This is a genomic window from Roseburia sp. 1XD42-69, from assembly GCF_003612565.1.
Lineage (GTDB): Bacteria > Bacillota > Clostridia > Lachnospirales > Lachnospiraceae > Roseburia_B.
This window is the reverse complement of sequence record NZ_RAZG01000031.1, coordinates 1-42,957: the sequence shown is the minus strand read 5'-3', so window position 1 is coordinate 42,957 and position 42,957 is coordinate 1. Positions and strand designations below refer to the sequence as shown.

At 37.3% G+C, this 42,957-nt stretch carries 40 protein-coding genes and 3 tRNA genes; 26 read left to right on the top strand and 17 right to left on the bottom strand.

Features of this window, described 5'->3' with window-relative positions; genetic code table 11:
• Positions 1–118: 118 nt before the first annotated feature.
• From D7Y06_RS14630 to dnaA, 13 genes are all read right to left on the bottom strand, one after another.
• Positions 119–206: transfer RNA gene (locus tag D7Y06_RS14630), tRNA-Ser, on the bottom strand.
• A gap of 312 nt (positions 207–518) precedes the next feature.
• Positions 519–1,154 carry a hypothetical protein gene (locus tag D7Y06_RS14625; protein ID WP_147415673.1) on the bottom strand — a complete coding sequence of 212 codons (636 nt, stop codon included), beginning with the start codon at positions 1,152–1,154 and terminating at the stop codon, positions 519–521.
• A 531-nt stretch (positions 1,155–1,685) separates the two neighbouring features.
• A complete protein-coding gene (locus D7Y06_RS14620; RefSeq protein ID WP_120408511.1) occupies positions 1,686–2,303 on the bottom strand; it encodes a hypothetical protein in 618 nt (205 codons plus the stop codon).
• Positions 2,304–2,315: 12 nt separating this feature from the next.
• Positions 2,316–3,011 (bottom strand): hypothetical protein, encoded by a 696-nt coding sequence (locus D7Y06_RS14615; protein ID WP_147415672.1) that lies wholly within the window; start codon positions 3,009–3,011, stop codon positions 2,316–2,318.
• A gap of 51 nt (positions 3,012–3,062) precedes the next feature.
• Positions 3,063–3,614 (bottom strand): Fe-S-containing hydro-lyase, encoded by a 552-nt coding sequence (locus tag D7Y06_RS14610; RefSeq protein ID WP_120408509.1) that lies wholly within the window; start codon positions 3,612–3,614, stop codon positions 3,063–3,065.
• Between the two features lie 33 nt (positions 3,615–3,647).
• A complete protein-coding gene (locus D7Y06_RS14605; protein WP_330566472.1) occupies positions 3,648–4,490 on the bottom strand; it encodes a fumarate hydratase in 843 nt (280 codons plus the stop codon).
• Positions 4,491–4,501: 11 nt separating this feature from the next.
• Positions 4,502–5,320 (bottom strand): putative ABC transporter permease, encoded by an 819-nt coding sequence (locus D7Y06_RS14600; protein WP_120408507.1) that lies wholly within the window; start codon positions 5,318–5,320, stop codon positions 4,502–4,504.
• Between the two features lie 115 nt (positions 5,321–5,435).
• The gene (gene gyrA / locus D7Y06_RS14595) at positions 5,436–7,970 is read right to left on the bottom strand and encodes a DNA gyrase subunit A (protein WP_120408506.1); all 2,535 of its coding nucleotides are present in this window, start codon (positions 7,968–7,970) and stop codon (positions 5,436–5,438) included.
• Positions 7,971–7,986: 16 nt separating this feature from the next.
• A complete protein-coding gene (gene gyrB / locus D7Y06_RS14590; RefSeq protein WP_120408505.1) occupies positions 7,987–9,903 on the bottom strand; it encodes a DNA topoisomerase (ATP-hydrolyzing) subunit B in 1,917 nt (638 codons plus the stop codon).
• A gap of 10 nt (positions 9,904–9,913) precedes the next feature.
• Positions 9,914–11,005, bottom strand: coding sequence for a DNA replication/repair protein RecF (gene recF, locus D7Y06_RS14585; RefSeq protein ID WP_120408504.1), 1,092 nt, complete (start codon positions 11,003–11,005; stop codon positions 9,914–9,916).
• A complete protein-coding gene (locus D7Y06_RS14580) occupies positions 11,002–11,214 on the bottom strand; it encodes an RNA-binding S4 domain-containing protein (RefSeq protein WP_120408503.1) in 213 nt (70 codons plus the stop codon). The genes recF and D7Y06_RS14580 overlap by 4 nt, the downstream gene beginning before the upstream one ends.
• A gap of 20 nt (positions 11,215–11,234) precedes the next feature.
• Positions 11,235–12,347: a DNA polymerase III subunit beta gene (gene dnaN / locus D7Y06_RS14575; RefSeq protein ID WP_120408502.1), complete on the bottom strand. Its 1,113-nt coding sequence runs from the start codon at positions 12,345–12,347 to the stop codon at positions 11,235–11,237.
• 192 nt (positions 12,348–12,539) lie between these two features.
• Positions 12,540–13,886, bottom strand: a complete 1,347-nt coding sequence (gene dnaA, locus D7Y06_RS14570; RefSeq protein ID WP_120408501.1) for a chromosomal replication initiator protein DnaA — start codon at positions 13,884–13,886, stop codon at positions 12,540–12,542.
• A 317-nt stretch (positions 13,887–14,203) separates the two neighbouring features.
• Between dnaA and rpmH the strand changes: the two genes are divergently transcribed.
• From rpmH to D7Y06_RS14520, 10 genes are all read left to right on the top strand, one after another.
• Positions 14,204–14,338, top strand: a complete 135-nt coding sequence (gene rpmH / locus D7Y06_RS14565; protein WP_120408500.1) for a 50S ribosomal protein L34 — start codon at positions 14,204–14,206, stop codon at positions 14,336–14,338.
• A gap of 56 nt (positions 14,339–14,394) precedes the next feature.
• On the top strand, positions 14,395–14,730 hold the full coding sequence (rnpA, locus tag D7Y06_RS14560; protein WP_120408499.1) for a ribonuclease P protein component: 336 nt from the start codon (positions 14,395–14,397) through the stop codon (positions 14,728–14,730).
• Positions 14,731–14,759: 29 nt separating this feature from the next.
• A complete protein-coding gene (gene yidD, locus D7Y06_RS14555; protein ID WP_120408498.1) occupies positions 14,760–14,969 on the top strand; it encodes a membrane protein insertion efficiency factor YidD in 210 nt (69 codons plus the stop codon).
• Between the two features lie 16 nt (positions 14,970–14,985).
• Positions 14,986–16,260 carry a YidC/Oxa1 family membrane protein insertase gene (locus D7Y06_RS14550; RefSeq protein WP_330566471.1) on the top strand — a complete coding sequence of 425 codons (1,275 nt, stop codon included), beginning with the start codon at positions 14,986–14,988 and terminating at the stop codon, positions 16,258–16,260.
• A gap of 13 nt (positions 16,261–16,273) precedes the next feature.
• Positions 16,274–16,897, top strand: coding sequence for an RNA-binding cell elongation regulator Jag/EloR (jag, locus tag D7Y06_RS14545; protein WP_120408515.1), 624 nt, complete (start codon positions 16,274–16,276; stop codon positions 16,895–16,897).
• Positions 16,898–16,974: 77 nt separating this feature from the next.
• A complete protein-coding gene (mnmE, locus tag D7Y06_RS14540) occupies positions 16,975–18,351 on the top strand; it encodes a tRNA uridine-5-carboxymethylaminomethyl(34) synthesis GTPase MnmE (RefSeq protein ID WP_120408497.1) in 1,377 nt (458 codons plus the stop codon).
• 9 nt (positions 18,352–18,360) lie between these two features.
• The gene (mnmG, locus tag D7Y06_RS14535; protein WP_120408496.1) at positions 18,361–20,253 is read left to right on the top strand and encodes a tRNA uridine-5-carboxymethylaminomethyl(34) synthesis enzyme MnmG; all 1,893 of its coding nucleotides are present in this window, start codon (positions 18,361–18,363) and stop codon (positions 20,251–20,253) included.
• A 32-nt stretch (positions 20,254–20,285) separates the two neighbouring features.
• Positions 20,286–20,999 carry a 16S rRNA (guanine(527)-N(7))-methyltransferase RsmG gene (rsmG, locus tag D7Y06_RS14530; RefSeq protein WP_330566470.1) on the top strand — a complete coding sequence of 238 codons (714 nt, stop codon included), beginning with the start codon at positions 20,286–20,288 and terminating at the stop codon, positions 20,997–20,999.
• A 23-nt stretch (positions 21,000–21,022) separates the two neighbouring features.
• A complete protein-coding gene (locus D7Y06_RS14525) occupies positions 21,023–21,634 on the top strand; it encodes a fibronectin type III domain-containing protein (protein WP_120408495.1) in 612 nt (203 codons plus the stop codon).
• A gap of 45 nt (positions 21,635–21,679) precedes the next feature.
• Complete coding sequence (locus tag D7Y06_RS14520; RefSeq protein ID WP_120408494.1) at positions 21,680–23,443, top strand: leucine-rich repeat protein; 1,764 nt, start codon at positions 21,680–21,682, stop codon at positions 23,441–23,443.
• Between the two features lie 44 nt (positions 23,444–23,487).
• On the opposite strand, the gene D7Y06_RS14515 is transcribed toward D7Y06_RS14520, so the two are convergent.
• A complete protein-coding gene (locus D7Y06_RS14515) occupies positions 23,488–24,438 on the bottom strand; it encodes an alpha/beta fold hydrolase (RefSeq protein ID WP_120408493.1) in 951 nt (316 codons plus the stop codon).
• A 170-nt stretch (positions 24,439–24,608) separates the two neighbouring features.
• On the opposite strand from D7Y06_RS14515, the gene D7Y06_RS14510 reads away from it, so the two are divergent.
• The 12 genes from D7Y06_RS14510 to D7Y06_RS14455 all read left to right on the top strand — a co-directional run bounded on the left by D7Y06_RS14510 (position 24,609) and on the right by D7Y06_RS14455 (position 37,454).
• On the top strand, positions 24,609–25,634 hold the full coding sequence (locus D7Y06_RS14510) for a sensor histidine kinase (protein ID WP_120408492.1): 1,026 nt from the start codon (positions 24,609–24,611) through the stop codon (positions 25,632–25,634).
• A gap of 3 nt (positions 25,635–25,637) precedes the next feature.
• Positions 25,638–26,288, top strand: coding sequence for a response regulator (locus tag D7Y06_RS14505; protein ID WP_120408491.1), 651 nt, complete (start codon positions 25,638–25,640; stop codon positions 26,286–26,288).
• A gap of 279 nt (positions 26,289–26,567) precedes the next feature.
• A complete protein-coding gene (locus D7Y06_RS14500) occupies positions 26,568–27,335 on the top strand; it encodes a ParA family protein (protein WP_120408490.1) in 768 nt (255 codons plus the stop codon).
• 1 nt (position 27,336) lies between these two features.
• Positions 27,337–28,260, top strand: coding sequence for a ParB/RepB/Spo0J family partition protein (locus tag D7Y06_RS14495; protein ID WP_120408489.1), 924 nt, complete (start codon positions 27,337–27,339; stop codon positions 28,258–28,260).
• A 21-nt stretch (positions 28,261–28,281) separates the two neighbouring features.
• Positions 28,282–28,779 (top strand): DUF4446 family protein, encoded by a 498-nt coding sequence (locus tag D7Y06_RS14490; RefSeq protein ID WP_120408488.1) that lies wholly within the window; start codon positions 28,282–28,284, stop codon positions 28,777–28,779.
• Positions 28,780–28,791: 12 nt separating this feature from the next.
• Positions 28,792–29,838, top strand: a complete 1,047-nt coding sequence (locus D7Y06_RS14485) for an HD-GYP domain-containing protein (RefSeq protein WP_120408487.1) — start codon at positions 28,792–28,794, stop codon at positions 29,836–29,838.
• Between the two features lie 32 nt (positions 29,839–29,870).
• Complete coding sequence (locus D7Y06_RS14480; protein ID WP_120408486.1) at positions 29,871–30,752, top strand: DUF3881 family protein; 882 nt, start codon at positions 29,871–29,873, stop codon at positions 30,750–30,752.
• A 74-nt stretch (positions 30,753–30,826) separates the two neighbouring features.
• A tRNA-Arg gene (locus tag D7Y06_RS14475) sits at positions 30,827–30,900 on the top strand.
• A gap of 208 nt (positions 30,901–31,108) precedes the next feature.
• Positions 31,109–31,468 (top strand): Hpt domain-containing protein, encoded by a 360-nt coding sequence (locus D7Y06_RS14470; protein WP_120408485.1) that lies wholly within the window; start codon positions 31,109–31,111, stop codon positions 31,466–31,468.
• A 26-nt stretch (positions 31,469–31,494) separates the two neighbouring features.
• Entirely contained in the window at positions 31,495–33,804 is a 2,310-nt protein-coding gene (locus D7Y06_RS14465; RefSeq protein ID WP_120408484.1) for a hypothetical protein, read from the top strand.
• A 107-nt stretch (positions 33,805–33,911) separates the two neighbouring features.
• The gene (locus tag D7Y06_RS14460; RefSeq protein WP_120408483.1) at positions 33,912–35,507 is read left to right on the top strand and encodes a hypothetical protein; all 1,596 of its coding nucleotides are present in this window, start codon (positions 33,912–33,914) and stop codon (positions 35,505–35,507) included.
• Positions 35,508–35,876: 369 nt separating this feature from the next.
• Positions 35,877–37,454 (top strand): glycoside hydrolase family 43 protein, encoded by a 1,578-nt coding sequence (locus tag D7Y06_RS14455; RefSeq protein ID WP_120408482.1) that lies wholly within the window; start codon positions 35,877–35,879, stop codon positions 37,452–37,454.
• 31 nt (positions 37,455–37,485) lie between these two features.
• Here the strand turns inward: D7Y06_RS14455 and pepT are convergent, their stop codons facing one another.
• Positions 37,486–38,700: a peptidase T gene (gene pepT, locus D7Y06_RS14450; RefSeq protein ID WP_120408481.1), complete on the bottom strand. Its 1,215-nt coding sequence runs from the start codon at positions 38,698–38,700 to the stop codon at positions 37,486–37,488.
• A 113-nt stretch (positions 38,701–38,813) separates the two neighbouring features.
• Here pepT and D7Y06_RS14445 point away from each other — a divergent pair.
• The 3 genes from D7Y06_RS14445 (at position 38,814) to D7Y06_RS26000 (ending at position 39,801) form a co-directional block, all read left to right on the top strand.
• A tRNA-Lys gene (locus tag D7Y06_RS14445) sits at positions 38,814–38,886 on the top strand.
• 103 nt (positions 38,887–38,989) lie between these two features.
• Complete coding sequence (locus D7Y06_RS14440) at positions 38,990–39,643, top strand: HAD family hydrolase (RefSeq protein WP_120408480.1); 654 nt, start codon at positions 38,990–38,992, stop codon at positions 39,641–39,643.
• Between the two features lie 14 nt (positions 39,644–39,657).
• On the top strand, positions 39,658–39,801 hold the full coding sequence (locus D7Y06_RS26000; protein WP_158591379.1) for a hypothetical protein: 144 nt from the start codon (positions 39,658–39,660) through the stop codon (positions 39,799–39,801).
• Between the two features lie 32 nt (positions 39,802–39,833).
• Here D7Y06_RS26000 and trmB read toward each other — a convergent pair whose 3' ends face one another.
• Entirely contained in the window at positions 39,834–40,472 is a 639-nt protein-coding gene (gene trmB / locus D7Y06_RS14435; RefSeq protein WP_120408479.1) for a tRNA (guanosine(46)-N7)-methyltransferase TrmB, read from the bottom strand.
• Between the two features lie 156 nt (positions 40,473–40,628).
• On the opposite strand from trmB, the gene D7Y06_RS14430 reads away from it, so the two are divergent.
• Positions 40,629–42,059, top strand: coding sequence for a D-alanyl-D-alanine carboxypeptidase family protein (locus tag D7Y06_RS14430; RefSeq protein ID WP_243119335.1), 1,431 nt, complete (start codon positions 40,629–40,631; stop codon positions 42,057–42,059).
• A 125-nt stretch (positions 42,060–42,184) separates the two neighbouring features.
• Here D7Y06_RS14430 and D7Y06_RS14425 read toward each other — a convergent pair whose 3' ends face one another.
• Positions 42,185–42,721: a hypothetical protein gene (locus tag D7Y06_RS14425; protein WP_120408478.1), complete on the bottom strand. Its 537-nt coding sequence runs from the start codon at positions 42,719–42,721 to the stop codon at positions 42,185–42,187.
• Between the last annotated feature and the right edge of the window lie 236 nt (positions 42,722–42,957).

Sequence of the window (42,957 nt, the reverse complement as noted above, 5' to 3'; positions counted from 1 at the left end):
CACTGTTCAGTTATCAAGGTTCTCTGCTGTTGTTTTCTGCGACAGCTTTAATAGATTATCACATCTTTCGCTGTCTGTCAACAACTTTTTTTATTTTTTTCATATTTTTTTAATATAGCGGAGAAGGAGGGATTTGAACCCTCGCGCCGGTTACCCGACCTATACCCTTAGCAGGGGCACCTCTTCGGCCACTTGAGTACTTCTCCAAAGTTATATCACAAAATATGAAATTTTCTTGCGCCGTGACGCATATTATATAATACTAAAAAGAAAACAGTTTGTCAATATATTTTTTAAATTTTTTCTTTTTTTTTTACATTTTAAAGCAATCGCAAAATTGCACAATCAAAATCAGGCTTTTTAGTGTCCCAGATCTTGAAATAAAATTCTCTCAATCCTGTTTGCATAATATTATCCCAAGCATAACTGCCCTACATACTAAACTTAAACGTTCTTCCGCACTCTTTCCCATTTTGCCCTGCCCATTATCCTGGGATATAAAACGCCTGAATATCCTTTTAAACCATTTTCACAAAATGCATAAAAATCATGTTCATGCTGTTCCTGCCGTTATTGATATATTGAATTTTCATATTGTCCCTGATTTTCTGCAATTTTTGCATTATTTGCTGTGTACGGTCTTTTCCGGCCTGTTTTTCCTCAGCTTCAGATACAGTGCTTTCTTCTCCCCATGTGTGCGCTATCGCCCGCCGCGCATCTATCCCCATCTGTATGCCATAATTTACATATCCATCTGTCACGTAACTGTAATAATCAAAGGTTTCATCCAGGGCGGCCAGTTCTTCTTCCTCTGTTACAAGGCGGTATGCATCTTTTGACGAAGCATTATGTATATCTTCCAAAACCCACTTTTCCCTTGTTCCATCCTTATATCCCTGTTTGATCTCATCGTACATTTGTGCGTATACAGACAGAAGATTTCTTGAAAACTGCTCCTCAAGGGATCCGCTTGCTTTTCCGTATGTATTTTTCTGCACATATCTCGTGTGGAATTCATTTGCAATTCCCTCAGACGGATGGAAAACATAGTTTTCTGGTATATTTTCCAATACATCTATATTAAACACTCTATCCTGGTCTTCCATCGCCGCATGGTTGCGGAATGCACAGATTCCTTCCGGTGAGAGATTCAAACTTACATAACCTCCTTTGTGGGACGCTGAACTTTCAGAAAATTTTCTGTTTTGTGCATTTGCTGGAAAAATGTTAGGTTCCTGAAATAAGTTAGTTTTTGTAATGATTTTCATCTTAACTCCTCCCTATACTTTTTTATTTCACACAAAAATTTCTATATTTTAGTCATTCATACTATGATTTATAATTCTGTAACTATTCCAAAGCATTTTTTAACGGGTGAAAACTTTATCATTTTAGGTTCAATGCACTTCGTTTTCCCGCCAAAAAGATATATGAATGATGTTGCTAACCACTCATATTTAACAGAATCATTCACCAAAATGAACACTTTAATCATATATTAGAGTTTTTTTGCTTAATTGGCATTATGAAATTATAAAAATGCACCTAATTCATATAATCTCTTAAATTGTACCCAAATGACATTGTATATGGCTTGTTATAAATTATCCTATTTCCTCCCATTATATGCTGATAAAAATAATTATACTCCGATATATCTACCAATTTACCAGTATCTGGGTCAATTAAAACAATAGATGCAACAGTGGTTTTGATCCTACAGTTCTATAAGGTTTTGTAGATTCCCGATAAAATACCACTTCAGGACCCTGTGTCTCTTCTTTCCAAATCTGACAACGAATTTTATCGCTGTCTTTCAATGTTATGCTAAGATTTTGTAAACCATTGTTGTTACTTGATGAAAAATTGTATTCATATCTTATATCAATCGGATTACCATTTACATAATACTTAGTGCCGGAGACATTCGTCTGAAAAACTACACACGCCTCTTCACAAATTGCCATAAATGGAACAATATTTTCATCCGCTACACCACCAATCTTTTTAATATTAACAGTATAGGAACTGGATGACGAATATGTACCATTTTCAGAATGAACAGCAAAATAATATGTGCCCGGCATAAACTCATAAGAACCATTACTGAAATTTACTTTATACACTGCTGCATTATCTCCAACCGCTCCTGTAAGCTTTAAAGAATATCCCTTTTCAGATGAAATTGAATATTGAATAATTGTAGGAGACAATAAAGTAAATTTATAATAATCAATATCATAAGGACTGTCAATTACCCCTTCTATATCGTTGCTAAGTTCTATTGAAGCTGCAGTTTCCAAACTGTCATTTTCCTAATATGATACATCTGATGTACTCTGGTAATATGCAAAGGCAAAATTTCCTGTACCCTCGTATCCTCCTACTGCAAAGAAATATGTGCCTGCTTCCATCACACAATTAAAATATTCATAAATACCTACACCTTCGTTTGCACTCCCTCCAATTAAATCCAATTCATACGTTTGCTCATTTAATGCAAACATATACAAATCGGCATCTAAGGATTCTACCATCTGTAACATAATACTTATTTTACTTTTTTCACTAAGTGAAAATACATACCATTTCATTCCACTTTCTGTTCCAATCGTCCCTTGTACAACAGAATCATTCTCTACTATGTATGCGTTATTTGGATTTGTATTATCTGATGCATACCGGCTTTCACTATATAAACCGGCACTTTCCCCAATCGTATAATTTTCACCGGAATACGGTCTTTCAATCTCATTATATTTCATTCCATCAATTGATTCTGTTTCCATTGGCGCATCTGATATACCGGCAATCTTTAACGATTCATATGATTCTATATTTTTCTCTACTTCAATGTCTGCAAATGAATCTACGTTATCCTCTAAAACAATTTTCGAAGTAATTTCCTTTGCCCTTACATCCGGTACGCCTCCCAATGGCACAACTGATGAAACCATCTGCATACTGACCCATAAATCTACGCCTGTATGCATGATTTTTATTTTTATCACATCCCTTTATATATAGAATTAATATTCCTTATTTTATATTCTTTTTGCAGATTAATAATTGGAATATTTCAATATCGCTGTCTCATAAAGGTTATTTCCGTTTTTATCAATAACTACAATAACCGGAAAATTTTCTACTTCTATTTTTCTAACTGCCTCTGCTCCCAAATCTTCATAACATATGATTTCTGATTTTTTGATACATTTGGAGAGCAATGCTCCTGCGCCCCCAATTGCCGCAAAGTAAACTGCCTTATTACGAATGATGGCATCTATAACTTCTGGGCTGCGCTTTCCTTTTCCAATCATTGCCTTTTCCCCTAAATCCAGGAGGATTGGAGCATATTTATCCATGCGGCTGCTGGTAGTTGGACCGGCGGACCCGATGACCTGCCCTTCCCTTGCCGGGGAAGGCCCCATATAATAAATTGTGGAATCTTTTATGTCAATGGGAAGGTTTTCTCCCCTTTCCAATGCTTCTATCATGCGTTTATGGGCAGCATCTCTGGCAACATAAATAGTTCCGGTAATATAGACATAATCACCTGATTTCAATTCTTCCGTTTTCTCTGCTGTGATTGGGGTATTGATATATTTATCCACAATGACTTCTCCTTTTTGTTCATATCCAAAATTTTATATTTCCCGGACAACATGCCGGTTTACATGACAGCAGATGTTTACTGCCACCGGAAGCCCTGCAATATGAGTGGCAAATGTATTGATATTCACTGCCAGAGCTGTAGTCGTTCCTCCCAGTCCTCCGGGACCAATGCCAAGACCGTTTATTTTTTTTAGCAGCTCCTCTTCCAACTCCCGCACATAGGGGATGTGAGAATGTTCATTGACTTGCCTGGTCAATGCCTTTTTTGCTAGAATAGCACACTTTTCAAAGGTTCCTCCGATTCCTACACCTACTACCATAGGAGGACAGGCATTTGGCCCTGCGTCTTTGACAGCTGTTAAAATTGCGTTTTTTACCCCCTCCACGCCATCTGCCGGTTTCAACATGAAGACACGACTCATATTTTCACTTCCAAAACCTTTTGGTGCCACGGTAATTTTAACTTTATCTCCGGTCACAATTGAATAATGAATCACTGCGGGCGTATTATCTTTCGTATTTTCCCTTTGAATCGGGTCTTTTACTACGGATTTTCGTAAAAATCCTTCCCTGTATCCCTGACGCACGCCTTCTTGTATGGCATCTTCAAGAAAATCTCCTTCAAAAAACACCTGCTGTCCTATTTCCATAAAGATTACTGCCATCCCGGTATCCTGACAAATAGGAATTTTTTCTTCATCTGCAATTTTGAGATTATCCTGAAGCTGGTTTAAAATTTTTCTTCCAATTTCAGATTTTTCAGTCTCAAAAGCTTGTTTCATGGCATAATCCATATCTTTTGACAGATAATAATTGGCTTCTATGCACATTTCCTTTATATTTTTGGTAATTTCCTGCGTATGTACCTTCCTCATAATACCCCCTGCTACTTTCTTTCCTGATTATAATTCTTTAACTTCTGTAAAATCTCATTGTGTTCTATAGACTTCATTCCCGGGAATGCTTTCATAAGGCGGCTGGATACGGAATTTCTATGTTCAAACAGTTCTTTGTATCTTGCCATAAGCTCTTCCTGTTCTTTTTTATATTTCTCGCTGAACTCTTTTTGATTCTGCCTGATTTTTTCTCTCCGTTCAAGAGCTTCCATTACATTTTCATACACATTTTCTCCGATTTCATTGGATATCACCTTTAACTCAGCCGCAATTTCATTTAATAGCTTCACCCTTCTGTTAAATTTGTTAATGGTAGAGACAGTGACAAACAAATCTACAGCATAGCATGAAATAAAGACTGCCAGTAGAAATATTCCCAGAATATTGGGAATCATTTTAATAAATCCATAAATTATAGGATGCAGAACCAGCATAATAAAAGTGCAGGCAAGCCCCCACAAAAGGGAAAACTTTAAACACACATACCCTTTGATATTAAAAGGTTTATCTGAGTAATCCCACCACTTGTTTTTGAATATTTTTTCTAAGAGAAACCCTGTTAAAAATTCCAAGATGGAAGTTAAAAGAAAGGAACCTGCAAATAATACAAGCAGATTATTCTTTAATGGCGTTAAAACTGTAACTACAATTAAAACCCCACAGCCGTAAATGGGACAATAGGGTCCATTTAAAAATCCCCTGTTAATAAAAACTCCTTTTTCCGTGGCGGCATAGGCAACTTCTGTACACCATCCAATAAATGCATAGATAACAAATATCCACGCAACTTCATAAAATGTCTGAGGCATAATTTATCTCCTGTTGATAATAAGGAACTGTCGCAAAGTCATTGATTACTTCAATGGCTCCACGGCAGTTCCTGGAAGAAAGGACTATATAATAAAGTCCTTTCCTAATACATTCTTAATTTTCTTCATTTTTTTCAGGTTCTTCCGTGAGTTCCTTTGTTTCATCCTCTGAAACTTCCTGCTCCGTTTCCTCTGCATCAATAATAGAGGTATCTTCCCTTACCTTTGCAATACTTGCAACAGTGACACCTTCATCTAAGTTAATTAGTTTTACACCTGAGGTTACCCGTCCTAACAGTGCTGTTCCGCTTACTGGAATACGGATAATTATACCTTCTGTAGTGATCAGCATAACTTCATTGTCCTGATTTACTGATTTTACCCCTACAATATTTCCGGTTTTCTCTGTAATCTTATAACACTTGATTCCTTTTCCGCCCCGGTTTTGCGGTGTAAATTCTTCTAACAGAGTACACTTTCCAAGGCCTTTCTGGGACACTATCATCAATGCTTCACCCTGGCTGTCCATCTGCATACCTACAACTTCATCTCCATCTACAAGGTTCATGCCGATAACCCCCATGGAATTTCGTCCTGTACTTCTTACATCTGTCTCATGGAAACGAATACATTGTCCAAATTTAGTTACAAGGACAATATCTTTGGTATTATCTGTCTTTTTCACTTCAATCAGCTCATCGTCTTCCCGAAGATTAATAGCTGTAAGCCCTGTTTTTCTCACGTTGGCATAATCCCCGATTTGGGTTTTCTTTACAATACCTTTCTTGGTAGCCATAAAAAGATAATTTCCCTCTAAATACTCACTGATGGGAATCATTGCGGTAATCTGCTCTCCCGGCTGAAGCTGCAGAAGATTTATAATGGCAGTTCCCCTGGCAGTTCTTGAAGATTCCGGTATCTCATACGCTTTCAGACGGTAAACTTTTCCGGTATTTGTAAAAAACATTAGATAGTGGTGGGTAGTGGTCATAAGAAGTTCTTCGATATAATCATCTTCTATCGTTTCCATTCCCTTTACACCTCTTCCGCCCCTGTGCTGGCTGCGGAAGTTATCCACACTCATTCTCTTAATATATCCTAGCTTTGTCATACAGATAACGGTATTGGACTTTGGAATTAAATCCTCCATGGAAATATCATATTCGTCAAATCCAATGGAAGTCCTTCTGTCATCCCCATACTTATCTGAAATTAACGTTATTTCCTCTTTGATAACACCTAAGAGCTTCTTTTCATCTGCTAAAATTGCTTTTAACTCCGCAATTTTTTCCATTAAATCTTTATACTCGGCCTCAATTTTTTCACGCTCCAAACCTGTCAAGGCACGAAGACGCATATCCACGATAGCCTGAGCCTGAACATCCGTAAAGCCGAAACGTTCAATTAAACGTTCTTTTGCCTCCGGCGTATTCCTGCTGCTTCGGATAATAGAAATAACCTCATCAATATTGTCAAGGGCAATTAATAATCCCTGTAAAATATGTGCACGCTCTTCCGCTTTGTTTAAATCATACTTTGTCCTTCTGGTGACAACGTCTTTCTGGTGTAGAAGATAATAGTTCAGCATTTGGTGGAGATTCAACACTTTCGGCTGATTATCCACAAGGGCGAGCATAATAACCCCAAAAGTATCCTGAAGCTGAGTATGTTTGTACAACTGATTTAAGATAACATTAGCATTTGCGTCACGCCGAAGCTCGATACAAATTCTCATACCTTGACGGTTGGATTCATCTCTTAAATCCGTAATTCCATCTATTTTCTTGTCACGGACAAGTTCAGCAATTTTCTCAATTAATCTTGCCTTATTTACCATATATGGAAGTTCAGAGACAACAATTCTTGTCTTTCCATTGGACATTGTCTCCATATCTGTCACTGCCCGGACCTTTATTTTTCCCCGCCCGGTGCGGTAAGCCTGGTCAATACCGGAGGTTCCAAGAATCGTCCCCCCTGTGGGAAAATCAGGGCCTTTTACTATTTTTAGAATTTCTTCCAAATCTGTTTCTCTGTCATTTTCAATTTGATTGTCGATTATTTTTACAACAGCATCAATCACTTCCCTTAAATTGTGAGGTGGAATATTGGTAGCCATCCCCACGGCAATGCCGGAAGTTCCATTTACCAAAAGATTAGGATATCTGGAAGGAAGCACAGTGGGCTCTTTTTCTGTCTCATCAAAGTTTGGCATAAAATCAACTGTATTTTTATTGATATCTGCCAGCATCTCCATAGAGATTTTGCTTAACCTTGCCTCTGTGTACCTCATTGCTGCGGCACCGTCACCGTCTACCGAACCAAAATTTCCATGGCCGTCTACCAATGGATAACGGGTGGACCATTCCTGTGCCATATTAACCAGTGCACCATAAATCGAACTGTCACCGTGAGGATGATATTTACCCATGGTATCACCTACGATACGTGCACATTTTCTATGTGGTTTATCCGGTCCGTTATTCAATTCGATCATGGAAAATAAAACCCTTCTCTGAACAGGTTTTAATCCATCCCTCACATCAGGCAGTGCACGGGAAGCGATAACACTCATGGCATAGTCGATATAGGATGTCTCCATTGTCTTTTTTAAATCCACATCATGAATCTGGTCAAAAATCTTGTCATCCATTTAAAATAATCTCCTCCTATACGTCCAGATTCTGGACGTATTTTGCATTTGCTTCAATAAATTCACGTCTCGGTTCCACTTTATCCCCCATTAAAGTAGTAAATGTCACATCAATTTCAGAGGATGCCTCCTCGTCCATCATCACACGGCGTAAAATCCTTTTTTCCGGGTCCATGGTAGTCTCCCAGAGCTGCTCCGCATCCATTTCCCCAAGACCTTTATATCTCTGAATTTTATTATTGTTATCCCTGCCTATTTCCACAAGGATTTTATTTAATTCTTCATCGCTATAGGCATACCATATTTTTTTATTTTTTTCGATTTTATAGAGTGGGGGCTGAGCGAGATATATATATCCCTGCTTAATCAGTTCCGGCATAAATCGATAGATAAAAGTCAACAACAAAGTACTGATATGGGCTCCGTCCACATCCGCATCTGTCATAATAATAATTTTATGGTATCGTAATTTTGTAATGTCAAAATCTTCGTGTATTCCAGTGCCGAATGCGGTAATCATTGCCTTAATCTCCGCATTTCCATAAATTTTATCTAACCTGGCCTTCTCTACATTTAGTATTTTCCCCCTGAGAGGAAGGATTGCCTGGGTAGCGCGGCTTCTGGCTGTCTTTGCAGAGCCCCCTGCGGAATCGCCCTCCACAATATAAATTTCACAATTTTTGGGGTCTTTATCAGAACAGTCTGCAAGTTTTCCAGGAAGGGAAGTGTTCTCCAGGGCAGTTTTTCTCCTGGTTAAATCCCTTGCCTTTCTGGCAGCTTCCCTGGCACGCTGGGCCAAAAGGGATTTTTCACAGATAATTTTGGCAACGGTGGGATTCTGCTCCAAAAAATAGGTGAGCTGCTCGCTGACAATATTATCAACGGCTCCCCTTGCCTCACTGTTCCCCAGCTTCTGTTTTGTCTGTCCCTCAAACTGTGGTTCCTCAATCTTAACACTTATGATAGCAGTCAAACCTTCCCGGATATCATCCCCGGTAAGTCCTGTGTCTGTATCTTTTAAAATTTTATTGACTTTCGCATACTGATTGAAAGTTTTCGTCAGGGCATTCCGAAAACCTGCCAGATGAGTTCCCCCCTCCGGGGTTATAATGTTGTTTACAAAACTAAAAGTAGTATCGTTAAAGGAATCATTGTGCTGCATGGCAACTTCCACATAAACTCCGTCCCTTTGCCCTTCGCAGTAAATAATTTCCTGATACAAAGGCTCCTTGCTCTTATTCAGGTAAGTGACAAATTCCTTAATACCTCCTGCATAGTGGAACACTTTTTCTACTTCCGGCTCCACCCTCTCATCTCTTAAGACGATGCGAAGATTTTTTGTTAGAAAAGCTGTCTCTCTAAGCCTCTGCTTTAAAACATCAAAATCAAATACAGTTTCCTCAAAAATAGTGGAATCCGGCAAAAACCTGACTTTTGTCCCAGTTTTTCCCTCCTCACAGTCTCCGATTACTTCAAGAGGAATGACAGTATTCCCTTTTTCATATCTCTGTCTGTATATCTTTCCCTCACTGCAAATCTCCACTTCCAGCCAGGTAGACAGCGCATTTACAACGGAAGCTCCCACACCGTGGAGCCCGCCGGATACCTTGTATCCCCCGCCGCCGAATTTTCCTCCTGCATGAAGAATGGTAAACACCACCTCCACCCCAGTAAGCCCTGATTTATGGTTAATTCCCACAGGAATTCCCCTTCCGTCGTCAATTACAGTCACAGAATTGTCCTGATTTACGGTTACATATATATTACTGCAAAATCCAGCCAATGCTTCATCCACCGCATTGTCTACAATCTCATAAACCAGATGGTGCAGACCTCTAGATGAAGTACTTCCAATATACATTCCCGGCCTTTTGCGTACTGCTTCCAGTCCTTCTAAAATCTGAATCTGATCTGCTCCGTATTCCGTGCTCATCTATTTCCTCCTATTCGCTGCTCTTTTCAGAAATCTGTCCCTCTGCTACATGAAAAATTTTATCAATTTCAAAACGGTTTTTGACAAATTCATCCAGGCCCGTACATGTAATAATTGTCTGGGTCCTGTTTATATTATTTAACAGATAATTCTGCCTGCTGCTGTCTAACTCTGATAACACATCATCCAACAATAAAACCGGGGAATCTTTTATTATTTTCCTCACCAGCTCTATTTCCGCCAGTTTTAAAGAGAGAGCGGAAGTTCTCTGCTGCCCCTGGGAACCGAATTTCCGTATATCCATATCTTTTATCCGAAAAGACATATCGTCCTTGTGGGGACCCACAGAAGTCTGACCTAATTTTAAGTCCCTTGCCATGGAATTTTGAAGTTCCGATTCAAAACCCTCCTCACTGGCATTAGGTTCATATTCCAGATACATCTCTTCTTTTCCACCGGAAATTTTGCCATGAATCTCTGTTACAATCTCATTGATTTCATTGACAAATTTCCTTCTCTCCCCAATAACCTTTTTCCCATATTCTAAGAGCTGCATATCCCATATGGGAAGAGTGTCTCTTAATTCCGGCTTAAAATATATGTCCTTTAACAGTTTATTCCTCTGGGAAAGAATTTTATTATACTTTGTAAGGTCTGAAAGATAAATCTTATTTAATTGGCAAAGTTCTAAATCTAAGAACCTTCTCCGCTCTTTCGGACCATTTTTTATAATATTTAGGTCTTCTGGAGAAAAAAAGACAATGTTTAATATTCCAAATAGTTCACTGGCCTTGCGGATTGGAATTCTGTTTACCGCAATCCCCTTCGTCCTGCTTTTCTTTAAATGAATATCAATCTGAAATTCCTTTCCGCATTTATCTACAAAAGCCCGGATATGGGATTCGTCTTTGGAAAAATTTATCATTTCCTTGTCTTTGCTTCCCTTATGGGATTTTGTAGTTCCGCTTAAATAGATTGCCTCTAAAACATTTGTCTTTCCCTGGGCATTGTCCCCGTATAAAATATTGGTTCCCTTATCAAAATGGATATCCAACATGTTATAATTTCGGAAATCCCTTAACTCTAATGATTTGACAGTCATTTCACTACTTTAAAAGAATCTCCTTCAAGGGACACAACATCTCCCGGATAGAGCTTTCTTCCTCTCCGTTCTTCAATTTCACCGTTTACTGTGACCCTTCCGTCCTGGATAATCATTTTTGCATCTACCCCGGAACCCACAAGCCCGGCTTTTTTCAATGCCTGGCCTAATTTAATAAATTCATCTTCCTGGCGAATTTCTACTTCCATTTTATCCCAGTCTCCTTATATTAATTCATTGATGTATTAAAATTTACCGGAAGAATTAAATAAATATAACTTTCCTGGGCATCTTTAATAAAACATGGAGCTTTCGGGTTTACCATGTAAAGTGTGATTTCCTCATCATCTATCACTTTTAGGGCATCAATAAAGAATTTTGGATTAAATCCAATCATAATATCTTTGCCGTCTTTTTCAATATCAATATCCTCATTCATAGAGCCGATAAAAGAATTTATTTTAAGTTCCATAAAATCTTCTGTGACATTCATGATAATAGGTTTCTTATCTCCCTCTGTGATGAGAAGAGTTGCCCTGTCAATACAATCTAAGAGTTCACGTTTATTAATATTGATTTTTGTCTCATAGTCAGAAGAAAGCATCTGCTCAATTCGGAAATATTCTCCTTCAATTAACCTGGAAACAACTGTTGTCTGGTCAAATTCAAAAATGATATGATTTTCCGTAATAAAAATATTTACCTCTTCCTCTGTGGAACCGGGAATAATTTTGCTGATTTCATTTAAGGTTTTTCCCGGCACAACTACTTTTTTGGGCTGATAGTTTTCTTTCAGTTCTATATTTCGGATAGAGATACGGTGTCCGTCCAAAGAGACAACTTTTAATTGGTTTTCATTAATTTCAAACAATTCCCCAGTCATAAGTTTATTATTATCATTATCAGCAATGGAGAAAATCGTCTGATGAATCACTTCTTTTAATGTGAACTGTGATATGGTAACAGATTCCTTTCTCTCTACATAGGGAATATAGGAAAAATCTTCTCCTGATTTTCCGATGATATTGAAATTTGCTTTTTCACAGGTAATTAATGTCTTAAAAGAACTGTCCGTTTCAATGGTAACTTCATTGTCCGGCAATTTTCTTACTATCTCTGAAAAAATTTTAGCATCCAAAGCAATAATTCCCGGCTCTAAAATTTCCCCTTCAATTACGGTTTCAATTCCAAGTTCCGTATCATTTGCAGTAAGTTTTATTTCATTTGCAGATGCGTCAATTAGAATACACTCCAAGATTGCCATCGTTGTTCTTGTAGGAACAGCTTTAGACACAATATTAACTCCTCTTAACAAATTCATTTTAGAGCATATTAATTTCATAATGTGTATAACTCCTTTCAGTGGGGATAGATACAATATAATAATACATTTCAAAGTAGTATTCATAGTAGGTGTTCATAAGTTCATAACTTCCCTGAAGCAGATAAGACAAGGGTTTAAGTAAAAAAAGCGGCTGTATAACTGTGTTAAAACCTTGAGGATTCCTTCTGGATGAAGTGTGGAAAATGAAACCTAGTTTGGATTGATTTTTTTCTTGATGGTCATAATTATATTGCGGATGTTCTCATCTGCATCATATTCCTCAGTTATTTTGTTGATACCGTGGATAATTGTGGAATGGTCCCTTCCACCCAGTACGGCGCCTATAGAGTCCAGAGGCGTGTTTGTCATGTTTTTACATAAATACATAGCAATCTGCCTTGGTTTGGCGATATCTTTACTTCGTGTTTTTGATATCATCTGATCTATAGAAATCTGGAAGTGGTCTGCCACCACTTCGATAATAAGCTGAGGCGTAATTTCCCGGGGCTTGTCCGGCGTGATAATGTTCTGAAGCTCTTTTTGGGCAATCTCCATAGTTATCTCTGTCTGGACAAGATTGCCAAATGCCAGAAGTTTATTTAAAGCTCCTTCCAGCTCCCGAATGTTGGATTTTATATTGTTGGCGATATAATTTAAGATTTCATCGCTTAACTCTATTTCATCCGATTCTACTTTCCGTCGTAAAATTGCCATTCTTGTCTCGTAATCCGGTACTCCAATATCTGCCATAAGTCCCCATTCAAACCGGGAGCGGATGCGCTCCTCCAAGGTCTCAATATCTTTTGGGGGTTTGTCAGATGTTAATATTATCTGTTTTCCGGCGGAATGAAGCACGTTGAAAGTGTGGAAAAACTCTTCCTGGGTGCTCTCCTTTCCTATTATAAATTGGATATCGTCTATCATCAGTACATCTACCGTACGGTATTTTTCTCTGAATTTGCTCATAGTAGTAGCATTACCAGATCTGATGGCTTCAATCACTTCGTTGGTAAATTCTTCCGAAGTTACATATAATACTCTTGAGCCAGGGCTTTGCTGGAGAATAAAGTTTCCAATGGAATGCATTAAATGGGTTTTTCCTAGTCCCGGCCCTCCGTATATGTAAAGAGGGTTGTAGGATTCTCCAGGTGATTCTGCCACTGCTAGGGATGCTGACTGGGCAAAACGGTTATTGTTTCCCACCACAAATGTATCAAATGTGTAATTGGGATTTAAATTGGAATGTTCTGTAATTTCGGAATTGGCCTGTTTCTTATTAGCATTGCGCAGGGCTTTTGCCTGCTCTGTCAGTACAAATACCAATTCATATTCAATTCCCGTAATTTCAGCGATGGCGACTTTTAAGGGAAGTTCATATCTTTTTGAAATATAATTTAATCCTACCTGTTCACCGGGAACCAATATATATAATTTCTTGTCTTCTACTGAACAGATTTCCAAAGGCTTAAGCCAGGTATCAAAGGAAACTTTTGTCAGTTCGTGTTCTTCTCTTACTGTATCTAAGATTTGTTCCCATTTTTGTAAAATTGCTTCCATTTAAAATTCTCCATTGTGTTTCGTTACTTTATCCGGGAAAAGACACATTACTCCCATTCTCTATAATAAACTAATTTTACTAATTTATCAATAATAAAATGCAAAGACATGTGGATTTCACATAGTTATCCACGAGTTATCCACAAATTGTGCATGAATTCACATAAATCAACAAAATATGGAAGATAGAAATGATAAATATGTGGATAACTATAAAAAACATTAAAAAATGTGAAAAAAACTGAAATTTGCTTGACTTAGGCGGCTTTTTTGTTATAATTGTAATGATGTTTTCTAAAGTAGAGGAGGTGGATATTATGAAGATGACATATCAGCCAAAAAAGAGACAGAGGTCTAAAGTTCATGGATTCAGAGCCAGAATGAGCACAAAAGGCGGAAGAAAAGTTTTAGCTGCAAGAAGATTAAAAGGAAGAAAAAAATTGTCAGCTTAGACCACAAATTTGTGGTCTTTTCTTCTCTTAAAATTTAAAGGAGCAAAAAAGGCCATATGAAATTTTCAGAATCACTGAAAAAAAATACTGATTTCCGAAGAGTATATAATAAGGGAAGTTCTCATTCCAACAATCTGCTTGTGATGTATGTCCTTCCCAATAATAAAGAAGAAAACAGATTAGGAATATCAGTAAGCAAAAAAGTTGGAAACAGCGTAGTAAGACATCATCTGACACGTTTGATTCGTGAAAGTTACAGACTGCATGAAGAGATGTTTCAATATGGATTGGACATTGTAGTCATTGTCAGGGTAAATGCAAAAAATGCCGCTTATCATCAGATAGAGAGGGCTCTTTTACATTTGGCAAATCTTCATTCTATATTAATATAAAAGAAAATTAAAAAGAAGATGGAATCATTTTGAAAAATATTTTAATTGCATTGATTAAATTTTATAGAAAATATTTATCCCCCATGAAAACCACAAAGTGTCCCTATTATCCCACCTGTTCTTCTTATGGCTTGGAGGCTGTGGAAAAATACGGCGCTTTGAAAGGGGGAGCCTTGGCTCTTTGGCGAATATTGAGATGTAATCCTTTTTCAAAAGGTGGATATGATCCTGTTCCATAGTAGGAGGTATGTTACATTGTCAGATATTATTTTAACAGCCTATGACGGTGCAATTCTTGGGCCTATTGCAAAAATTCTAGGCTGGATTATGAACGGTATTTACAATATTGTTTATAATTTGTTTGGTTTTGAAAATGTTGCTTTGAGCATTATTTTACTTACTTTTGTAATTTATATGTGTTTGTTTCCAATCACTTATAAACAGCAGAAATTTTCAATGCTGACACAGAAGATGCAGCCGGAATTGCAGAAAGTCCAGAAAAAGTATAAGGATAAGAAAGACCAGAATTCTATGATGGCTATGCAGGAGGAGACTCAGGCAATTTATCAGAAGTATGGAATTTCCCCTATGGGAAGCTGTGGATTTATGTTGATAAACTTCCCAATCCTTATGGCTTTATACCAAGTATTCCGCTATGTACCAGCTTATATTACCGGTGTTAGAAATCAGTTCACTTCTCTTGTAGAGGGAATCATGTCAACTACAGGTTTTGAGACAACAATGGCAGGTATTGTGGAGGAGTTAAAATTAAATACCATAAGAGTTGATTTTACTATAACAGATAAAGGAGCTCTTTCCAATTATATTGTGGATGTTCTCTATTCCATGAATTCTGAAGGGTGGGACATGCTTTCGGACAAATTTTCAGGGCTTACGGATGTGATTGCATCTACCCAGGCCCATTTAAGCGAGGTAAATAATTTGTTTGGAATGAATATTTCTGATACACCCTGGTCCATTATAACCACGAATTTTGCCGCTCACAGTTATTTGATGGTATTTTTGGCATTAATGATTCCTGTTATTTCCTATTTGACACAGGTTTTAAATATTAAATTGATGCCCCAGGCTCCTTCTACCGGGGATAATTCCTCAGATGCCATGGCAAATCAGATGAAGATGATGAACCGCATTATGCCCTTGTTTTCTCTGTTTTTCTGTTTTGGTGTTCCTACCGGACTGGGACTTTACTGGATTATCAGTGCATTAATCCGAAGCGTTCAGCAGTATTGTTTAAATAAGCACTTCCAGAAAGTTGATTTAGATGTTATTATTAAGAAGAATCAGGAGAAAGCAAAAAAGAAACGGGAAAAACTTGGTATTTCCGAAAACCAGATTAACAATATGGCGCGGATGAATACGAAGAAAGTGGCCGGTTCAGGTATGTCTAATGCGGAGAAGGAGCTGGCTTTAGAAAAAGCAGCGGCAATGAGAAGCCAGGCAAAACCGGGGAGCATGGCAGCGAAGGCAAATCGCGTAAAGGAATTTAATGAAAAAAATAGCAGATAGGGGGGTTTATAAAATGGATTTTATTGAAGTTTCAGCTAAAACTTATGAAGATGCAGTGACAGACGCTTTGATTCAGTTAGGACTCACAAGTGATCAGGTTGAAATTGAAGTTTTGGAGAAAGGAAGCGCAGGATTTTTAGGAATCGGAAGTAAACCTGCAAAAATAAGGGTTACAAAGAAGTTTAATGTTGAGAGTTACCTTAGAAAGTTTTTGACAGATATATTTACGGCTATGAAGCTTGATGTGGAAATTATGATTGAGGTGGATGAGGAAAGCCATAATATTGATGTGGAGCTGAAAGGTCCTGAGATGGGGGTTTTAATCGGTAAGAGGGGACAGACGTTGGATGCCCTGCAGCTTCTTGTAAACAATACGGTTCATAAAAATTTTGAAGTATATTATAAAGTGAAGCTGGATACGGAAAATTATAGAATCCGCAGAAAAGAAACTTTGGAAAATCTTGCTAAGAATATTTCATTTAAAGTTAAAAGGACAAAACGTCCAGTTTCTTTGGAGCCTATGAATCCTTTTGAGAGAAGGGTGATTCATTCCGCATTGCAAGGTGACAGATATGTAACTACACACAGTGAAGGGGAGGAACCTTTCCGCCATGTTGTTGTAACTTTAAAACGATAATTTCCCATGAAAGCTGCTGCAGAACATTACTTAAAAGAAGTATGTGCAGCAGTTTTTTCAATTAAAGGATTAAAATTATGAGAGTAGATACCATTGTGGCAATCGCCACAGCAATGAGTAATTCTGGTATTGGAATTATTAGAATTAGTGGAGAAGATGCTGTTAAAACAGCAGATAAAGTGATAAAGTTAAAAGAGAAGAATAAAAGATTGTCTGACTGTGAGACTCATACGGTTCACTACGGTTTTGTTGTGGATGGCAATCAGAAAATAGATGAAGTTATGGTTCTTATTATGAGAGGGCCGAAGAGCTACACAAGGGAAGATACCATAGAGATTGACTGCCATGGGGGAATCCTGATGATGCAGAGAATTTTTGAACTTGTCATTAAAAATGGCGCTAGGCCTGCAGACCCGGGAGAGTTTACAAAGCGGGCGTTTTTAAACGGCAGAATTGACCTTGCCCAGGCAGAGTCTGTGATGGATGTGATTTCTGCAAAAAATGACTTTGCCCTTTGTTCTTCCGTGGAACAGCTTTCCGGCAGGGTTTCGGAAAAGATTCGATGGATAAGAGAGAAGGTTTTACATGAAATTGCTTTTATTGAGTCTGCTTTAGATGATCCAGAACATTATGAACTGGATTCCTACAGTGAGGGGCTTTATGAAAAAGTTTCAGAGATTTTACAGGAAGTGGAGAAATTATTGAAAAATTCTGAAAATGGTACTATTTTAAAAGAAGGGATTAAAACTGTAATTGTAGGAAAACCAAATGCAGGGAAATCTTCTCTTTTAAATGCCCTGGTGGGAAGAGAGCGGGCCATTGTGACAGATATTGCGGGAACTACAAGAGATGTGATTGAAGAGCAGATTCATCTGGGAGGATTCTCCCTTCACTTGATTGACACTGCGGGGATTCGTGATACAAAGGATTTGGTGGAGCAAATCGGAGTGAATCTTGCAAAAGACTATCTGGAAAAAGCCGATTTGGTAATTTATGTGGCGGATACTTCCTCTCCTTTAAATGAGGATGATTATCAGATTATGGATTTACTGAAAGGCCGAAAGGCAATTATTCTTCTAAATAAGTCTGATTTAAATCCAGTTGTTTTTGAAGAGGATATCCGAAAGCATTTAAATCAGACAATTTTGCCGGTGTCCGCTAAAAATCATATGGGAATTGATTTGCTGGAGGAAGAGATTAAAAAACTTTTCTTTACAGGAAAGATTTCCATGAATGATGAAGTATTTATCACAAATGCCAGGCATAAAACATCTCTTTTGGAGGCAAAGAAGAGCCTGGAATTTGTGTTACAGAGTATTCGGGATGGAATGCCGGAGGATTTTTATTCCATTGATTTGATGAATGTCTATGAGGAACTGGGGAAGATTGTGGGAGAAGCAGTGGAAGATGATTTGGTAAATGAGATATTCAGCAAGTTTTGTATGGGAAAGTGAGGAAAAGATATGCCTTGTATTGAGGAAACTTATGATATTTGTGTAGTGGGGGCTGGACACGCCGGATGTGAAGCAGCCCTTGCCTCTGCAAGAATGGGATTTGAGACAATTATTTTTACAGTAAGTGTGGACAGTATTGCATTGATGCCCTGTAATCCCAATGTGGGAGGAAGTTCTAAAGGACATCTGGTGAGAGAGATAGATGCCCTGGGAGGGGAGATGGGAAAAAATATTGACAAAACTTTTATTCAGTCCAAAATGCTGAATAAGTCAAAAGGCCCTGCTGTTCATTCCCTTAGAGCCCAGGCAGACAAAGCTTCTTATAGTATGGAAATGCGGAAAACACTTCAGGCGGAAAAAAATCTCACTATAAAGCAGGCGGAAGTTTCAGAAATTCTAACGGATGAAAAAAAGCAGAGAGTGACGGGTTTAAGGACAGTTTCCGGGGGAATTTATTATGCGAAAGCTGTGATTTTGTGTACCGGAACTTACCTTGGCGCCAGATGCCTTACCGGGGAGATGGTAGTTCATACCGGGCCTAACGGACTTTCCGCAGCCAATTATCTAACGGATTCTCTCAAAGATTTAGGAATAGAAATATTTCGCTTTAAAACTGGCACTCCGGCTCGAATTGACAAAAAATCTATTGATTTTACGAAAATGACGGAACAGTTTGGTGATGAGAGGGTAGTGCCTTTTTCTTTTTCCACCAATCCTGACGATGTTCAAATTAATCAGGTTTCCTGTTGGCTGACTTATACAAATGAAAAGACTCACGAGATTATCCGGGAAAATTTGGACCGTTCTCCTATTTATGCAGGAATTATAGAGGGAACAGGGCCAAGATATTGCCCCTCAATAGAAGATAAAGTTGTAAAATTTTCAGATAAGGATAGACATCAGGTATTTATTGAGCCGGAGGGTATTAACACCAATGAGATGTATGTGGGGGGGATGTCTAGTTCTCTTCCTGAGGATGTGCAGTATCAAATGTACCGTACCGTTCCTGGATTGGAACATGCAAAAATTGTGCGAAATGCCTATGCCATAGAATATGACTGCATCAATCCAAATCAGTTATATCCCAGCCTGGAATTTAAAAATGTAAAGGGACTTTTCAGCGGGGGACAGTTTAATGGAAGTTCCGGGTATGAGGAAGCGGCATGTCAGGGGTTGATTGCAGGGATTAATGCTGTCCGCAGTATTCAGGGAAAAGAGCCTTTAATTTTAGACCGTTCCCAGGCGTATATTGGTGTGTTGATTGACGATTTGGTTACGAAAGAAAACTTTGAACCTTACCGCATGATGACTTCCAGAGCGGAATATCGTCTTATATTAAGACAGGATAATGCAGACCTTCGCCTTTCCAAGATTGGATATGAAATCGGCCTTCTTCCCAAAGAGAGGTATGACTGGGTTCTTGAGAAAGAAAAGATGATTGAAGAGGAGATGGAGCGTATTTCAAAAGTGATGCTGGGGGCAAATAAGGAAGTTCAATCTTTTTTAGAAAAGTGTGGAAGTATCCCTTTAAATACCGGTACCAGTCTGGTAGAATTAATACGTAGACCGGAGTTGTCCTATGATTTACTGGCACCTTTAGATAAGGAACGCAGGGAGCTTCCAGAGGAGGTTCGAGAACAGGTAAATATTAATGTAAAATATGACGGCTATATTACCAGGCAGATGAAACAGGTAGATCAGTTTAAAAAGTTAGAGAAAAAGAGGATTCCTGCCGATATAGATTATAGGGATGTACATAGTCTGAGGAAAGAGGCAGTTCAGAAATTGAATCTTGTGAAACCTGTATCTATTGGCCAGGCTTCCAGAATTTCCGGTGTTTCTCCAGCAGATATTTCTGTACTGCTTGTGTATCTGGAACAAATGTATCGTAAAGGAAAATAAATTTTTTGGAGAGCGGGGAGGAATGTGATTCATTGGAGGAAAAAATAAAATATATGTCACATCAGTTTGAAAAGAAAAATTTTGCTTTTTCAGACGAACAAAAGCGGAAATTTTTACTCTTATATGAAATGCTGGTGGAAAAAAATAAAGTGATGAATCTCACTGGAATTACAAAATTTCCGGAGGTGGTGGAAAAGCATTTTCTGGATTCCATTTTATTGAACCGGGTGGCAGATTTAAATAAACCCATAAAAGTAATTGATGTGGGAACAGGAGCTGGATTTCCTGGTCTGCCTCTTAAAATTGCATTTCCAAATCTTAAGATAACGCTGATGGATTCTTTGAATAAGAGAGTTGTTTTTTTGAAGGAAGTGATAAATGCTTTGGAACTGGAAAATATTGAGGCGGTACATGCCAGAGCGGAGGAGCTTGCCAGGGATAAGAAGTATCGTGAAAATTTTGACCTTTCCGTCTCCCGTGCAGTGGCAAACCTTTCCACCCTTCAGGAATATTGTATTCCCTTTGTAAAAATTGGAGGACATTTTATTTCTTATAAGTCGGGGGAGATTGAGGAGGAACTTCAAATGTCTGAAAATGCCTGTAGGATTCTTGGTGGAAAAGTAAAGCAAGTTTATAAATTTCATTTGGGAGAACAGAAGCGTTCTTTTGTAGTGATTGAAAAGTGTAAAAATTCTCCAAAGGCATATCCAAGAAAAGCTGGTACGCCTTTAAGACAGCCTTTATAATTTTTGTGTTGGGAGGTATAATTATGAACTATGTAAAAAAAGTATTGGTGTTTTTATTTGTAATGGTTTTAAGTATTGGAAGTTTTAAATCCACGTCTGTTTTTGCAGAAGAGGATTCCCTTTTGACCATAACAAAGACCTATGGAGACGGCCCATTTAAAATAAGTTTTACATCTTCAGGCAGGGGAAAGATGACTTACTCTTCCAGTAATACAAAAGTGGTTACCGTGTCAAGTACTGGAAAAGTGACAATTAAGGGATGCGGTATTGCAGATGTAAAAATTAAAGCTGCGGCAACGGAAAAATATAAGGCGAAAAACAGCAAGGTAACAATTATAGTAAAACCAAAGAGGCAGCAAATTACCGATTTAAAACTTGATAAGCGGAATATTACTATTAAGTGGAATAAAGATACAAAAGCAGATGGATATTATATTTATTATTCTACCGATTACAAATTTAGCAATGATTTAAACAAAGTGAAAATCACAAAGAATAAAACCACTTCTTCTACCATAAAGAATTTAAAAACAGATAAGAAGTATTATGTAAAAGTATGTTCTTATAAAAATTCTGGTAAAAAGATTGTGAAGGGTGATTTCAGCAAAATCCGAAATGTAAAAATACAAAAATAGTCAAAGGACTCATGAGAATGAGTTATTTTAGAAAGCAGGTGTTTTATGGGTAACAGAAGAATTAAATTTTTGGCTGGAATTATATTTTCTTCTCTCCTGATTTGTCAGACGGAACTTATTCCTGTTTCAGCATCTCTTAATTTTCCTTTGACGGAACTGCAGGAGGAAAAGCTGGGTTTTTATGATGAGCATGGATTTTTAATATCAAAGGTGAACGGGGAGCTTACATCTTTTGATGTAAGATATGTGGTTGATGAGACAGAAAAGACGAATATTAGAATTCCAGATAATGTAAAAATTATTGGTAAGGGAGCATTTTCAGGAAATTTTTTAACAGATGGTACTGTGATTATAAATGAGGGTGGACGAAAAATTCAGACTGCTTATATCCCAAGAAGTGTGGATGAAATTGGAATGAACGCCTTTCGGGACTGTACCGAACTTACCACAGTAAAATTTGGAAAAAATCTACCATATGATAATTTTCACAATTTAACTTTAGGAGAAGCTGCTTTTAAGGGATGCACCAGTTTAAAGAGCCTTGATATGTCAGATTTAGACAGGGTAAATATTGTAGGGCCTAATCTTTTTGAAGGATGTACCAGTTTACAGTCTGTAAATTTGTCTGATGCTTTGACGGAAATTCCAGACAATATGTTTAAGGATTGTACCAGTTTAAAGTATATATATATTTCAAATAATGTAACTTCTATCAGTGATAGTGCTTTTGACGGAACAAAGAATTTAACAATTTACTGCGAGTCGGGTTCAACCGCAGCAAAATTTGCAGAGGATAATAAAATTCTTAAAAAATTTACAAATGCATCTGGTTATGAAAAAGAAAAGCAGAATATTGAGCTTGGAGTTGAGTTAGTAAATAATAGAATTCTTAAATATCATGATGAGGAAGATTTTAATCTCCAGGCAACTTATACTGGTGATGGGATTATTTCTTATATACCTGAAAATTCTAATATTGTTTCTGTGGATGATAATGGACTTGTGTCGATTAAGGGAATTGGAAGTACTTATATATATATAGAAGTAACAGAGACTAAAATTTTTGACAGAGGATATCTTCGTGTTCCCATAACTATTACAGAGAGAGGGAAAGAGCCGGAAATACCACCGGAAGAAAATCCGGAAAATCCGGAAGAACCTGTTAATCCAGATAATCCAGAAAATCCGGATAACCCGGATAATCCAAATCCTTCTCCCGGGGGGGACACAGATTCTGGAAATAATAGCGGAGAGGGTTCCACTGAAAATCCGGGAAATGGAGATTCTTCTCTTTCTAATGAACAGAAAGTTGAAGTGAAAAGAATAGAAGTAACTTATGGGGATTCCCCTTTTGTGATTCAGCCGGGAAAAGATATGGGAAAGAAAGTTTCATTTTCTACTTCCAATAAAAAAGTATTTACTGTAAGTACAAAGGGGAAGATTACAATAAAGGGCTGTGGCTTGGCAAAGTTGAAAATGAAGTCTAAGACTATGACAAAAACCTTTGAGATTGTAGTAAAGCCCCAAAGGAATACTATTACATCTTTACAAACGGAAAAGCGGAATTTTAATGTAAAATATAAAAAGGATAAAAAAGCTGATGGATATTATATTTATTATGCCACAGATTCCAAGTTTAAAAAGAATTTGAAAAAGGTTAAGGTTTCAAAAAATAAGACTACGGAATATACTGTAAAAAAATTGAAGTCGGGGAAAAAATATTATGTAAAAGTATATTCATTTAAAAAATCTGGAAAAAGTATTATCTTAAGTGATTCCAGTAAAGTAAAGACAATAATAGTAAAATAATAAAAAATACCGCTCTATATTTTTTGGAGCGGTATTTTTTATTATTAGCTTTCATAAAACATCCGTATGATTTCCATAAATTTTTTTGGATCCTCCAGTTGAGGAAGTTTGCCACAGTTGGAGATATAAGCAGTTTCAATATTTTCATCATATTTCAGGTAGGAATCCAATACCTGCACAGAGGACTCTTTATCTCTGTTTCCAATAAGATATATGGGATTTTCAATTTTCTTTAATGCTGGAATAATATTTATTTTGGTGTAATTTCCAATTATGCTTCCATATAAATATTTGCCTTTGCTTCTGTCTAAGTGAGCTGATTCATGATAAGCATTTTTTGTCTCGTCAGAAATTAAATTTTTTCGCTTAAAATAATCTCTTTCAAATAATTCGGTAATTCTCTGTTCCCGCATTTTTGTATTATAATAAAAGGTTCCTATTATGGGAAGGTCGATTATATTTTTTAGGAAGTTGTCCCCTTTATTTGGAATACCCTGGAGAGATTCTAAAGAGGGAGGGCTCACCAGGAAAATCCGGTGGAAAATGCTATCATCCATATTTGCAGCCATTAAGGTAAAGGAGCCGGAGTCACCTGTGGCAAATACATCTGTTTTTTCTTCTATTATCTTTTTTACAAAATCAGTGATTAACTGAACATACATATAATTGGTGTAAGTGAAATTGGGTTTATCTGAGCGGCCGCAACCCAATAAATCTAAGGTATAGACGGTATGCTCTTTTTCTAGTTTCTTTACAATTTTTTCCCATTCAGCACAGGAACTGGCGGGATGCAGGTCATGGATAAGAAGAACCGGAGTTCCTTTTCCCTGTTTTGTATAAAATATATTTCCGTAGCGCCATTCAAAAAAACGTCCTGACGTGGTATTTAGATATTTGCGTACACCGGCAGTTGCATCTATAAAAGTATTAATTCCATATATGGTGCCTGCGGCCAGTGCACTTAATAAAAAGAAATGTCTGATATTTTTTTTCATATGGGCCTCCTTAAAAGTTTTATTATTTATATTATAGACGAAATGATGAGGATATACAAACAAATTTCCTTGAAATTACTTTATTTTTATGCAGGAATGAAGTAAAATATATATATGTATACTTGTCTTTTTAGAAAAATGGTTACAGAACAAATGTTCTAGGAGAGACTATGATAATTACTTATTTGGAAAATATTTATTCTGAGTTACTAGAAAACAAAATCCAGTTGGAGCAAGAGCAGAGTGATATTACCTCAAAAATGAATAAGCATCTGAGATATATGGAGCGCTTGAAATTGGAGGATGAAAAAAATTTTGATGCTTTTTCTCCCAGAAAGCAAAACGTAGATTTGAAAAATCAGATTGAGCAGTTAGAAACTCAACAGCATGATTTTTTAGAATCCATTGAAAAGAAAAAAAAAGAATTATTAAAGATTGATTCTAAAATTGATGAATTGAATAGTGTATTAAAAATTGCAAAGCAGCAATCTGCTGCAAACGAAAGAATATTTGAAAAGAGTATACAGGAAAAAGAAATATTAAAATTGAAGTTGTTGGAAACCCAGGAGTTAGAGAGACAGAGGATTGCCAGAGAGTTGCATGACTCTTCAGTTCAATGTCTTACCGGTTTGGTTCACAAGACAGAACTTTGTACAAAGCTCTTAGAATTAGATCCTCCCAGGTGTCGTTTGGAAATGTTGTCTATGACGAAATCTTTGAGAAGCATTATTGAAGAAATGCGTCAAATGATATATGATTTGCATCCTATGTCTATGGATGATATTGGTTTTGATGATGTTATTGAGAGAGAAATGTATCGAATTAATCAACTAGGAATTGTCCATGCAGATTTTACGAAGGAGGGAAAATCTTATCAATTAAAACCTGTTATTGCATTAACTATTTTAAGGGTTATTCGAGAAGCATGTAATAATGTACTGAAATATGCCAATGCCACTTTATTGTTTGTAAAGTTGAGCTATGAAAAAGACAAAATAAAAATATTAATTTGTGATGATGGAGATGGATTTTCTTTAGAAGAACAGGCAGGAGAAATTAAGGATGATAATTCAGGCTTTGGTTTATCTACTATGAGAGAACGTATTTATCTCCTATCTGGGACTATTGAAATTAATACGGAAATCGGAAAAGGAACAAGAGTTACTGTAGAAGTACCAATAAGCAGAGAGGAGTAGCAAATGTCGGAAAAAGTAAAACTTATGATTGCAGATGACCATTCCATGATTCGTGAAGGATTAAAACAGCTTTTGGAATTAGGAGGGGAGTTTGAAGTGATAGCAGAGGCAAATGACGGAGAAGAATGTTTGCAGATTACGGATAATTTAAAACCTGATGTCTTATTGCTTGATATAAATATGCCAAAGAAAAATGGTTTAGAAGTTTTGCAGGAATTAAAAAATAGAAATTCAAAAATAAAAGTATTAGTATTGACAGTGCATAATGAAGTAGAGTATTTAATGAAAGCAATGGAGATAGGGATTAATGGTTATTTGTTAAAAGATTCCGAATCTTCTAAATTAAAAAAAGCAATAATGACTGTAATAAGGGGAGAAACATATATACAGCCAAGTATGATTCCAATTTTAAATTCTAAGATGTTAAATATGAAAAATGATCATGATAAATTGGAGAGTTTAACGAAAAGGGAATTGGATGTTTTGAAAAATTTAGCTGTAGGAATGTACAATAAGGAGATAGCTACAAAGTTGAATATAAGTGAGAGAACAGTAAAAAACCATGTTTCAAATATTTTTAAAAAGATAGGCGTGGCAGATAGAACACAGGCGGCAGTATTTGCAATCCGAAATAATCTTGTAGACATTAATTAAAATCAAAATAAAAGAGAAAATGTTTCACGTGAAACATTTTCTCTTTTGTATTAATAAGAAATTACAATTAGTTTACAAAAAATGTAAATATGTTTTACTTAATACAAAATTTTACATTTTTTTGATAAAATGTGATAAATGAAAAATGTTTCACGTGAAACATCCACAATATATAGTAACAATAAAATATAGAACCACTAAATTCTATTTTTTATAGAAAAGAAAATCGAATAGTGCTATAATTAAAAACAAAAAAGAAAGGAATAACAAAAAAATAATATGGGACGTATAATAGCAATAGCTAACCAAAAGGGCGGGGTAGGTAAAACTACCACAGCAATAAATTTATCTGCTTGTCTTGCAGAATTAGGAAAAAAAGTTCTAACTATAGATACTGATCCCCAGGGAAATACAAGTAGTGGTTTAGGAATTGACAAAGATGAACTGGAAAATACAATATATGAATTAATGCTGGATGAATGTACAATTAAAGAATGTATTGTAAATACGGAAGTGGAAAACCTGGATTTAATTGCTTCCAATGTAAATCTTGCCGGAGCAGAGATTGAATTATTGGGGATAAATGATAAGGAATACATATTAAAAAATGAAGTAGATTATATCAAAGACGATTACGACTTTATTATCATTGACTGCCCTCCTTCATTAAATATGTTGACTGTAAATGCTATGACTACAGCCAGTACAGTTTTAGTTCCAATTCAGTGTGAGTATTATGCGTTGGAAGGATTAAGCCAGTTAATACACACCATAAATCTTGTTCAGCAACGTCTGAATTCAAATTTGCAAATGGAAGGTGTTGTATTTACTATGTATGACGCCAGAACAAATCTTTCCCTTCAAGTTGTAGAAAATGTAAAAACAAACCTGGATACTACCATTTATAAGACAATTATTCCAAGAAGTGTGCGTTTAGCAGAAGCGCCCAGCCACGGTCTGCCTATCAATAAGTATGACTCAAAATCAACTGGAGCAGAGAGTTATCGCATGTTAGCAAAAGAAGTGATTGATAGAAAGGATTTATAATATGGCGGCAAAAAAAGGTGGTTTAGGTAAAGGGCTGGATTCTCTGATTCCTTCAAAAACATTTGTTGAGAAAGAAACAGAATCTGCAGATAGCAATACTCAGCCAGTAATTGAAAACGCATACAAAGATGCAGTTATGATGGATATTCAGAAAGTGGAACCAAACAGGGAACAGCCAAGAAAAACTTTTAATGAAGATGCATTATTGGAATTATCAGAATCAATAAAGCAATTTGGTGTTCTACAGCCTTTGCTGGTGCAGGATAAAAATGATTATTATGAGATTATTGCCGGAGAGAGAAGATGGCGGGCTGCCAAGATGGCAAAGATAAAAGAGGTTCCTGTTGTTATTAAAAATTTATCCGAGCAGGAAATCGTGGAAATATCTCTGATTGAAAATATACAGAGAGAAGATTTAAATCCTATTGAAGAGGCACTTGCTTACAAACGTCTTTTAGAAGAGTTTAATTTAAAACAGGACGAGGTAGCAGAAAGAGTTTCCAAGAGCAGAACAGCAGTGACAAATTCTATGCGTCTTTTAAAATTAACTAAGGAAGTTCAGCAGATGCTGATTGACGATATGCTTTCTACCGGACATGCAAGAGCTCTTCTTGCCATTGAGGATCCGGAAAAGCAGTATAGTCTTGCTCAAAAAATTTTTGATGAGAAGCTAAGTGTCCGGGAGACAGAAAAATTAGTAAAGAAAATTCAAAATGAGAAGCAGGAATCACCAAAAGAAGAAACTCCTATTGATCCGAAATTAGAGATAATTTATCAGGACCTGGAAGAAAAAATGAAATCTATTTTAGGCACAAAAGTAGAAATAAAAAAGAAAGATGCCCAAAAAGGAAAAATAGAAATTGAATACTATTCTTCTGAGGAACTTGACCGGATTGTGGATTTATTTCAATCAATACAAAATTAACAGTAAAAGAGGAACAGAGATATGATAGAATATTATTTAGGAATTGACTCCGACTATGTAATAATGGGGTTGGCAGCATTGACAGTTTTACTTTTGCTTATTGTGTTTATCAATATCATACAGATGCATAAGCTGAAAAAAAAGTACAAAATGTTTATGGATGGAAAAAATGCAAAAACTTTGGAAGAATCCATATTAAGCCGTATGGATCAAATTGACCATCTTATTTCTTCCACACAGAAAAATGAATCTGATATTCAAAAAATTTATAAAAATATGAAAACTACTTTCCAAAAAGTTGGATTGGTAAAATACGATGCTTTTCATGAAATGGGTGGCAAGTTAAGTTTTTCACTGGCTCTTTTGAATGAAATAAATGATGGATTTATTGTAAATGCTATGCACAGCAGAGAAGGATGTTATACTTACATAAAGGAAATCATTGACGGAAATTCCATTATCGCATTAGCTGATGAAGAACAGGAAGCTTTGGACATGGCAATGAAAAGCAAAGATTAAGCGGAGTAGAAAATGATTATAAAAGAAGTGAAGCATATACAGGACGGTGATATTTTAGCATCTCCTGTTTTAACAGAAGAAAAAGAAATACTGTTAGAGGCAGGAACCGTTTTGAAAAAAGAGTATGCAGAACTTCTTTTTTCAATGTATATCTCATATGTGGAGGTTTTGGACCCCTATGAAAAATATGAGGTTCCCCATATGTTTTTTACCGAATCTGAAAAAGAATATTTTATCCATGAAATTGAAATTATCTTAGAAAAACATATTTATACTGATAAGAATACACTAAGGTATATAAAAAAACTGTCCGGGGAAATACAAAGTTTTGTCAGCGGAATAGATAAAAATCAAATTTATGATTACAGAAATCGAAAGACAAATCTCTATGAGCATACTCTTATGGTGACAGTTCTTTCCCTAATAATTTCAGAAAAATTAAACTTTGATAAGGAAAGAAAAGAAGAAGTTGCTTTGGGATGTCTGCTTCATGATTTAGGACTTCGCTATATTACAGTTCCCTATTTAAATTTGGACATGGAAAAGTTATCTCCAGGGGATGTATTTGAATTCAAAAAACATACGATTCTTGCATATACTGTATTAGATGGACAAGATGACTGGTTTCCTAAAATATCTAAAAGTATGGTTTTATCCCATCATGAGAGAAAAGACGGTTCTGGTTATCCATTAAAACAGAGAAGACAAAATTTAGAGTGTGAAATTATTCAGTTATGTGATTTTTTTGACTGCATGATTTCGGGATTTGAAGAAAAAATAATATCTGTGGATAAGGCAATGGACCGGCTTGATTTTGAATCCGGCAGCAAATTTGATAAAGAACTATTCCATATTTTATGTTCTATGATATCTAAGTACCCTGTGGGAACAAAAGTGAAATTGTCTAATGAAAAATACGGCGTGGTGGTCAATCAGACAAATCATAGAGAGAAACCTGTGATTCATTATCTGACAGGAGCATATGGAAATATTATAGAAAATGATATCTGTAATTTAGAAAAAACAACTGGTATTTTTATTGAGAACGTGATAGAATAGCATTTAGCAGTTTATAGGAAAGAAGGTAAGCCATGCACAGTTTTATGAGAGCGATTGGTTTTGAACAATTAAACAATGTACAATTAGAAGAGCTTTTGAATAAAGTCGTGGCATCCCATGACTATATTCATACAGCTACGGATTCCCAAGGAAATGAGTTTGTACAGTATACCATGCATATTGGGGAGTCCATGGGAATTTGCGCCTGCGGTTCTTATTTGGAAAACGGAGAATTTAGTATGGATTACTATTATCCATTTTTTTTGGGAAGCGGTATCACAAGCCATGAACAGGTTGGAATTGAAAAACATGCAGATAAAGAATCTTACGCTGCAGTGTGCGATGATATAAAAGTGGGAGTGACTCTGATATACTTTTTGCAGAACGTGGGAGAATATCTCTCTTTTATTGAAGATAGTAAAGGGGGATTTCCTTCTAATGTCACATCCACTATGGCCGGACTTTCTTTAGGGGGAAAAATTATTCTTCCCATTAACAAAAATGAAAAGCAGATAAGAAAAAATGAAAAGACAAATCAGAACAGGAATCATTTAATTGCAGCGGCAAGGGATGGAGATGAGGATGCTATAGAGAGCCTTACTTTAGAAGATATTGATACTTATTCTATGATTTCCAGAAGAATTGCAAACGAAGATATTCTCAGTATTGTGGATTCCTATTTTATGCCCCATGGAATAGAAAGTGACCAGTATTCCATTCTGGGGGAAATTTTAAATTATTATTATGTGAGCAATAGCTTTTCCCAGGATAGGATTTGTGTTATGACTGTGGATACCAATGATTTAGTTTATAATATTTGTATCAATGAAAATGATTTAGTGGGAGTACCTGCAGTGGGGAGAAGATTTAAAGGAAATATTTGGATGCAGGGAACAGTTAATATTAGAAATTAGTTGATTTTTTTCTGCAGAAGTGTTAAACTTATTAAGTGCTAAATAAGGCACAATAATATATATAATTTTTAATTGTCGCTATAGCTCAGCTGGATAGAGCGACCGCCTCCTAAGCGGTAGGCCGGAGGTTCAAATCCTCTTAGCGACGTAGTAAGAAATACCGAAAACACTGGAATTCCAGAGTTTTCGGTATTTTACATTGTAAGTCGGTTTTCCAATAACATTTCTAAAATTAAAAGAATTTCCAGAATAAAATAATTTGTTATTATAATTAAAAAGTGATATAATAAAAAAAATATATTGTGTTTTTTGTGGCAGGAAAAAATAAATTATGATTGATTCTTGGAGGAAATGTTATGGATTTGAAAGAATTTTACGCAAGAGTTGGAGGAAATTACGATTCCATTATGGGACGTCTCATGAAAGAGGAACGTATTAAAAAATATGTTTTTAAATTTCTGGATGATACGACCTTTGAAACACTGTGTAAAACAATGGAAGAAAATGATATAGAAGAGGCATTCCGCGCTGCACATACAATGAAAGGACTTTGCCAAAATCTGGATTTATTGACTCTTTTTAAATCCAGCCATGACATGGCGGAAGCTCTTCGTCATGGAAAAGCAGACAATGCAGATGATATTTTAGAGCAGGTGAAAAAAGATTATGAGATTACTTTTGCCGCAATTAAAGAATTAAAAGAGCAGGAACAATAAAAAAATAAGTTTGGGTGGATTATAATATGGAATTTGTTCTGGAAGCAAATAATTTGAATCAGATTGAAAAAGATACTTTACTGTTTAAAAAAGGGGATAAGGTAAGTTTTATCGGCTGGATTATTAAGGGAAGTATCCGAATTGAAAATCATGGTGTAAAACGAATTGCAAAAGCGGGGGAGATGGTTGCCATCCCAGATGTGTTTGCAGATGAGTATTTTGGAAATTACACAACGGATGAGTATACCATTTTCTATGCGTTTCCCGCATATGATATAGAATCTTTACAGAATTTTATGAGCAGCAATAAGGAATATCTGGGAATTATTATTGATTCTGTTGCAAAGGAGTTCGCAAATTATTTAGAGGAACAGGAGCATTTATTAAACAGGGCTATAGAGTTGTATCTTTTTTTGCAAAAACATTACGAGTTTGCTGTAAAGGCAGGTATGGAAGAGGAAGTGCCGGAAGAATTTTTTGAACATCATCCAAACCAAATGTTTGAATTGAAAACGGAAGAACACAAGATAGCATATTACAGGGAATTTAATAAAGTTCCTCTTGAGCTGAAGAAAGATTTCTTTAACAGGAGCAGTATTATGACTCTGAGCCAATCGGAGGAGGCTTCCGTTATTATACATGAACTTCAGGATTCCAGTATGGAAATTATAAATTACATAAAAGAAATTTATTCTCTGTATTATAATGATAAAGGCAGTGGATTGTTTGACAGACAAGTTCGTTATGCCAAGGAATTAAAGAAAAACGGCAAGCTTCAAATGGAGAATATTCTCCATGTCAATGACACCAAAGAAAAGATAATTGTTATCACCAAAGAAATTGAAAAATGGACAGGGGAAAAACTTCTGGAAGATACAGAAGAACTTGAAAAGAAATTAGCCTCTATTATGAGCGCTTCCATTATGAGCAGCGAGGAGCCGGAGGAGGGGGCGAAAGAAGAGAATGTGGAAATGCTTGAAAATTCTCTTCAGCAGATTCTTGACTTTTCCAAAACAGAGACAGCACAGCAGAAAGAGATTAAAAATATTATCGAAGAATTTATTCAGGTTTCGGATAAACTTTCCACCCAGGATGATGTGAGAAAGCTGAAAAAGCAAATTATAGGATTCTTTTTTACTCTTTACAAAAAATGCCTGTTTCCATGGCTGGAAAATAAGCCTGTTCCTTTAGCGGTTAAACTTTTCCTGAATTACGGATATATGGATGAACGTTTACTGGACAGAGACCAGCTGGTATTTTTATGTGAAATGGTAAACAAAAAAGAAGAAAATATGCCTTTCCGTATTTATACCATGCCGGAATGGTTAAAGGAAATTTATGAGGGAAGAAAAGATACTTCCAGAAATTCCTTTGAACAGGATTTCAGAGATTATCTCCGGGAGGCAAAACGTACAGGGGATATAACAGCTGAACAGGAAAAACAGTTCCTCCAGGATAGAGGAAAGAGAGTGGAATTTGAAGTTGACAATATGTTTAGCAGCAACAATAAAATTGTCAACGGAAAATTATCTACTTATGTTCCTATATTGTATAAAGACCAATTTTATGGGGATTTATCCCGTATATTTATATCAAAAGGACAATTATGTGAGTCTATTCTTGAATTAGAAAAGAAAGACTTCACCGTGTTTTACCGGGAGGTTTTCTACAGTAATCCGGAAATGAAAGTGGATAAAGAATATGTAATGCGCAAGGTTTACCCTGATGTGATACTTTGTCCCATTTATGGTACAACTTCTTCCATGTGGCAGGAAATTACAGGAAAGAGGCGTGATTCCTCAGCCAGGTTCATTTTTCCGGTTATGATTGAGAGTGAATTGGATAAAGCGGTGACGAAAGCCTTTGGACGGTTTCACTGGGAATACTGCAGATGTGAACAGGGGGCGTCCTGGAATAATATCCAATATAAATCTCTTACCTCAGAATACATGGATTATATTCAGTATTATCGGAAGAATCATGATCTTACAGAAGAAAAAAGAGAAAAGATTAGAAGCCAGATTCAAAGGGCAAGAAATAACAGCAGAGAAATATTTCTGTCTGATTATGAAACATGGATTTACTTTGAATCTAATTCTGCTTTAAAATTAAATAAAGTTTCCAGACAGATTCTGGCTACCTATTGTCCATTTGAAAAATCTATGAGGGAGTTTTTAAAAACAAATGTGGCATTTGAACATGCAATGCAGGCCCAACAGAGGAATTTCAGTGAAAAGGCAAAAGAGTGGGAGCTGCGTATACGCAAAAGAGAAAACAGCGGATTGGAAGTTCCAGAAGAATTTTTGGAAACTCTTTCTTATTATTCTGATATGTAAGAATAAATTGTATTTGAAAACAAAGTACAGTATGCTACAATGAATATAAATATATAGGAAGTAACACTTTACAGGGTGTTACAATATAAAGTACAAGGGAGTATTATATGATTAAGGATAATGGAGTACAGGGAAATAAAGAGAAAAGGAAATTACATATTATACTATGTATAATGATTTTGACGCTACTGCTTTTAGCAGAAGTGTATCTCATGCTTAATTTTCCAAAAAGTTATATTTTCCTGTTATTAATTGGTGCAGTTTCTTTATTTCTTGTATACCGCATTGCCAATTCTGTTTTTATTTTGCAGGATGAAAAAGAGCAGGAGAGAGAGGATAAGAGGGAAAAAGAATTTGAAAGTATATTCAAATCAGAGAAAGCAACTTATCTTTTAATGAGGAAAAATTTTGCTGAACTGGCTGACATGCTTTTTCTTCTGAAAGGGGAATCAGGACTTCCGCTGGAGGATTTGATTTCTGCTCAGAAGTCTATTGCAAAAGTTACTATTAATAAGAGCAAAGAACATTCCACGGCAGTGATCAACTCAAACGAAGAGTTGAAAGGGTATTTAGAGGAAATGAATGGTAAATTTACTGATATCCAAAATGCAGTAAAAGAAAACATGGATAAGGTAAGTGAATTTGTCAGCAGTGAAATGCAAAGTAAAAATTTGGATGTAATATTAAGGTTAAATGAGATAGAAAAATCCATTAGCAGCGAGATGGAGGAAAAACTCAGCTCTATCAATATTTCTCCCCATGTGATGATGGAGCCGGAAGAATTATCTATTTCCCATATCTCACAGGAAGAGCCTGAAATTCAAAAAGAAGAAATTCAGAAGGAAGAAAATCTGGAAGAACAAGAAGAAATTGTAATGCCTGAGATAGAGGAATTAAAGGAAGAACCGGAAGAAATTGTAATGCCTGAGATAGAGGAATTAAAGGAAGAACCGGAAGAAATTGTAATGCCTGAGATAGAGGAATTAAAGGAAGAACCGGAAGAAATTGTAATGCCTGAGATAGAGGAATTAAAGGAAGAACCGGAAGAGTTTGATATGCCTGAAATAGAGGAATTAAAAGAAGAGCCGGAAGAACTGGTGATGCCTGAGATAGAAGAATTAGACAATCTGGAACCCAGAGTCGAACCTCTCACAGATAATATGGATGCCGGGGATCTGGGAGATTTGGAAGAAAAAGTTCGGGAACTGCAGCAGATGGCAGCGGAAGAAGAACCTGAAATGGCATCTCTTGAGGTGGAAAAATCTCAGGAAGATTTGTCGGATTTGATGGATCAGATAACGCCTGTGGAGAGTGAAATTAATCCTAAGATGACCCCGGAAGAAATTGAACAGCTTATAAATGAAAATAATGAGGAAGAATTTGTTCCGGAGATAGATTTATCTAATATTTCGGAGGAGATTCCCTCAATGGAAGAAATTGATAAAATGCTGGCAAGTATCCCTATGCCGGAGGAACATAACGAGCCGGAGTCTGTAGAGGAGAGTCCAGTTGTATCAAATGATTCCAACCATGTAATGACCCCTGATGAAATTGCAAAATTAATTGGAGAGACACCGCTGCCTGAGCCTGAGCCGGAGCCTGTACCTGAGCCGGAACCTGCGCCAACTGTTTCCGCTCCCTCCAATGATGCCAATCATGTAATGACTCCTGATGAAATTGCCGCTTTACTGGCAAGTGTTTAAAAAGAAAGGGGCTGTAAAAAAAGTCTCATAAAGAACAGCCATGATGGCACCAGTTGGTGACTATCATGGCTGTTCTCATGATTTTGATTGCTTTAAATATTTTTGGGCGTCTCTATCAAAGCCTGTCGCAAAACAGGCTTCCAAAAGGATAACCGTTGGCTACATAGTTATGCTGCCATTAATTTCCGTTTCTTTTTGTTATGGTATTTATATATTCCGTAACGATTTCCTTTTACAGGTCTGTTGCATCTAAAAATAAATTTTTTCAAAACTGCTGTGGATTGACAATAAAACTTTACATATATATAAAGTACTGTTATAATGAAGCTATCTATTTTGTCAATGATTTGTGGGACAGGAGGAAAAGAGATGAAAAAATCAGAAAGCGGGATCAACCCACTGTTGAAACTGGACTACCCGGACCCGGATGTAATCCGGGTGGGGGACACATATTACATGATAACCACAATGGTGCATTTTATGCCGGGGGGAGAGATACTCCGCTCCTATGACCTGGTAAACTGGGAGCACGCTGCCTTTGTATACGATAGACTGGACAGTACCCCGGAACAGAGGATGGAGGGGGGGAACATATATGGAAAGGGAATGTGGGCGGCATCCCTGCGGTATCACAACAATTTGTTTTATGTGTGCTTTTCTGCAAATGACACGGGCAAAACCTATCTGTACACATCGGAACAGATAGCAGGGCCCTGGAAAAAGCAGGAGATTCAGGGGTTTTACCACGACAGTTCCCTGCTGTTTGACGGGGACAATGCCTATATTGCCTACGGGAATAAGAAAATTTATATTACCCAGTTGAACAGCGACCTGACGGCGCCTTTGGCAGGGGGGCTGCACCGCCTGGCGGTCTGGGATGAGGGGCATCCGGGGCTGGGGTATGAGGGGACGCATTTTTATAAAATCAACGGAAGATATTACCTGTTTTTTATCCATTCCCTGAGGGACAGATGGATGCGCACAGAGGCATGTTTTGCGGCTGACTCCATTGACGGGGAATTTAAGGGCGGGGATGTTTTGAATGACGACCGGGGGTACTGCGGCCAGGGGGTGGCCCAGGGAGGGATTGTAGATACGCCGGAGGGGAAATGGTACGGCGTGCTGTTTCAGGACTATGGGGCGGTGGGGAGAATCCCTGTGCTGGTTCCGGCTGCCTGGGAAGGGCATATGCCGGTTTTAGGAGTCCGGGGGAAAGTCCCAGGGCAGTTTGAGCTGCCCCAGGGGAAAAACCATTCCTGCCGGCCTCTGGTGCAGAGCGACGATTTCAGAAAAGAGGAGAGCCTTTCCAGGGAACAGGAGAGGGAGCAGTACGGCTGTTATGGGCTAAAAAGCGTATGGCAGTTTAACCATGAACCGGATATGCAATTGGTGGAGCAGGATGCGGAGCGTGGCATTCTCTGGCTGAAGGCAGGCAGGCTGTGTGAAAGCCTGCTGCAGGCAAACAACATGCTGACCCAGAGAATGATTTATCCCGGCTGTGCCGGGGAGGTGACGGTTGACGCCTCCGGGCTGAAGGAGGGGGATTACGCCGGAATCTGTGCCCTGCAGGGGTGTTACGGCATGGTTGCCGTCACAAGGAAAAAGGATGGCTGTTACATTGTAATGAAGGGCAGGTCATTGGAAGAGGATTCCCCACTGGGACGGCAGGGAGAGGGGTTCCAGGAGACAGAGTGGGAATCGGTGAGGGCAGGGCAGGATGTTGTCCGGCTGAGGGTAAAGGCGGACTTTTTTAAAATGAAGGATGAGGCGGAATTTTTTTATCACCACGGAAACGGGTGGAAGCAGATTGGCGTCACCCAGAAACTGCATTTTGGTCTGGACCATTTTGCAGGATGCCGGTTTGGGCTGTTTCTCTATGCCACAAAAGAGACAGGGGGCAGGGCAGGATTTTCTGATTTTTTGTATTGTGCCAGGCCGGAGACATAGGGGGAAGAGGCTTTTTCACAGCCCCTTTTTCTTAATTTACATGGGATACAATATGACAGATTATTTCTACTACAGTTTCCATACTTTCCAGTGCAATATGTTCCATAGGACCGTGGAAACCATAACCTCCTGTTCCAAGGTTGGGACAGGGAATCCCCATAAAACTTATTCTGGCCCCGTCGGTTCCTCCACGCACAGGAGTGGAAACAGGAGTCAGTCCCACAGAGGTAATTGCCTCCTCTGCAAGTCGAATAATTTCCATATGGTTATCTATAATTTCCACCATATTCCGATAACTTTCCTGTATGCTAAGAGTTACCGTATCTTTTCCGTATTTTCCTGAAATAAATTCTTTCACTTTTTCCAGATAATCAAGTTTTTTCTGAAATAAATCTCCATTGTGGTCCCTTACAATATAAGACAGCTTTGCCTGTCCTATATCACCGGAAATATTGGTCAGGTGGTAAAATCCTTCACGGCCTTCCGTGTGCTCCGGGGTTTCATGTTCCGGTAGAAGAGATTGAATTTCACAGGCTATGGAAGCTGCGTTTACCATTATGTTTTTTGCCTCTCCTGGATGTACATTTTTTCCTTTCAGAGTAAATTCGGCTGAGGCGGCATTAAAATTTTCATAAGCAATCTCACCTTCATAATCACCGTCTACTGTGTAGGCAAAATCTGCCTGAAATCGGTTTAAATCAAAATGGTCAGAACCCTCGCCGATTTCTTCATCAGGAGTAAATGCTATATAGATATCAGGGTGAGGTAGATTGCGTTTTAAAATTTCCTCAACAGCAGTGATAATTTCAGCAATTCCCGCTTTATCGTCTGCGCCTAAAAGTGTATTTCCATCTGCAGTAATTAAAGTTTTTCCTTTTAATGACTTTAATCGCGGAAAATCACTGACTAAGATAGAGACTTTTCCATTTGGAAGGATGATATCTGTTCCATCGTAGTTTTCTATGATATTGGGCTTTACATCTTTTCCACTCATATCCGGCGCCGTATCCATATGGGAAATCAAACCTATCGATTTCCTAGAAGGATAGCCTTCCGTTGCAGGAAGATATCCATAGACATAACAAAATTCATCCAGCACTACATCTTTTACCCCAAGGGAAATTAGTTCCTGTTCCAATACCCTGGCAAGGTCAAATTGCCGGCTGGTGGAAGGGGTCGTCCCTGCAGATTCCTGAGAAGTTGTCCAGTAGGAAACATAATTTAAAAATCTTGGTAAAATATTCATAAAAATCTCCTTTCAATTATAAAAAAATGGCAAACTTTTTTTAAAAATAGTATTGCAATTTTATGAATTCTAATATATAATATACCGTGTCGTTGAAAAAGACAAGCAGTTATGCGCCACTAGCTCAGCTGGCAGAGCACCTGACTCTTAATCAGGGTGTCCAGGGTTCGAACCCCTGGTGGCGCAGTATAAAGTACCGATTTTGCAGCGGAAGGCTGTGGGGTTGGTGCTTTTTCTTTTTATAAAGATAAAAAGGTAAACAAATTGAGTATAAGATATGGAGGAGATTATGTATCGGTATCAAGCAGTTATTTTTGATTTGGACGGAACTTTGCTGGACACATTGGAGGACCTGAAAGACAGTGTAAATGCAGCTCTTTTCGCATACGGCTGTAAAGAGAGAAGTTTGGAGGAAGTAAGAAATTTTGTGGGAAACGGAATCCGTAATTTAATGCTTCAGGCTGTGGAAGGGGGAAACGCACATCCTGAATTTGAAAATATTTTTCAGTATTTTAAGGATGACTATAAAAAGAACTGTAAAAATAAAACAAAGCCCTATTCTGGCATCATGGATGTTTTAAAACAGTTGAAAAGAGATGGGGTAAAGCTTGCCATGGTTTCCAATAAGGCAGATTTTGCAGTAAAGGAGTTAAATTTGTATTATTTTAAAGATTTAGATATGATTGCCGCCGGGGAAAAAGAGGGAGTGAGGAGAAAACCGGCTCCCGATGCAGTGTTTCAGGCATTAAAAGAACTTAATGTAGATAAAGAACATGCGGTGTATGTGGGGGATTCCGATGTGGATATTCAGACGGCAAATAATGCAGAAATCCCCTGTATTAGTGTTCTCTGGGGATTTCGTGAAAAGGAATTTTTGGTGGAGCAGGGGGGAAAGGTATTTGCGGAAACCCCAAAAGAATTATTGTGTTTATTACAAGATTAGTGCAGGTTTAAAATATGCCGGACTTCCAAAAAAGAACGGCGCAGACAGCAGATTTTTTTCTGAAAGCAGGGGTGGCGGTAAAAAAAGTAACAGCATCTGCTGTGACGTTTGCGGCAGTTACAGTTGCAGTTTCCCATAAGACTCCCAATAAGAGATGATTTATTTATTATATGCGGAATTTTTTCTTTGGTTAACGTGAGGCAATGAGCTTATAAATAGGATTTCCCATGGCAGAAAACTTTTCCTCATATTCAGTCATTACATTGCCCTGGTTCATAGAAGTATCCCTGTGCAGGTCCGTGGTGCTGGCGTTTATTTTCCAACCCTGCCCAGGAATTTCTTCCATAGAAAAATCAAAGAGGCCCTTATTGTCTGTTTTAAATTCTATTGTGCCCTCCGGTTTTAAAACAGAGTCATAACAGGAGAGAAAAGCACCAGAGGTAAGGCGTCTCTTGGCATGTCTGTCTTTTGGCCAGGGGTCGGAAAAATTAAGATATATTTTATCGATTTCCCCTGGTGCAAATATTTCCGGAAGAATTTTTGCATCCACACAGAGAAACTTTAAATTGGGGAGGGTTTCTGTCTTCATTTTTTGCAGGGCCCGGTAAAGCACACTGGTATAGCGTTCTACCCCAATATAATTGACGCTGGGATTTTGTGAAGCTAATTCCATAATAAATTTTCCTTTTCCCATGCCGATTTCCATGTGGATAGGATTTGTATTGGAAAAAAGAGTGTGCCAATTTCCTCTATAGTCTCTGGGATTTTGTATACAATAAATGCTTTCCGCAACTGCCTCATCGGCACCCTTAATATTTCTTAAGCGCATATGTTCTCCTTATACTGTAAAAGTTTTGCTACTATAGTATTTTATAATAAATAGGGAAAAATGGAAAGTATAAATGAAAAAAGATTGATAGAGAGAGGAAATAAGTCTATACTGTAAGTATTGCAGGTTGATTTTAACTATTATGAGAGGTGTACATTGAAGATAGATAGAAAAAGAATAAAGAAAAAGCTGGTTGGCTGCATCAGCGCCATTGCTGTTACAGTCTGCAGCTTTTCCCTAAATACCCAGGGCTCCCAGCTGCAGTACTGGCCTCAGGGACCGGAAGTCCAATCTTCCGCGGCGATTGTTATGGAACTTAGTACAGGATTGATATTATATGAGAAAAACATCCATGATGTCCATTATCCTGCAAGCATTACAAAGATTCTTACCACTCTCCTTGCCGTGGAAAACAGCACTATGGATGAAGTGGTTACTTTTTCCAAAGATTCTGTATTCAATACGGAAGGTTCCGGAATTGCCCGGGATGTGGGGGAAGAGATGACGATGGAACAATGTCTCTATGCGGTTATGCTTGCCTCCGCCAATGAATGTGCCTATGCTGTGGCGGAGCATGTAGCCGGGGATATTCAGTCATTTGTGGATATGATGAATGAGCGGTGTGCTGCTTTAGGGTGTAAAAACACCCACTTTAATAATTGCAACGGGCTTCCCGATGAGCAGCATTACACCAGCGTATATGACATGGCTTTGATTGCCCGGGAAGCTTATTCCAATGAGACGTTCCGAATAATCTGCGGCACAAAGACTTACACCATTCCTTTTACCAATAAGCATGAAGATGAAGAGACATTTTTGCAGAATCATCATCAGATGCTTTATCCCTACAGAACCAGGGAGCATTTGTATGATTATTGCCTGGGAGGAAAGACAGGATATACTTTAGCTGCAAATTCCACATTGGTTACCTATGCAGAAAAAGACGGCATGACTCTTGTATGCGTGGTTATGGATGCACCGGGCAGCGGCCACTATGAGGATACAAGGGCTTTATTAGATTTTTGTTTCGATAATTTTAAAAAAATGAATGTGTCAGAAAATGAAGAGACATATGGGAATCAGGAGGAAGAAAAAAGCGGTAATTTTAACAACAGCCAGCCCTTTGTGTCTTTGGACCAGGAGGGGAGCGTGATTCTTCCAGTGACGGCAGAGTTTAAGGATGCGGACTCCCAGATAATTTATGACTATGCGGGTAAGGATGTGCTTGGAAGCATACAATATACTTATTCTGACAGAATTGTGGGACGGGCAGACATTGTTGCCACCGGAGCTCAGATTGACCAATTCCAATTTCATGAGGGTGAGGAAGTATTTGGGGATAATCATCAGGTGGAAGAGACAGAAAGCATGATTCCTCCAAAGGAAAAGAAAGTTTTTCAGATTACACCGGGGTTGATTTTTACAGTTATAGCGGGTCTTTTGATTCTTGTGATTTTAATTTTTATTATCCGAAAACTTGCGGATAACTTTTATCGGATTAAGCGAAAATTTATGATGCACCATAAAGTGAAAACTCCTTACAAAGAAATAAAGAAAAACAAGAGATTTGGAAGAAAAAATCGTTAAATAGAATAAAAAAATATGGGATATATAATATAAAAAGACAAGATATTTAATTTAATCTTGTCTTTTTATATTATAACAGACTTAAGGATAATTGTTTTATATTTGTAAACAATAAGTTAAAGTATCTAACAAATTGAGGGTTCACAATAAGTCTGACACAGTTTTTCCAGCTCATCCGGCTTGTCTGTATAGAGAATCAGACCGTTGGAAGTTTCTGCCATGGTGACAACCATATCCTGGAAAGTAATGGATTGTGCAATTAATTTTTTTAAGTAGGGGCAAAGTTCTCTGTCAGCTTGAAGAAAAATAGGGGTAAGGGTTTCCAGGGACATTGTTTTTACATGGGCCTGGGCAAAACCGCTTTTTAAGGCCGAATCCTGCTCAATCTGTTCCATAGATTTGTTTACAATGAAATATCCCTTTTCATCTTTTGGCATATTCATGGATTTGATTGCCCTCTGTACCTGTTTGGTGAGGCTGTCAGATGTAGGATAGAGAGACTCAAAATAGCTCATAAAATCAACGGCATGTTTAAAATGACGGTTTTCTCCCTGCTGTTCCACCTCCGCCAATAGGATTCTGCGGATAATGGATTCACAGGTTTTCCGGGAAGGGTTTTTTCTCAGAAAATCGCTTTTTTGTGTGGTAAATTCTTCATCCATAGCATGTTCTCCTTTCACTATTTGTCTGTTTTAAAATTATAGAGCAAAAAAGACATTTCAATATGTTTAAAATATATTATACGACATAATGGTAAAAATATCGAATTCTTTTTTTTAAAGTGAACATCAGAAGATATTGACAAGTGCAAATAGAAAAGAATATAATCCCATCTTCGACAGTTACAGAAAAACAAAGTGGCAGAATCCCTTGAATTTATTGGGGATATGCCACTTTT

Excerpts from the sequence above, each read along its gene's own strand:
- D7Y06_RS14605 (WP_330566472.1), bottom strand. The coding sequence starts at position 4,490 with ATGAGGAAGGTACATACGCAGGAAATTACCAAAAATATAAAGGAAATG.
- D7Y06_RS14600 (WP_120408507.1), bottom strand. The coding sequence starts at position 5,320 with ATGCCTCAGACATTTTATGAAGTTGCGTGGATATTTGTTATCTATGCA.
- gyrA (WP_120408506.1), bottom strand. The coding sequence starts at position 7,970 with ATGGATGACAAGATTTTTGACCAGATTCATGATGTGGATTTAAAAAAG.
- gyrB (WP_120408505.1), bottom strand. The coding sequence starts at position 9,903 with ATGAGCACGGAATACGGAGCAGATCAGATTCAGATTTTAGAAGGACTG.
- recF (WP_120408504.1), bottom strand. The coding sequence starts at position 11,005 with ATGACTGTCAAATCATTAGAGTTAAGGGATTTCCGAAATTATAACATG.
- D7Y06_RS14580 (WP_120408503.1), bottom strand. The coding sequence starts at position 11,214 with ATGGAAGTAGAAATTCGCCAGGAAGATGAATTTATTAAATTAGGCCAG.
- dnaN (WP_120408502.1), bottom strand. The coding sequence starts at position 12,347 with ATGAAATTAATATGCTCTAAAATGAATTTGTTAAGAGGAGTTAATATT.
- dnaA (WP_120408501.1), bottom strand. The coding sequence starts at position 13,886 with ATGGAAGCAATTTTACAAAAATGGGAACAAATCTTAGATACAGTAAGA.
- rpmH (WP_120408500.1), top strand. The coding sequence starts at position 14,204 with ATGAAGATGACATATCAGCCAAAAAAGAGACAGAGGTCTAAAGTTCAT.
- rnpA (WP_120408499.1), top strand. The coding sequence starts at position 14,395 with ATGAAATTTTCAGAATCACTGAAAAAAAATACTGATTTCCGAAGAGTA.
- jag (WP_120408515.1), top strand. The coding sequence starts at position 16,274 with ATGGATTTTATTGAAGTTTCAGCTAAAACTTATGAAGATGCAGTGACA.
- mnmE (WP_120408497.1), top strand. The coding sequence starts at position 16,975 with ATGAGAGTAGATACCATTGTGGCAATCGCCACAGCAATGAGTAATTCT.
- mnmG (WP_120408496.1), top strand. The coding sequence starts at position 18,361 with ATGCCTTGTATTGAGGAAACTTATGATATTTGTGTAGTGGGGGCTGGA.
- D7Y06_RS14525 (WP_120408495.1), top strand. The coding sequence starts at position 21,023 with ATGAACTATGTAAAAAAAGTATTGGTGTTTTTATTTGTAATGGTTTTA.
- D7Y06_RS14520 (WP_120408494.1), top strand. The coding sequence starts at position 21,680 with ATGGGTAACAGAAGAATTAAATTTTTGGCTGGAATTATATTTTCTTCT.
- D7Y06_RS14515 (WP_120408493.1), bottom strand. The coding sequence starts at position 24,438 with ATGAAAAAAAATATCAGACATTTCTTTTTATTAAGTGCACTGGCCGCA.
- D7Y06_RS14510 (WP_120408492.1), top strand. The coding sequence starts at position 24,609 with ATGATAATTACTTATTTGGAAAATATTTATTCTGAGTTACTAGAAAAC.
- D7Y06_RS14505 (WP_120408491.1), top strand. The coding sequence starts at position 25,638 with ATGTCGGAAAAAGTAAAACTTATGATTGCAGATGACCATTCCATGATT.
- D7Y06_RS14500 (WP_120408490.1), top strand. The coding sequence starts at position 26,568 with ATGGGACGTATAATAGCAATAGCTAACCAAAAGGGCGGGGTAGGTAAA.
- D7Y06_RS14495 (WP_120408489.1), top strand. The coding sequence starts at position 27,337 with ATGGCGGCAAAAAAAGGTGGTTTAGGTAAAGGGCTGGATTCTCTGATT.
- D7Y06_RS14490 (WP_120408488.1), top strand. The coding sequence starts at position 28,282 with ATGATAGAATATTATTTAGGAATTGACTCCGACTATGTAATAATGGGG.
- D7Y06_RS14485 (WP_120408487.1), top strand. The coding sequence starts at position 28,792 with ATGATTATAAAAGAAGTGAAGCATATACAGGACGGTGATATTTTAGCA.
- D7Y06_RS14480 (WP_120408486.1), top strand. The coding sequence starts at position 29,871 with ATGCACAGTTTTATGAGAGCGATTGGTTTTGAACAATTAAACAATGTA.
- D7Y06_RS14470 (WP_120408485.1), top strand. The coding sequence starts at position 31,109 with ATGGATTTGAAAGAATTTTACGCAAGAGTTGGAGGAAATTACGATTCC.
- D7Y06_RS14465 (WP_120408484.1), top strand. The coding sequence starts at position 31,495 with ATGGAATTTGTTCTGGAAGCAAATAATTTGAATCAGATTGAAAAAGAT.
- D7Y06_RS14460 (WP_120408483.1), top strand. The coding sequence starts at position 33,912 with ATGATTAAGGATAATGGAGTACAGGGAAATAAAGAGAAAAGGAAATTA.
- D7Y06_RS14455 (WP_120408482.1), top strand. The coding sequence starts at position 35,877 with ATGAAAAAATCAGAAAGCGGGATCAACCCACTGTTGAAACTGGACTAC.
- pepT (WP_120408481.1), bottom strand. The coding sequence starts at position 38,700 with ATGAATATTTTACCAAGATTTTTAAATTATGTTTCCTACTGGACAACT.
- D7Y06_RS14440 (WP_120408480.1), top strand. The coding sequence starts at position 38,990 with ATGTATCGGTATCAAGCAGTTATTTTTGATTTGGACGGAACTTTGCTG.
- D7Y06_RS26000 (WP_158591379.1), top strand. The coding sequence starts at position 39,658 with ATGCCGGACTTCCAAAAAAGAACGGCGCAGACAGCAGATTTTTTTCTG.
- trmB (WP_120408479.1), bottom strand. The coding sequence starts at position 40,472 with ATGCGCTTAAGAAATATTAAGGGTGCCGATGAGGCAGTTGCGGAAAGC.
- D7Y06_RS14425 (WP_120408478.1), bottom strand. The coding sequence starts at position 42,721 with ATGGATGAAGAATTTACCACACAAAAAAGCGATTTTCTGAGAAAAAAC.